The organism is Escherichia sp. 93.1518, assembly GCF_013368915.2.
GTDB classification, from domain to species: Bacteria; Pseudomonadota; Gammaproteobacteria; order Enterobacterales; family Enterobacteriaceae; genus Escherichia; species Escherichia ruysiae.
Genome location: NZ_JABWMT020000001.1, coordinates 1 through 57,110, shown reverse-complemented (window position 1 = coordinate 57,110; position 57,110 = coordinate 1). Strand labels below are relative to the sequence as shown.

Below are 57,110 nucleotides of genomic sequence, written 5' to 3'. Positions count from 1 at the left end.
ACAACGGATCATTAAAACCTATCGCCGTAATCGAATGATTGTTTGTACAATTTGCGCACTCTTTACGCTTGTGGCGACACTAAGCGTGCGGTTTATTTCGCAGCGTAACTTAAATCAACAGCGGGTGACCCTCTTCGCCAATCACGCTGTTGAAGAGCTGGATAAAGTCTTACAACCCCTTCAGGAAGGACGCGAGCTTTTACTTCCGTTGATTGGCCTCCCCTGCTCAGTCACTCATTTGCCTCTACGCAAGCAGGCCGCCAAACTGCAAACCGTGCGTTCTATTGGCCTGGTTCAAAACGGTACGCTCTATTGCTCCAGTATCTTTGGCTATCGAAATGTTCCTGTTCATGATATCCAGGCCGATTTGCCTGCCCCACAGGCTCTTCTGCGTCTTACCACCGATCGCGTGTTGATTAAAGGTAGCCCAGTGCTGATCCAGTGGTATCCCTCGCCATCACATAGCGGTGATGGCGTTCTGGAGATGATCAACATTGAGCTATTGACGACGATGTTGCTGGAACCGCAGTTGCCGCAAATCAGAAACGCCAGCCTGACGGTGGCCGATCGCCATTTACTCTATGATGACGGCCTGGTTGATTCTTTACCTCCGCTTAATGGCAATGAGCGTTACCAGGTTTCATCGCAGAATTTTCCTTTTACCATTAGCGTCAGCGGACCTGGTGCGACGGAACTGGCGTTGCACCATCTTCCCAGCCAGCTCCCGCTGGCGGTACTGTTGAGTTTACTGGTGGGTTATGTTGCATGGCTGGCAACCGCACACAGAATGAGTTTTTCGCGCGAAATTAATCTTGGCCTCGCGCAACATGAGTTCGAGCTATTCTGTCAACCTTTACTAAACGCACGTAGTCAGCAATGTATTGGCGTAGAGATATTGCTGCGCTGGAATAATCCTCGTCAGGGTTGGATCTCGCCGGATGTGTTTATCCCTATTGCGGAAGAACATCACCTGATAGCGCCGCTTACCCGTTATGTGATGATGGAAACCATCCGTCAAATCCACGTTTTTCCAATGAGCAGCCAGTTTCACGTTGGGATTAACGTCGCTCCCAGCCATTTTCGCCGTGGCGTGCTGTTGAAAGATCTTAATCAGTACTGGTTCAGTGCTCACCCGATTCAGCAACTTATCCTTGAAATAACCGAGCGCGATGCCTTACTGGATGTTGATTATCGGATTGCCCGCGAACTGCATCGTAAAAACGTCAAACTGGCGATTGATGATTTCGGCACCGGCAACAGTTCGTTTTCCTGGCTGGAAACGTTACGCCCTGACGTCCTGAAAATTGATAAGTCATTCACCGCTGCAATTGGTTCAGACGCGGTTAACTCGACGGTAACCGATATCATCATTGCGTTGGGGCAAAGGCTGAATATTGAACTGGTGGCGGAGGGCGTAGAAACGCAAGAACAGGCAAAATATTTACGCCGTCATGGGGTGCATATTTTACAAGGGTATTTGTACGCGCAACCAATGCCGCTGCGTGATTTCCCAAAATGGCTGGCGGGCAGCCAACCGCCGCCCGCCCGGCATAATGGACATATCACGCCCGTTATGCGATTTCGTTAATGATTATTCGTCTTCGTCGTGCGCCAGTTGCTCTTTAACAATGCGAACCAGATCAACACGATAATCGTTAGCTTCAACAATGGTGATATGCAACGGCCCTACGTTAATCACATCGCCAGCACGCGGGATGTGACCATTTGCAGAAATCACCAGGCCTGCGACCGTCGCGATATCATCGTCATCGGCAAGGTGCTCAACATCAAGCGCCTGCTGTAAGGCGTGGAGGTCTGTACCACCTTTTACCAGCCAACCGTCGCCGTCGGTAATAATTTCCGGCGTTTCATCAGCGTCCGGGAACTCACCGGCAATGGCTTCCAGCACATCCAGAGGCGTAACCAGACCTTGCACCACACCAAACTCGTTGGTAACGATAACAAAACTACCGCGAGCACGACGCAGCACGCCCAACAGGTTGATCGGATCGAGGGTTTCCGGAACGATAATCGCCGGAGACGCCGAAGCAATCGCCGCTACATCAACGCCCTCTTCCAGTGCCACCAACAGTTCTTTCGCACGCACGATGCCGATGATTTCATCCAGTTCACCGCGACATACCGGGAACAGGCTATGTGGCGAAGAAAGCAACTGCTCACGGATTTCATCGACACTAAGGTTAGCGTCAACCCAGCTGATTTCGCCGCGCGGCGTCATAATTCCGCGCAGAGAGCGCGACGCCAGTGTCAGTACACCGTTAATCATGTATCGCTCTTCTTCGGCAAACGCGCCTTCCGGCACGGGAATCGGCATCGGGTTATCCGCATCATGCTGAACATTCGCCTGACGTTTACCGCCCATCAAACGCAGGATGGCATCGGCAGTACGTGCACGCAGCGGTAAAGTCGACTGGTGACGAATAAAGTTACGGCGCGCAATTTGGTTAAATACTTCGATAATGATCGAGAAGCCAATCGCGGCATACAGGTAACCTTTCGGAATGTGGAAACCAAAACCTTCTGCTACCAGACTCAGACCAATCATTAACAGGAAGCTCAGACAGAGCACCACTACCGTTGGATGCTGGTTAACGAATCGCGTCAGCGGCTTCGACGCCAGCAACATGACCGCCATTGCAATCACCACCGCCGCCATCATCACCGGCAGATGGTTGACCATCCCTACTGCAGTAATCACCGCATCCAGCGAAAAGACGGCATCGAGGATGACAATCTGTGTTACGACCACCCAGAAACTGGCATAGCCTTTGCCATGACCAGAATCATGATCGCGGTTTTCCAGCCGTTCATGCAGCTCCGTTGTCGCTTTAAACAGCAAGAATATCCCCCCGAACAACATAATCAGATCGCGGCCGGAGAAGGAAAAATCCATCACGGTAAATAGCGGTTTGGTCAGGGTGACCATCCATGAAATCAGCGATAACAGTCCCAGACGCATGATCAGCGCCAGCGACAGCCCCAACAAACGTGCTTTATCACGTTGTTTTGGCGGCAGTTTATCGGCAAGAATGGCGATAAAAACCAGGTTATCGATACCCAGCACGATTTCAAGAACGACAAGCGTGAGTAGCCCCGCCCAAATCGAGGGGTCCATTAAGAATTCCATGACAAGCTCCTGCTTAAGGAATAGCTATTCGGCGCCAGAAATAATGCAGGCGTAACGACAAAATGCAAACAAAAGGTGCGGCAAAAAATGCCAGAAAGGCAGGCGCTGAAAGGCCTGATGCTGAAATGACGTCGGTGACGATCCATACTGCGGGCTGCTGCCCCATACTCCTTGATTGTTAAACGGGAGTTAAACATATCAGAGAGAACTCTGATTTGGCAAAGATTTACCTTCCTTTGCAAACGAATGTAACGAGGATATTTTACATTTCGGAATTTTGCTAATCCAAAGTTAAATTACGGATCTTCATCACATAAAATATTTTTTTCGCTATCTAAAATAAATCGCGAAACGCAGGGGTTTTTGGTTGTAACCCTTATCTGAATCGATTCGATTGTGGACGACGATTCAAAAAATACATCTGGCACGTTGAGGTGTTAACAATAATAAAGGAGGTAGCAAGTGACCATTGCTATTGTTATAGGCACACATGGTTGGGCTGCAGAGCAGTTGCTTAAAACGGCAGAGATGCTGTTAGGCGAGCAGGAAAACGTCGGCTGGATCGATTTCGTTCCAGGTGAAAATGCCGAGACGCTGATCGAAAAGTACAACGCTCAGTTGGCAAAACTCGACACCACTAAAGGCGTGCTGTTTCTCGTTGATACATGGGGCGGCAGCCCGTTCAATGCTGCCAGCCGTATTGTCGTCGACAAAGAGCATTATGAAGTGATCGCAGGCGTTAACATTCCAATGCTGGTGGAGACGTTAATGGCCCGTGATGATGACCCAGGCTTTGATGAACTGGTGGCGCTGGCTGTAGAAACAGGCCGTGAAGGCGTGAAAGCACTGAAAGCCAAACCGGTTGAAAAATCCGCACCAGCGCCCGCTGCCGCAGCACCAAAAGCGGCTCCCGCTCCTGCAAAACCAATGGGACCAAATGACTACATGGTTATTGGCCTTGCGCGTATCGACGATCGTCTGATTCACGGTCAGGTCGCTACCCGCTGGACTAAAGAAACCAATGTCTCCCGTATTATCGTTGTTAGTGATGAAGTGGCTGCGGATACCGTTCGTAAGACACTGCTCACCCAGGTTGCACCTCCGGGCGTAACAGCACACGTGGTTGATGTTGCCAAGATGATCCGCGTCTACAACAACCCGAAATATGCTGGCGAACGTGTAATGCTGTTATTCACCAATCCGACAGATGTTGAGCGCCTCGTGGAAGGCGGCGTGAAAATTACCTCTGTTAACGTTGGCGGTATGGCATTCCGTCAGGGTAAAACCCAGGTGAATAACGCGGTTTCGGTTGATGAAAAAGATATCGAAGCGTTCAAAAAACTGAATGCCCGTGGTATCGAGCTGGAAGTCCGTAAGGTTTCCACCGATCCGAAACTGAAAATGATGGATCTGATCAGCAAAATCGATAAGTAACGTATTGTGTTGATTATCACTCAGTTTTCACACTTAAGTCTTACGTAAACAGGAGAAGTACAATGGAGATTACCACTCTTCAAATTGTGCTGGTATTTATCGTAGCCTGTATCGCAGGTATGGGATCAATCCTCGATGAATTTCAGTTTCACCGTCCGCTAATCGCCTGTACCCTGGTGGGTATTGTTCTTGGCGATATGAAAACCGGTATTATTATCGGTGGTACTCTGGAAATGATCGCGCTTGGCTGGATGAATATCGGTGCCGCAGTTGCGCCTGATGCAGCTCTGGCTTCCATCATTTCTACCATTCTGGTTATCGCCGGTCATCAGAGCATCGGTGCTGGTATCGCGCTGGCAATCCCGCTGGCCGCTGCGGGCCAGGTGCTGACCATCATCGTTCGTACCATCACCGTTGCTTTCCAGCACGCTGCGGATAAGGCGGCTGATAATGGCAATCTGACGGCAATTTCCTGGATCCACGTTTCTTCTCTGTTCCTGCAAGCGATGCGTGTGGCTATCCCAGCCGTGATTGTTGCGCTGTCTGTAGGCACCAGTGAAGTTCAGAACATGCTGAACGCCATTCCGGAAGTGGTGACTAATGGTCTGAATATCGCCGGTGGCATGATCGTGGTTGTTGGTTATGCAATGGTTATCAACATGATGCGTGCAGGCTACCTGATGCCGTTCTTCTACCTCGGCTTCGTAACCGCCGCATTCACCAACTTTAACCTGGTTGCTCTGGGTGTGATTGGTACTGTTATGGCAGTGCTCTACATCCAACTTAGCCCGAAATATAACCGCGTAGCCGGTGCGCCTGTTCAGGCTGCTGGTAACAACGATCTCGATAACGAACTGGACTAACAGGTGAGCGAAATGGTTGATACAACTAAAACTACCACCGAGAAAAAACTCACTCCGAGTGATATTCGTGGCGTCTTCCTGCGTTCTAACCTTTTCCAGGGTTCATGGAACTTCGAACGTATGCAGGCACTGGGTTTCTGCTTCTCTATGGTTCCGGCGATTCGTCGCCTCTACCCTGAGAACAACGATGCCCGTAAACAGGCGATTAAACGTCACCTCGAATTCTTTAACACCCAACCGTTTGTGGCGGCGCCAATCCTCGGCGTAACCCTGGCGCTGGAAGAACAGCGTGCTAACGGCGCAGAGATCGACGACGGTGCTATCAACGGTATCAAAGTAGGTCTGATGGGGCCGCTGGCAGGCGTGGGCGACCCAATATTCTGGGGTACGGTACGTCCGGTATTCGCGGCGCTGGGTGCCGGGATCGCGATGAGCGGCAGCCTGTTAGGTCCGCTGCTGTTCTTTATCCTGTTTAACCTGGTACGTCTGGCAACCCGTTACTACGGCGTAGCGTATGGTTACTCCAAAGGTATCGATATCGTTAAAGATATGGGTGGCGGCTTCCTGCAAAAACTGACGGAAGGGGCGTCTATTCTCGGCCTGTTTGTCATGGGGGCATTGGTTAACAAGTGGACACATGTCAACATCCCGCTGGTTGTCTCTCGCATCACCGACCAGACGGGTAAAGAGCACGTTACCACTGTTCAGACCATTCTTGACCAGTTAATGCCAGGCCTGGTGCCGCTGTTGCTGACCTTCGCCTGTATGTGGCTGCTGCGCAAAAAAGTTAACCCTCTGTGGATCATCGTTGGCTTCTTCGTCATCGGTATCGCTGGTTACGCTTGCGGCCTGCTGGGACTGTAATACTGTTGTACACTACCGGGGCCTATTGGCCCCGTTTTTTTATCTGGAGGATTAATGACAATCACGGATCTGGTACTGATTCTGTTCATCGCCGCACTACTTGCCTTTGCGATATACGATCAGTTCATCATGCCCCGACGCAACGGCCCCACCCTGCTGGCAATTCCTTTGCTCCGGCGCGGTCGCATCGATAGCGTTATCTTCGTCGGGCTGATTGTCATTCTTATCTATAACAATGTGACCAACCATGGCGCACAAATAACCACTTGGTTATTAAGTACACTGGCGCTAATGGGCTTTTATATTTTCTGGATCCGGGTTCCGAAAATCATTTTTAAACAGCAAGGTTTTTTCTTCGCCAATGTCTGGATTGAATATCGCCGAATTAGAGCGATGAACTTATCGGAAGATGGCGTACTGGTTATGCAATTAGAACAGCGCCGTTTGTTAATCCGCGTTCGAAATATCGACGATCTGGAAAAGATTTATAAACTTCTCGTGTCTACTCAATAAGTTATAGATTTAGCCGAAGCTATGTTTAGTGTATTCTTAATAACCAGACATAGCTTCGGCTATATTATCCATTCCCTTATTTGTTATTTATTTTAACGTTTTATTGATATATAAATCTAAATGAAAATCGTTATCAATAATGCAATGAAATAATATATTCCAACAGTTGTTTTATATTCTCAAAATATGTTAAGGTTGCGCCCTCATTTGGGGAGTAGCCGATTTCCAGACTCCGGAAATGTACGTGTCAACATACTCGTTGCAAAACGTGGCACGTACGGACTGAACACCTTCAGTCAGGCGAGACCATATGCACATCAATCGCTATGCCTGCATGGGCGCTTCTTGTCGTTCATGTGTGCATGTTTGCTGGGGGCGGTGATGTGTTTTATGGATACCCCGGTCAGGACGTTGTCATGAATATCACTGCTACTGTTCTTCTTGCGTTTGGTATGTCGATGGATGCATTTGCTGCATCAATCGGTAAAGGTGCCACCCTCCATAAACCGAAATTTTCTGAAGCGTTGCGAACCGGCCTTATTTTTGGTGCTGTCGAAACCCTGACGCCGCTGATCGGCTGGGGAATGGGCATGTTAGCCAGCAGGTTTGTCCTTGAATGGAACCACTGGATTGCGTTTGTTCTGCTGATATTCCTCGGCGGGCGAATGATTATTGAGGGTTTTCGTGGCGCAGATGATGAAGATGAAGAGCCGCGCCGTCGACACGGTTTCTGGCTACTGGTAACCACCGCGATTGCCACCAGCCTGGATGCCATGGCTGTGGGTGTTGGTCTTGCTTTCCTGCAAGTTAATATTATTGCTACTGCTCTGGCGATTGGCTGCGCCACCTTGATCATGTCAACATTAGGTATGATGGTGGGTCGCTTTATCGGTTCAATTATTGGGAAAAAAGCGGAAATTCTTGGCGGGCTGGTGCTTATTGGCATTGGCGTCCAGATCCTCTGGACGCACTACCACGGCTAATTTGTTCGTTGCCAGACGTGAATATTAAAGTCCGTCTGGCAATCAAATTCTTCTTTTGCCGCCAGCGTTTGCCAGACTTCTGGCTTGGCGCGCCAGGCAAACGGAGTCATCTGTAACAACGCAATGGCCTCATCTCCGCGCAGGCGCATCGGATAACACAATTCATCGCTCTGCTGTAATGTAAAACCTTCCAGTTGTTCCGTATGGGGCGCATGTAGATGTACTTCGTCGTAAATCAGCCCCTTCAGCTCCATTAAATGTCGTGGTCCCGGGGTAGCGGTAATGACCCATCCTCCCGGTTTGACCACGCGCGCTAATTCTTCTGCTTTGCACGGCGCGTAGATACGGATAATGGCATCCATACTGCTATCAGAAAACGGCAGACGGTGGCTGGAAGCGACACAAAAGGTAACCTGCTGATAACGTTTCGCCGCAGCTTTAATCGCAACCTTAGAGACATCCAGACCAAAAGTAGTCACACCCGGCAATGCCTCAGCAAAAGCATGAGTGTAATACCCTTCCCCACAGCCAATATCCAGTATTGCCGTTGCGTGCTCATCAAGACAAGCACACAATTGAGCGACTATCGCATCACGAAGCGGCTGATAATGGCCGGCATCTAAAAATGTGCGCCGCGCTTGCATCATTTCCGCACTGTCGCCCGGATCGCGGGATCGTTTATGCTGAACGGGCAGCAAATTAACATATCCCTCTTTCGCCATATCAAATTGATGCCGTTGGGGACAGATATAGCTGTTTTTTTCAAGCGATAGCGGCTGATGACAAAGTGGACAGGAAAACGACATGACAACTCCGGCAGGATACTAAAGGCCGCAAGTGTAACGCGAATTGCGCGTCGGGCAAATATCCGCAGGCAAGAGCGTGAATAAAACAAAGTAAAAAGCCTCGCATTTGGACGAGGCTTTATAGCGAGATTGAAGCGCGTTTACACTTCAGATCAGTGGTTTCGATCAGATTGCTGTTACGTTAACAGCTGCCGGACCTTTCTGGCCGTCCTGAATTTCGAACTCAACGTTCTGGCCTTCGGCCAGAGTTTTGAAGCCATTACCCTGAATAGCGGAAAAGTGTACGAATACATCTTTGCTGCCATCAGCCGGAGTAATGAAGCCAAAACCTTTAGACTCGTTGAACCACTTAACCTGACCTTTAATCTTTGCCATTTGAAAAATTCCTTAGATTGTTTTCTTCGCCCGCAGGCATTACAGAGATAAAACTGACACATTACTGCATGAGGCACTAATATAAGGCTCGGCAGAGAAGCGGTATTCAACGACAACGTGTTTACTCAGGACTTCTTTACTGAAAATGCCACACATAAACAGAACTGTACCTCGTTTAACCCGAAACTGTTATCACATACAACGTTAATTATGGCAAGCCATTTTTAAACATGTCTCGATCAGCCGCACAAATCTCGATACGCCTTCCACTTTTTTGCACATTTATGCAACGGAATACGTGCCGATATATCGATGCACTTAACCATACCATTACAAACAGATACTTGACCTGATGCAGTTTCTAACATAGTTCAATAACTTCAGTTCTTCCAGAGCAGCACTACAACTTATTACGCAATGCGAGCGATATCACTTTTTATGATATATAACGAATAAAATATTATATAAATTCACCTCACAAAACAGTCAGTTAACAACAAACACGAACACAATGAAGAAACTATACTTAAGGCATATTATTATTTTAAAATAAGAAAAATTGATGAATTACTAAAAAGTGAGAAGAGAAACGTTTCGCTAATAAACAATACCGTGATTGATCACTATTCCGATGTAAACATCCCAATGACTTAGTGAGGTAAATATCTTTTTCTGATATCGATATTATGAAATAAATAACACGATAAATAATTGAAGTCAGACCAGAGTATTAATTTGAATCAATTGCACCACTATAGTGCATATATGAATGATAAGATGAGTAACCCGTCTGCACCTGGGTTACTCAAATTTGAGGAAGAATTACCGTTCAGCTACCAGACGGATGATATCGTCATCTTCAGCAGCTTTTTGGTTCTCAGCAGCACTGGCATTCGTTTTTTCAGGTTCGCTTGCTTCGCACAAACGACGTAACAGCGCATTTTGCCGTTTTTGCTGATCCAGCAATGCCTCAAGAAGTTCAATCTGTTCGTTAGTCCGTGAACTGGCACGGTTGATGAAAAACCACAAGATGAGCCCAATAGCGAGAACAACCACCGATACAACCAAAGACGCAATGTTCATCACGCCTGAATTTACAACTTCGTTCATTTCACCACCTCTAAGTAGAGGCGCCATTCTACCACTGCTACACAGGAAGGAAATCTACTGTTGAAAAAATGATATCACCATGGGATAAATTGATTGATGGTACAAATTCCGTTGAAAAATTGTACATCCTGATCGCACATCATATTGAATACCTGCGCCCATAGCAGCAAGCAAGCCAGCACAGCGACAACCAGAACGCCCCATCGAAACTTTTTCACTCCAGTCTCCGTTTAAACTACCTTATGTCATTAAACTATCATGCGTTAGTTAAACAGCGCCTAACTATGTCGATATTCGTGCTTTTTCGGAACTATACGCTTGCTTCAGCCCATATTACCGCTACGATTAGGCGAACAAAAAAGAGAAGAGGTCATAATGCGATTCATTATTCGCACAATTATGTTGATAGCACTGGTATGGACAGGATTATTACTAAGCGGATATGGCGTTCTGATTGGAAGCAAGGAAAATGCCGCAGGGTTAGGTTTGCAATGTTCCTATCTGACCGCCAGAGGCACCAGCACGGTACAATATCTGCACACTAAAAGTGGGCTTTTCGGGATAACAGATTGCCCGCTGTTACGTAAAATCAATAACGTTGTAGATAATGGTTAAAGGCATAAATAACTACTTAAACCGAAGATAAAAAGCACATTCATCGCCATAGCGTACTATGTTACGCCATTTGTAACTTTATTTAACCCACGCGAAATACAGAACCTGTCTGAATATTATACAGACAGGTTCTTCCTCTAATCAGAACGGATAGTCGTGATACCCCATTTGAGAGGAAATTTTACGCGCCGCCGTATGCAGCATAGTCACGTACTCCTGCAAACGCTCCTCAGAAAAACGCAGGGTCGGGAAGGAAATACTCAAACCAGCAATAACCACGCCAAAGCGGTCAAATACCGGAACTGCGATACAGCGCAGCCCCTCTTCCTGCTCTTCGTTATCTTCGCCATAACCTTGCTCACGCACCTGATCCAACACCGGTAATAACGCTTCCGTGCTGGTAATGGTACGATCGGTACTGCGTTTATACTCAACGCCTTCAAGGATTTGCTTCACTTCATCACGATCGCGCCAGGCCAGCAAGACTTTACCAATCGCAGTACTGTAAAGCGGATTACGACGACCAACCCGTGAATACATGCGCAAATTGTACATAGAGTCAATTTTGTGGATGTAAACAATGCTGTCTTCATCCAGCGCACCAAGGTGGATGGTCTCTTTGGTCAGGCGGGAAAGATCACGCATCTGGATATCTGCGCTACGAATAAGATCAACATTTTGTAACGCCCGGGCGCCCAGTTCAAACAATTTTAGCGTCAGCGAATATTTCTCCGACTCCCCTTCCTGCGCCACATAGCCCAGGGTTTTCATGGTCTGTAAAAAGCGATAAACGGTGCTTTTTGACATCATGACGCGCTGTGACAGCTCGGTTATCCCTATTTCGCGCTCTTCGCCCAGCGCCTGCAGAATGCCAAAAACTTTCAGTACAGAAGATACAGAATCAGGCTGTTTATCCAGATCTGCGTTAGCCATTTATCACCTCATTGCGAGTGTTTTATAAAAATCAGAACTGTTTTTTATTATAATTTCGTGCCTGGGTGGTCGCAATCCATCTTTTGCCGGTTAGTTACAATTCTGCGACATCCGCAGTGAATATCAGTGCTAGAATCATAACCCTGTTGATTATTACCAAAAGATATAAAATTCCTATGCCAAAAGTTCAGGCCGATGGTCTGCCGTTGCCTCAGCGATACGGCGCGATTTTGACCATTATTATTGGTATTTCGATGGCGGTCCTCGACGGCGCTATCGCCAACGTCGCCTTACCAACAATCGCCACAGACCTTCATGCCACGCCAGCCAGCTCCATCTGGGTAGTGAACGCCTATCAAATCGCCATTGTCGTCTCTCTGCTCTCATTCTCGTTTCTGGGAGATATGTTTGGCTACCGACGCATTTATAAATGCGGTCTGGTGGTTTTTCTGTTGTCTTCGCTGTTCTGCGCCCTTTCTGATTCGCTGCAAATGCTCACCCTGGCGCGCGTAATACAAGGTTTCGGCGGCGCAGCACTGATGAGCGTCAATACTGCACTTATCCGCCTGATCTACCCGCAGCGTTTTCTGGGTAGGGGGATGGGAATTAACTCGTTTATTGTCGCCGTCTCCTCGGCTGCCGGTCCGACAATTGCAGCGGCAATTCTTTCCTTTGCTTCCTGGAAATGGTTATTTTTAATCAACGTGCCGTTGGGTATTATCGCTCTGCTTCTGGCGATGCGTTTTCTGCCACCTAATGGTTCTCGCTCCAGTAAGCCGCGTTTTGACCTACCCAGCGCCGTGATGAACGCGTTAACCTTCGGCCTGCTTATTACTGCGTTGAGTGGTTTCGCTCAGGGGCAATCGCTGACGTTGATTGCTGCGGAACTGGCGGTAATGGTTGTCGTGGGTATTTTCTTTATTCGCCGCCAGCTTGCTCTTCCCGTACCGCTGCTACCGGTGGATTTACTGCGCATTCCGCTGTTTTCACTTTCTATTTGCACATCTATTTGCTCTTTCTGCGCACAGATGTTGGCAATGGTTTCCCTGCCCTTTTACCTGCAAACCGTGCTTGGGCGCAGTGAAGTAGAAACGGGTTTACTCCTGACGCCGTGGCCGTTAGCTACCATGGTGATGGCACCGCTGGCAGGCTATCTGATAGAACGCGTACATGCAGGGTTACTTGGTGCTTTGGGATTGTTCATTATGGCTGCGGGTCTGTTTTCACTGGTTCTGCTGCCCGCTTCTCCTGCGGATATCAACATTATCTGGCCAATGGTCTTATGCGGCGCCGGATTTGGCTTATTCCAGTCACCCAATAACCACACCATCATCACCTCCGCTCCTCGAGAACGTAGCGGTGGTGCCAGTGGCATGTTAGGTACAGCTCGTCTGCTTGGTCAGAGTAGCGGCGCGGCTCTGGTGGCTCTGATGTTAAATCAGTTTGGCGATAATGGTACGCACGTCTCGCTGATGACTGCGGCTATTCTGGCCGTGATTGCTGCTTGCGTCAGTGGGTTACGGATTACCCAACCACGATCCCAGCCATAAAAAAAGCGCGTCGATCAGGACGCGCTTTTTAGCATTTACTTCATATTACTTCAGATATTCACCCGTGCGCAGAGCTTCAATACGTTTATCCAGCGGCGGGTGAGTCATGAACAGCTCACTCAGCGATTTCGATTTACCATTAATGCAGAAAGCCATCATGCTGGTTGCTTCTTGCGGCTCATAGCTGGTTTTCAGGCGCTGCAGGGCGGCAATCATTTTTTCACGCCCAACCAGTTTGGCAGACCCCGCATCGGCGTGGAATTCACGATGACGCGAGAACCACATGGTAATAATGCTCGCCAGAATACCAAATACCAGCTCCAGCACCGTCGCGACAGCAAAGTAGATCAGAGGGTTGCCGTTGCTCTCTTCACCTTCGTCACGGTTACCGCCCATAAAGCCAGCAGCCAGCTGCGCGAGAATACGAGAAATAAAGATAACGAAGGTGTTCACCACGCCCTGAATCAGCGTCATCGTGACCATATCACCATTGGCAATGTGGCTGATTTCGTGAGCGATTACTGCCTCGGCTTCATCCGGGCTCATGTTTTGCAACAAACCGGTGCTGACAGCAACCAGAGAAGCATCACGGCGCGCACCGGTTGCAAAGGCGTTGATATCCGGCGCATGGTAGATAGCCACTTGCGGCATAGCAATCCCAGCCTGACGTGCCTGGGTTGCAACAGTATTGATCAGCCAACGTTCCCTTTCGTTACGCGGTTGCTCGATCACTTCCCCGCCAACAGATCGTAATGCCATCCATTTGGACATCAGAAGCGAAACGAAGGAACCACCAAAACCGAACAGCAAGGCCATAATCATCAGCCCCTGAACGCTGCTCGACTGTATCCCTGTCAGGCTCAGTACCAGCCCGAAAACGACCATCACGGCCAGGTTCGTTAGCAGGAAGAGCGCGATTCGCATCATAATTTTCTTTTTACCTCAGTTTAACAAAACGCAATATGCGATACCCACATCGTATGGGCTACGTGACTATTTTCAAGTCCGGATAGCGCGTAAGTCACCAGAAAGACACAACTTTACATTTTGTAGCATCTGATTTACGGCATCTTGCCACTGTTAAAAAATCAGGCACAATTTCTTGTGCCTGATTGATGTTACTTGACGGGAGCGGGCTGTTCCGCAGGTCTGGCTTTTTCCAGACGCGCTAAATCAAGCGCGATGTTTACTGTTTCATCCAGATACGGATCTGGCTCCTTGTAATCTTTTGGCAGATCGTCCAGTTTCTTCAACTCCGGTTTTCCTTCGCGTTTAAAGCGATCGTTCAACCGCGCCAGACGCGTCGCATCGTCTTCGTTATTCTCTTTTTCACGCACAGCGTAATTCAGAGAAACGATGTTGCGTTTGTCCTTCATGGCGTTGAAGCGAGCGATATCCTTCATGATGTTCTGGAACTCAGGATCCTTCGCAATACGCGCATTATGTTCCTTCAGCAACTCCGGTTCAAACGCCGTTAAGTCTCCTGATTTCACATAGGTTGCAGCGTCAATGCTATCCCACGGCAGCGCGTTATCTTCGAATTTCTCACCGGTTTCCGTCTCTTCATTGCCCGTAGGCATGATGATATCTGGCGTTACGCCTTTACGTTGCGTACTGCCGCCGTTAACGCGATAGAATTTCTGGATTGTGTACTGTACTGAACCCAGCGCCGGCCATTCAGGACGTAACATCTGATCGTAGATGCGGTTCAGAGAACGATACTGCTGGACTGTGCCTTTACCGAATGTCGGCTCACCCACAACCAGCGCACGACCGTAATCCTGCATGGCAGCAGCAAAGATTTCCGAAGCCGAAGCACTGAAACGGTCAACCAGCACCACCAACGGGCCTTTATAGAAAACCTGACCGTCGTTATCGCTATCTTCGCGAACCTTGCCGTTGTTATCACGAACCTGCACAATCGGACCGGAAGGAATAAACAGCCCTGAGAGCGATACAGCTTCAGTCAGCGCCCCACCACCGTTACTACGCAGGTCGATAATGACACTGCTGACATTTTGTTTTTCCAGTTTCTGCAGTTGAACTTTGACATCGTCCGTCAAGCCAACATAGAAGCCCGGAATATCCAGCACACCGACTTTTTCTTTGCCGACAGTCTTCACAGACATTTTAACTGCACGGTCTTCCAGACGAATGCGCTCACGCGTCAGCGTTACTGTCCGGGTCTTGGTTCCTTTACCCGCAGGTAAAATTTCCAGACGAACCTTACTGCCTTTCGGCCCTTTGATTAAGGCAACGACATCATCAAGACGCCAGCCAATCACATCAACCATCGGTTTACCGGTTTGTCCGACACCGACAATTTTGTCACCAACGCTGATAGCTTTACTCTTCGCTGCCGGCCCACCCGCCACCATTGAATTGATAACGGTGTAGTCATCATCCATTTGCAGCACTGCGCCAATACCTTCCAGCGACAAACTCATTTCAGTATTGAACTGTTCGGTATTGCGCGGAGAAAGGTAGTTGGTATGCGGATCAATTTCGCGTGCAAACGCCGTCATTGCCAGCGAGAAAACATCTTCGCTGTTGGTTTGCGCCAGACGACGAATAGCAAATTTGTAGCGGCGAGTCAGGGTTTCACGAATTTCTTTATCCGTCTTTCCCGTTAGCTTCAGACTTAACTCGTCGAATTTGACTTTGCTGTCCCACAGCGCGTTCAACTCGGCCTCGTTTTTCGGCCAGGGCGCTTTGCTGCGGTCAAGGTTATAAGTGTCGTTGCCGGTGAAATCCATCGGCTTTTCCAGTACCGACAACGCATACTGGTAACGTTCAAAACGGCGTTTTTGCGCCAGATTGTAGAGATCGTAGAAAACGTCGAGTTTGCCTGAACGCAGTTCATCGCCCAACTCGGTTTTCTTTTTCGCGAACTGTTCAACATCGCTTGCCAACAGCACATTGTGGCTGTAATCAAGCAAATTCAGGTAGCGGTCAAAGATTTTGGCCGAGAACGCCTGATCGAGATCGAACTGACGATAATGGGAACGGGTGAAGCGCGACGTTACGCGCTCACTCACAGTCGCATGCTGCGTCTCTTCCTTTAATACCGGAATTTGATCAGCACGCGTAATATCTTCTACAGCGAAGGTCTGGCCTGCTATTGCAAGCAGGCCAGCTAACGCGGTAAGCCTAAAAAACATGTTCATGCCTGGCCCGGCCTCCGTTTCAGAACACCAGGTGTTCTGCGCGCACAATCAAAGACATACCCGAATTCAGTTGGACGCGGACGCCGTCTTTGGTGATTTCTAATACGGTGGCATCCATCGCGTTTTGACCAGCTTTCACCTTCAGGGCTTGTCCGACAGTCAGAGCTGAAATGTCAGAAACCGGGGTATGCTGTTCTTCGCGAGGTGCTTTTACTGTTTTTGGCGCTTTCTCAGCCGGTTTTTGCGCGCGAGGTTTGCGCTCGGCGCCTTCTTTACGGCGTTGCGCGGCAGGACGTGGTTTACGTTCGCGGCGTGGTGCATCTTCTTTCTCACCAGAAGCTGCGGCAGCTTCGCGTTTTTTCGCTTGCTGTTCAGCACGCTGAGCCTGAACGCGTGCTTTCGCTTCTTCAAGCTGTTTGCGAGCATGTTCTACATGCTGCTCGTCCAGCTCACCGCATGGGTTGCCGTCAAGATCGACACGCGTTGCGCCGGGTTTAACACCGTAAAGGTAACGCCAGCTCGAAGTGTAGAGACGTAAAGCAGATCGCAGTTGCGTTTTGCTCAGGTTCATTTCCCCGGCAACACGATCGACCAAATCCTGAAAAATACCGATTTTCAGCGGACGCGCTTCACCTTCCGCACTGAAACAGTGGGGAAAACGTTCGGCCAGAAACGCGATTACTTCTTTACTGCTATTCAACTTAGGTTGATTTTCCATGAAATTTCCTGATTACAACGGACGTAGCCAACAAGCGCAGGCATGAACAGGCGTCATTATAATGACGCCATCAGTAAATGCTACGTTATCCGTTGATTATCCTGCGACGCTCGCAAAGAATTTTTTGTAATCCGTCGTTGCAAGCACCTTTTCAAGCTGTGCCACAAGCTGACGTAAGCCTTGCTCGTCCTCGTCTGTAAAGCGACCGAAGACGGTACTGTCGATGTCGAGAACACCAATAATCTGATTATTCACCACCAGCGGCAGGACAATTTCAGAATTACTCGCCGCATCACAAGCAATATGCCCGTCAAAAGCGTGAACATCCTCGATTCGTTGTACTTGATTGCGGGCAACCGCAGTGCCACACACGCCGCGCCCGACGGGGATCCGAACACAGGCAATTTTGCCCTGAAATGGTCCGAGCACCAGCGTATCGTCCTCAAGTAAATAAAAACCGGCCCAGTTTACGTCTGTCAGACGTTCGTATAACAACGCGCTGGTGTTTGCCAGCGTTGCCAGAAAACTGGTTTCTCCCGCCATCAGCGCATTAAAGTCGCGGTTTAAGTCCGCGTAAAATTCTGTTTTGTTCATTATATAATCACTTAGTTGTCTTACCTGAAACTGCCAGCCTATTAAAATAAGCATTAAATGCGTTAATGCTCAAGATCATTCCCATCATGGGTTAAGATTAATGCTAATTCTTACTATATTTGGCTCGTCATGGCACTTAACACCCCGCAAATTACGCCAACAAAAAAGATAACAGTGAGCTCAATCGGCGAGGAACTGCCGCGTGGTGATTACCAACGTTGCCCGCAATGTGACATGCTGTTTAGCCTGCCCGAGATAAATTCGCATCAAAGTGCCTATTGTCCGCGCTGTCAGGCCAAAATTCGTGACGGGCGTGACTGGTCGCTAACGCGCCTGGCGGCAATGGCGTTCACCATGCTGTTGCTGATGCCGTTTGCCTGGGGCGAACCACTGTTGCATATCTGGCTGTTAGGTATTCGTATTGACGCCAACGTCATGCAGGGCATCTGGCAAATGACTAAACAAGGTGATCCTGTAACGGGCGCGATGGTCTTTTTCTGCGTTATCGGCGCCCCACTTATCCTCGTCACATCTATTGCTTATTTGTGGTTTGGCAACCGACTGGGGATGAACTTACGCCCGGTACTGCTGATGCTTGAGCGACTGAAAGAGTGGGTGATGCTGGATATCTACCTGGTCGGCATTGGTGTTGCATCTATAAAGGTACAGGATTATGCCCATATCCAGGCTGGTGTCGGCTTATTCTCTTTTGTGGCGTTGGTGATTTTAACGACGGTGACGTTGTCACATCTTAATGTTGAACAGCTGTGGGAGCGATTTTACCCTGAACGCCCTGCCACGCGCAGGGACGCGAAACTACGCGTTTGCCTGGGGTGTCACTTTACCGGCTATCCTGATCCGCGAGGTCGCTGCCCCCGCTGCCATATCCCGCTTCGCCTGCGTCGTCATCATAGTCTTCAAAAATGTTGGGCGGCGCTGTTGGCTTCAGTCGTCTTGTTGTTACCAGCCAACCTGTTGCCTATCTCGATCATTTATCTGAACGGTGGACGACAAGAAGATACGATTCTTTCCGGCATTATGTCGCTGGCAAATAGCAATATTGCGGTCGCCGGAATTGTGTTTATCGCCAGTATTCTGGTGCCGTTTACCAAAGTGATTGTTATGTTCACTTTATTATTGAGCATTCATTTTAAATGCCAGCAAGGGCTACGCACGCGAATACTGTTACTGCGAATGGTGACCTGGATTGGTCGCTGGTCGATGCTCGATCTGTTTGTCATTTCTTTAACTATGTCGCTGATCAATCGCGATCAGATCCTCGCTTTTACTATGGGACCGGCTGCGTTTTATTTCGGCGCAGCGGTTATTTTAACTATTCTTGCAGTGGAATGGCTGGACAGCCGCTTACTTTGGGATGCACATGAGTCAGGAAACGCCCGCTTCGACGACTGAAGCGCAGATTAAAACTAAACGCCGTATCTCACCTTTCTGGCTACTGCCGTTCATTGCGCTAATGATTGCCGGCTGGCTGATTTGGGACAGTTATCAGGATCGGGGGAACACCGTCACCATCGACTTTATGTCGGCGGACGGCATTGTCCCTGGCCGCACACCTGTTCGTTATCAGGGTGTTGAAGTCGGAACAGTTCAGGATGTCAGCCTCAGCGATGATCTTCGTAAGATTGAAGTCAGGGTCAGCATCAAGTCCGATATGAAAGATGCGCTGCGCGAAGAGACGCAGTTCTGGCTGGTGACACCAAAAGCCTCTCTGGCAGGTGTCTCCGGGCTGGATGCGCTGGTTGGGGGTAACTATATCGGCATGATGCCAGGCAAAGGCAAAGAGCAGGATCACTTTGTCGCCCTCGATACCCAACCGAAATATCGACTGGATAATGGTGATCTGATGATCCACCTACAGGCTCCCGATCTTGGTTCGCTGAATAGTGGTTCGCTGGTCTATTTTCGCAAGATCCCGGTGGGACGTGTCTACGACTATGCGATCAACCCCAATAACCAGGGCGTGGTGATTGATGTCCTGATTGAGCGGCGTTTTACCGATCTGGTGAAAAAAGGGAGTCGCTTCTGGAACGTTTCTGGCGTTGATGCCAATGTCAGTATCAGTGGTGCGAAAGTGAAACTGGAAAGTCTGGCTGCGCTGGTTAACGGTGCGATTGCCTTCGATTCGCCGGAAGAGTCGAAACCTGCTGAAGCGGAAGATACCTTTGGTTTGTATGAAGATCTCGCCCACAGCCAGCGTGGGGTAATCATAAAACTGGAACTGCCGAGCGGTGCCGGATTAACCGCCGACTCAACGCCGTTAATGTATCAGGGGCTGGAAGTCGGACAACTGACGAAACTGGATTTAAACCCAGGCGGCAAAGTCACCGGAGAAATGACCGTTGATCCCAGCGTCGTAACGCTGTTACGGGAAAATACCCGCATCGAATTACGCAACCCGAAATTATCCCTCAGCGATGCCAACCTCAGCGCCCTGCTCACGGGCAAAACCTTCGAGCTGGTGCCAGGCGATGGTGAGCCGCGCAAGGAGTTTGTCGTTGTGCCTGGGGAGAAAGCCCTGCTGCATGAACCTGATGTTCTGACGCTGACCCTGACCGCGCCAGAAAGTTACGGTATTAATGCAGGCCAGCCGCTCATTCTGCATGGCGTGCAGGTCGGTCAGGTAATTGAACGTAAACTCACCAGCAAAGGCGTCACCTTTACCGTCGCCATTGAACCACAGCATCGCGAGCTGGTAAAAGGCGACAGCAAATTTGTCGTCAACAGCCGTGTCGATGTGAAAGTGGGACTGGACGGCGTTGAGTTTCTCGGTGCCAGCGCCTCTGAATGGATCAACGGAGGAATACGTATTCTGCCGGGCGATAAAGGCGAAATGAAAGCCAGCTATCCGCTGTATGCCAATCTGGAAAAAGCCCTGGAAAACAGCCTTAGCGATTTGCCCACCACGACCGTGAGTTTGAGTGCAGAAACGTTACCAGACGTGCAGGCGGGATCGGTAGTGCTGTACCGTAAGTTTGAGGTTGGCGAAGTCATCACCGTGCGCCCACGGGCTAACGCCTTTGATATCGATCTGCATATTAAGCCGGAATATCGCAACCTTCTGACCAGCAACAGCGTGTTCTGGGCAGAAGGCGGAGCGAAAGTTCAGCTTAATGGTAGCGGCCTGACCGTACAGGCTTCGCCACTTTCACGGGCGTTAAAGGGGGCTATCAGCTTCGATAACCTCAGCGGCGCCAGCGCCAGCCAGCGTAAAGGTGATAAGCGTATTCTTTATGCATCAGAAACGGCGGCTCGTGCGGTCGGCGGACAGATTACGCTCCACGCTTTTGATGCCGGAAAACTGGCGGTCGGTATGCCAATTCGCTACCTCGGTATTGATATCGGGCAAATCCAGACGCTGGATCTGATAACCGCACGTAATGAAGTACAGGCAAAAGCGGTGCTCTATCCGGAATATGTCCAGACTTTCGCTCGCGGTGGCACACGCTTTTCGGTGGTCACACCGCAGATTTCGGCTGCCGGCGTTGAGCACCTTGATACCATCCTCCAGCCGTATATTAACGTCGAACCCGGACGTGGTAATCCTCGCCGCGACTTTGAATTACAGGAGGCTACCATTACCGATTCTCGTTACCTGGATGGCTTAAGCATTATTGTTGAAGCGCCAGAAGCCGGATCGTTAGGCATCGGTACGCCGGTACTGTTCCGTGGTCTGGAAGTGGGTACGGTCACTGGAATGACGCTGGGCACACTATCGGATCGGGTGATGATTGCGATGCGCATCAGTAAACGCTACCAGCACCTGGTGCGGAACAATTCCGTCTTCTGGCTGGCATCGGGCTACAGTCTGGACTTTGGTCTTACAGGCGGCGTAGTGAAAACCGGTACGTTTAACCAGTTTATCCGTGGCGGGATCGCTTTTGCCACTCCGCCTGGTACTCCGCTGGCACCGAAAGCCCAGGAAGGCAAACACTTCTTGTTGCTGGAAAGCGAACCGAAAGAGTGGCGTGAGTGGGGAACCGCGCTACCCAAATAATGCACACTGCTCCGGCGTACCTGCGCCGGAGCGTTTATGCTAAACTGCGCGCCTGTTTTTTTGCCAGTGGTACATGCTCGTGGCCCAACACACCGTTTATTTCCCGGACGCCTTTCTGACGCAAATGCGTGAAGCAATGCCTTCGACGCTCTCATTTGATGATTTTCTCGCCGCCTGTCAGCGCCCGTTGCGCCGCAGCATTCGCGTTAATACGCTGAAAATCTCCGTTGCTGATTTCCTGCAATTAACCGCTCCTTATGGCTGGACGCTAACGCCGATCCCGTGGTGTGAAGAGGGTTTCTGGATCGAACGCGACGATGAAGATGCATTGCCGCTGGGTAGTACCGCTGAACATTTGAGTGGCCTGTTTTATATTCAGGAAGCCAGTTCAATGTTACCGGTTGCTGCATTGTTTGCCGATGGTAACGCCCCAAAACGGGTGATGGATGTCGCTGCTGCACCAGGCTCAAAAACGACGCAGATTGCCGCACGGATGAATAACGAAGGGGCGCTCCTTGCCAACGAGTTTTCCGCCAGCCGGGTTAAAGTGTTACATGCCAATATCAGCCGCTGCGGTATCAGTAACGTGGCTCTGACTCATTTTGATGGTCGCGTGTTTGGTGCAGCGTTGCCAGAAATGTTCGATGCTATTTTGCTGGATGCTCCCTGCTCCGGCGAAGGTGTGGTGCGTAAAGATCCCGATGCGCTGAAAAACTGGTCACCAGAAAGCAATCAGGAGATCGCAGCCACCCAGCGGGAACTGATCGACAGTGCCTTTCATGCGTTACGTCCTGGCGGCACGCTGGTTTACTCGACCTGTACTTTAAACCGGGAAGAGAACGAAGCCGTTTGCCTGTGGCTGAAAGAGACTTACCCTGATGCTGTAGAGTTTTTACCGCTGGGCGATCTCTTCTCTGGCGCGGACAAGGCGCTGACCGAGGAAGGCTTTTTGCACGTCTTCCCACAAATTTATGATTGCGAAGGCTTTTTCGTTGCTCGTCTGCGTAAAACTCAGGCGATTCCCGCGTTGCCTGCGCCGAAATATAAAGTGGGCAATTTTCCGTTTACCCCGGTGAAAGATCGCGAAACCGCACAAATTCGGCAGGCAGCTGCAAGTGTCGGCTTAAACTGGGATGAAAACCTGCGCCTCTGGCAGCGCGATAAAGAAATCTGGTTATTCCCGGTGGGCATTGAAGCGTTGATCGGTAAGGTCCGGTTTTCCCGTCTGGGGATTAAACTTGCTGAAACGCATAACAAAGGTTATCGCTGGCAGCATGAAGCCGTCATTGCCCTTGCCTCCCCCGACCACACTAACGCGTTTGAACTGACACCGCAGGAAGCGGAAGAGTGGTATCGCGGGCGCGACGTCTACCCGCAAACCGCGCCAGTTACGGATGATGTGCTGGTCACCTTCCAGCATCAGCCAATCGGTTTAGCCAAACGTATTGGCTCACGGCTGAAAAACAGTTACCCACGGGAGCTGGTACGTGACGGAAAACTGTTTACCGGTAACGCCTGACAACGCACAAAAAAAGCGCACGTTTTGACTGGCGCATTCGGCTGCCTCAACTACGCTGAAAAATAGTGCGATCGGACTGGTCGTACCACAACCGGCACTTAAATGGAGAGCATGAAGATGAAAACCAGTGTACGCATAGGCGCTTTTGAAATCGACGACGGCGAGTTAACCGGCGAATCGCCTGGTGACCGAACGTTAACCATCCCCTGTAAATCTGACCCGGATTTATGTATGCAACTTGATGCCTGGGACGCCGAAACCAGCATTCCAGCCCTGCTAAACGGCGAACACTCTGTCCTTTACCGTACCCGCTACGATCAAAAGTCTGATGCCTGGATTATGCGTCTTGCCTGATCCAAAAAGAACCCGTCGGCATGACGGGTTATTTATCCTGGTTATTTCCCCCGTTGTAAAATCTCCCCTAAACTTAACGGTACGGCACCGCACTTCGAGGATGAAATGTTCGCGCTGGTACTTTTTGTTTGCTATCTGGACGCTGGTTGTGACGATATTGTGGTTGATGTCTACAATACGGAACAGCAGTGCCTCTATTCAATGGACGATCAACGGATCCGTCACGGCGGCTGTTTTCCGATTGAGGATTTTATTGATGGTTTCTGGCGACCTGCACACGAGTACAGTGACTTTTAATTATTGCAGTTGCACAAGAGTCAACTCACCTCCGAAGACGGCGCCGGTATCAATATAATGCAAGTTACCGATATCCACGCGATGCCGTAATGGCGTATGCCCAAACCAGAAATGATCGGCACCTGTAATTCCCTGCCCTTTTTGACTCCCACGCAATCGCGATCGACTCCACAACACCTGATGCAGATCGACTTCCTTATGCCACTCATAAATATCGTTGGGGTAATCCGCATGGGCGATGACATGCAATCCGCTACTACAGCTTAATTCAATTATCCACGGCAAAGACCAGCACTTTTCCAGCGCCATTCTCGCCTGCTCGCATTGGCGCCCGGTCAGTGTGGCAAACCAGTCACCGCCATTCATAAACCACAAAGACATCTGCTGTGAATCCAGCGCATCTATCGCCATCTGCTCATGATTGCCCCTTACCGCTCTGACCCAGCGTTGATCCAGTAATTGCAGGCAACGCAAACTCTCCGGGCCACGATCGATAACGTCCCCAACCGTGATCAGCAAGTCTTGCCACGGGTCAAACCGGCAGTACCACAATTTCTTACGCAGTTGCGCCAGGCAGCCATGAATATCCCCCACCAGCCAGATATGTCGCCACTGACTGCCATCAATCTTCTGATAGATGTGTCTCGCCTGTTTCATCAATTCCTTACTCCCGCGCAGAAGATCACATTATCTTAACAAGAATGTTAAAAAAGCCTGGACTGAAGCAGTAGAGTGTGTGTTATGGTTGATGGTGAAGTCAGTGCAGTAAAAACTGTGATGTAATCATCAAACTGGCTTTATAGATAAAAAGAGACCGAACACGATTCCTGTATTCGGTCCAGGGAAATGGCTCTTGGGAGAGAGCCGTGCGCTAAAAGTTGGCATTAATGCAGGCTTAGTTGCCTTGCCCTTTAAGAATAGATGACGACGCCAGGTTTTCCAGTCCGCGCGTAAAGTGGTCAGAAAAAAAGCGCGTTTATCATCCTCTTAAATGTTAAAAACCGCCCGTTCTGGTGAAAGCATACGGGCGGTTTTTTATTGGAAATCAAAAGACTACTATAGATAATTAACAGAGTTTCTCAGCTCTTTCAATAAACGGTGCCAGACTCATTTTTTCACCTGGTTTGTTAGGATCATCAATCTGGATCACTGAGATAGGCTGGGCGTTGGTCTTTCCGCTGGTAACTTCTTTTTGCGCGACATCGTTCAAAGGGTACTGCACCAGAGTGCTGGGGTTAATGACATACAACGCATTGCCCGGTCGGCATGTCAGCATCACTTCTTCACGATTAAATGCCCATTTGTCTTTGCCAATTTCAAAGCGACTAACGGTGATCACTTGTGGCGCCGCCAGCGCCGCTGCCGAACTGGTAAGCAATACAAATGCCAGAATACTTTGTTTCATCATTTTCGTAATCCATCAAAAAGGTTCGAGAGTTGCCAGCAGGCTGATAATCACCAGCACTACCGCACCTATCGCCCATTCGAGTTTTGTCATCCACACAAACCACGGAGCCGCACGGTCTTCATCTTGCCCCATCCGTGGCACCAGAACATAACGATTTGCCAGTGCAATGGCTACCATAATCATCACCAGTATGGCTTTGAGCAATAAAAGTTGCCCCCAGTAAGTCGCAAGTGTTGGGGGAAATCCGGTAATGAATAATGCATTAAGCACGCCGCTTGCCAGCACGCCAATCACCGCAAAATGCCCACACCAGGAGAATCGCACCAGTGCATGAATGGCCTGACGTCGCCAGCGCCCTTTCACCAACCGCATACACCAGACAACCGGCAGCAAGCCACCAAACCATGCAGCCGCGCAAATCAGATGTACAGCGTGATTCGTCTGATGGATTTTCGCCGTTAATCCTTCGTTTAACGTCGCATGTCCTACTCCCGCCATCAGGATAAATTGCGCGGTAGTTAGCACAAACAACAAACGTGGCATGTTCCCTGGTTGCATCAGAGCTACAGTTAGCGTAACGAGGGCGAGAACGATTTGCCAAATCCAGACACCACCAAACTGCGTTTGTAACACCGATTGCCAAATGTTCAACGAAACCACATCCGACCATCCCGCGCCCATCAACCCGCCCTGAACGGCGAACATCGCAGCGGCGCTGCTCAAACTCAAGACGGCAGCATGTTGTTGTAAACGCAGAAAACGTTTCGTCAGCAAGCGACGAAGTGCCATTGGAGCCAGCCATGCGCCATACATCGCGAAGCCAAAGACCAGCATCAGGGAGGTAAAATGGATAAATCGCAGTGCGACCCAGGTAAACGCCAGCATGTTTTATTTCACTGTAAAGGTGTAATGCCCTTTGGTTTTATGCCCGTCCACCGAGACAACATGCCAGTTGACGGTATAACTTCCGGGCTTCAGGGCGTCGGCAAGCGGAACAATCAATTGGTTTTTGTCTTGTTCATTACGCTTCGCGGGTAATGTTTTAATATCTTCATTCTTTGAACCGATGATTTTGGCGCCGCTGAATCCGGGTTCAATACTTTCAGAGAAGTTTAAAGTAATGGCCTGTGGGGCAGCAGTAACCTCCGCATTCGCCGCAGGATACTGATGCGTCAGATGCGCATGTGCCCAGACAGAAGGCGCCAGCGAAGCGGCAAAAAATACGAGTGCGTAACGAAGAGAGCGTGCAGTTGAAACCATATTATCTATTCCTTTTTGTAATAACTTTTTTACAGAGCATAACCTTGTCTAATGATAGAGTCGAGGATCATCAATTCCGGCTTGCCATCCTGGCTGACTCTTAGTAACTTTTGCCCGCAATTAACGAGGAGACACAATATGCTGAAGAATCTGGCTAAACTGGATCAAACTGAAATGGATAAAGTTAATGTCGATCTGGCTGCTGCCGGGGTGGCATTTAAAGAACGTTACAATATGCCGGTAATTGCTGAGGCGGTTGAACGTGAACAACCGGAACACCTGCGAAGCTGGTTTCGTGAGCGCCTTATCACCCACCGTCTCGCCTCTGTAAATCTGTCACGTTTACCTTACGAGCCTAAACTTAAATAAACCTTATATTAAGTTACACTTTCTTACATGATGCCTGCTAAATTGTGAGTATTTTCTTATACGCATCAATATTTGCGGACACTGTGAAAAGGAAGTCATCATGACATACAGGAAAGTCGCAGCAGCACAATATGAGCCTCGTAATGCCTCACTCACTGAGCAGGTAGCCCATCATCTGGAGTTCGTGAGGGCTGCCGCCAGACAGCAGTGCGAACTTTTAGTTTTTCCCTCGCTTTCTCTATTGGGCTGTGATTATAAACGACGATCTCTGCCTGCCCCGCCCGACCTTTCGCTGTTAGCCCCGCTTTGTTATGCCGCGACAACATGGCGAATGACCATTATTACCGGCCTCCCCGTTGAACATAATGAACGTTTTATTCGTGGTATTGCAGTATTCGCCCCAGGGATGAACGCGCCCGGAATTTATCATCAAAGCCACGGCGCATGTCTGGATCGACATTCGAAAACCATCACTGTGGTGGATGGACAACCTGAAGGCATTGATATGCCCCCAACCTGTTCGCTGTTTACCACCGGTCAGTGCATCAGTGAGCCCGACCTGTTGGCTTCTACTCGCCACTTACAATTTTTCTCACATCAATTCTCCATCGCCGTCCTGATGGCTAATGCCCGGGGCAACAGCGCACTGTGGGATGAACATGGCAGCCTTATCGTCCGCGCCGATCGCGGTTCGTTATTGTTAGTTGGTCAACGCACATCGCAGGGTTGGCAAGGCGATATCATTCCATTACGCTAGGCGTTTTCGGCCCGGAGTTTTGCCATGCTGCGTATTATCGATACAGAAACCTGCGGTTTACAGGGAGGGATCGTCGAGATTGCCTCAGTTGATGTTGTTGATGGGAAAATCGTCAACCCCATGAGCCACCTGGTGCGCCCCGACCGTCCCATCAGCCCACAGGCTATGGCAATTCACCGAATTACCGAAGCCATGGTCGCCGACAAACCGTGGATTGAGGAGGTGATCCCGCACTACTATGGTAGTGAATGGTATGTCGCACACAACGCCAGCTTTGACCGCCGCGTACTGCCTGAAATGCCTGGCGAGTGGATCTGCACGATGAAACTGGCTCGTCGTTTGTGGCCAGGAATCAAGTACAGCAATATGGCGTTGTATAAAACACGTAAACTCAGTGTACAAACGCCGCCAGGCTTGCATCACCACCGTGCGCTGTATGACTGTTACATCACCGCAGCCTTGCTTATCGATATTATGAACACATCCGGCTGGACGGTGGAACAAATGGCGGATATCACTGGACGTCCATCATTGTTAACGACGTTCACGTTTGGCAAGTATCGCGGTAAAGCAGTATCAGAAGTTGCAGAGCGCGATCCGGGCTACCTGCGCTGGTTGTTTAATAACCTCGACAGTATGAGCCCGGAATTGCGTTTAACGTTGAAGCATTATCTGGAGAATGCTTAAGCCGCTGGCTGACCGGGTAATGTCCCCTGCGCCAGCGCAACCAGAAAAGCATATTCCATCGCCACACCTTCGTAAGATTTGAAGCGCCCCGATTTACCGCCGTGCCCTGAGTCCATGTCGGTACACAGCAATAACAGATGGTCATCGGTTTTAAGCTCGCGCAATTTAGCCACCCATTTTGCCGGTTCCCAGTATTGCACCTGTGAATCGTGTAAACCGGTCGTTACCAGCAAATGTGGATAAGGCTGCGCGGTGACGTTGTCATACGGGCTGTAGCTTTTCATATACTCATAATATTGCGGATCCTGCGGATTCCCCCACTCTTCAAATTCGCCAGTGGTAAGAGGTATTGATTCATCAAGCATCGTCGTCACGACATCAACAAACGGCACCTGAGCGATAACACCGTGGAACAGTTCGGGGCGTTCGTTAATCGCGACCCCCATCAGCATTCCCCCCGCACTGCCTCCCATTGCATAACAGAGCGAAGGAGAGCCATAGCCCAGTTTTAACAAAGCATCGCAGGCATCAAGGTAATCATTAAACGTATTTTTCTTCTTCAGGAATTTACCGTCTTCGTACCATTGTTGCCCCAGTTCGCCGCCACCACGAACATGCACAATGGCGTAGACAAATCCACGATCCAACAAACTCAGGCGGCTAAAACTGAAATCGGCATCTATGCTTGCGCCGTAAGAACCATAACCGTATACCAACAGCGGATTGTTGCCTTTCTGGAAGTGCTTACGATGATAGACCAGCGAAACCGGAACTTCGACGCCATCCCGGGCAGTGATCCACAAGTGTTCACTGCGGTAATTCGCCGCATCAAAACCGGGTACTTCAGTTTGTTTCAGCACGCGGCGCTCGCCGGTATCCATATCCAGTTCAAACAAAGTATCTGGCGTGGTCATGGAGGAATAACCGTAACGCAATCGCGCGGTTTCAGGTTCTGGATTGTAGGCAATCCAGGTCACGTAGGCCGGATCATCAAAGGCAATGCCGATGACTTCCCGTGTCTTGCGGTTAATTTGGCGCAAACTGGTTAACCCGCGCTGACGCTCTTCAACCACCAGCCAGTCGGTAAACAGCGTAAATCCTTCCAGCATGATGTTATCGCGTGGCGGAATTAACTCTTCCCACTGTTGCTCATCACGCATACGGGTACGGTATAAGCCAAAGTTTTTGCCGTTGCGGTTGGAACGCACATAAAACCGATGCTGGTAGTGATCAAGACTGTATTCGTGATCTTTGCGGCGCGGCAGAAAAACAAACGGCTCGGCATCGGCCATTTCCGCGTCCAGCAAGCGAACTTCACTGGTGGTGGCGCTGGCCAGGTGAATGACTACATAGTGCTTCGATGTCGTTTTATGCAAACTGACGTAATAGGTATCGTCTTTTTCTTCGTAGATCAGTTTATCTTGCGATGCTGGAGTCCCGATGGCGTGGCGCCAAACCTGATAAGGCAGCAGCGTCACCGGATGCTTACGCACATAATAGAAAGTCCACGAGTCATTCGCCCAGACAAAGCTGGGATCGACATTATCCAGCAATTCGGGATACCAGTTGCCCGTTTCAAGATTGCGAAAACGGATGCCGTACTGGCGTCGCGAAAGGAAATCTTCTGCCAGCGCCATAATGGTGTTATCGGGGGTAATTGCCATTCCGCCCATCGAATAAAACTCACTGTGCGCCGCGCGCTTGTTGGCATCGAGCAATGTTTCCCACTCATCCCACTCTTCACTGAACGCCGACTGACGCTGGTAGATGGCATATTCACAGCCAGGTTCATAAATATGCCGGTAGCGGTAGCCATTTTTGATGTAGGGCGCAGAAACTTCTCTTTGCGGAATGCGGTCGATAATTTCCTTTAATATGCGATCCTGCAAGGCTTGTTGCGAGGCCATCACCCGATGACCGTAGCTATTTTCTTGTTGCAGGTAGTCCAGTACTTCCGGCTGCGAGCGTGTGTCGTCCCGCAGCCAGTAGTAATTATCGATGCGCGTATCGCCATGAAGCGTCATGGCGTGGGGAATGCGGGCGGCTTTTGGTAGCATGTTATTGTTCTTTCTGGTTGAAACATCTTATAAGGGTGGCAAAACTCACCCGGGATGCAAGCGAAACAGGGTTGTCATTGCTCAGATGATGACAGGTAATGGCGTGGATATCGAATGATATGCTGACAGAGAAAATCAGTCCGTTCAAATGGCTGTGCGGTTTTGGATAGCCAGATAAACTCAACTATCGGGCTATCCAGAGAGCGGAATTATTCCGCCAAAGTGCGCTTTTGCTGTTCGAGATCGCGTTCGATCCCTTCACGAACATCCTGGGGAATTTTCAGCGCGTCGCCCAATGCATTCAGGTAGCTACGCTCCATGAAATGATCAATATCAATAGCTGCACAGCTCAAGAAATAGATTTCCAGCGCCTCTTCTTCATTACGAACCCCGTTCGCCAGGCGCTGCGGATCCAGCGGTTGTTCAATTGCCTGCTCAATGAGTACACGCCCCTGCTCTTCCACGCCGGCTTCACGCAATTGCTTGTCGATAGCCGCACGTTCTTTGGCATCAATATGACCATCACTTTTAGCGGCAAAGACCAGTGCAAGGATCAAACGTTCCGTACGCTCATCCAGCGGCGTGCTTTGAATGCCGAATTGCGGTTCATCCTGATGCGCCGCACGAATTTTATCTTTGTATTTGTTCCACAGCACCGTACCCGCTACCGCTCCGCCGCCAACCAGCAACGCATTGGTGCCATATTTCGTGAGAAGTTTACGTGCTGATTTATTTGCGACCAGCAGCCCTGCCAGCCCGCCTAATGCGCCCGGCACTAAAAGTTTGCCCAATCCCTGATCCGTAGACGAGGAGGTAGAAGAACTGTTTTGCCCAAGAAGGGATTGCAGTTGATTTAACCAGTTAGCCATATTTGCTCCTCAATAACCATTTTTAGTGCCTGTAGCATAGCGGATGAGGATGTCAGAAAGTGTATATTGCGGCAAAAGATGCGCAAATAAGCGGACCGAAAAGGAAGTCAGCGACGGAAATTCGCGTCAGATAAGGTGCTTGCTGTGGAGCTGCTATGTTGGAAATGCTATGTTGGAAATTTGGGGGAAGGATTGATTGGGATTATCTGTTGCTGATTGCCTGCTGCGATGCGGTCGCGCCTTATCATGCCTACGGGTCTGAAGTATTGTAAGGCGGACAAGCTTTTACGCCGCATCCGCCAGGAATGATGCGCAATGACTACTAGCCATTAACGACGCTGATACTCGGCCATTCCCGCTTTACAGTCCACGCTTACCTGATAATGAATATCGGCACTTTTACCGCGCACAGTCAGCGGAACTGACCATTTATCATCTTTACCCTGAATATCCTGCAAACTGACCCACGCTACCGGATCTGCCTGACCAACGATTTTTTGATCGTCTGCCCAGCGCGCTACGCGGTTTTGTTGATAATCGCGTTTTACACTCGCGGCAATTCCGGCTGCATCCAGACCTTCACACTTTGGGAAAGTTACCGACTTGCTGGTTTCGTTATTTGCAGCGAAAACTGATGCGCAGGCAGAAAGCAGTAACAGCCCCAACAACGCTCCTCTTTTTTTCATGTTTTTCTCCATAGCACAATGATTCAGGAGAAAGCATGGTACAAATTGTCAGGAGCGCAAGTTGCTTCAGGCGGCGTGGGTCTCATCTTCCGCATCGTTGCTATTATCGACCACCTGCGGAGACGGTAATTTGCCTGTTTTCAGGATGGTACTCAGGACATCTTTCTGCTCTGCCAGCCACAGTGAAAGAGCTTCACGTTGCTCGTCTTCCATTTTGACCGGGGAATTTGCCAGCCAGGTGTCGAGCAGATCCGCCGTATCAAGCATTTTGTCATAAGCATCGGCTTCCTTTTTGCTGGTAAACGACATCTTCTCTTCGCCCTCACGAATGACTACGTATTTAATTTCAACCGCCATTTGCAGCCTCTCACCATAACTGTAATTTTATACAGTATATTTCTTTTCAGTTGAGAAATCAACGCAAGCAATCAAGCAATAAAGACACACGCAAACGTTTTCGTTTATACTTCACGCGGAATTAATCAGGGGATATTCGTTATGACGTTATTAGGCACTGCGCTGCGTCCGGCAGCAACTCGCGTGATGTTATTAGGTTCCGGTGAACTGGGTAAAGAAGTGGCAATCGAGTGCCAGCGCCTCGGCGTAGAGGTGATTGCGGTTGATCGCTATGCCGACGCGCCAGCCATGCATGTCGCGCACCGCTCCCATGTCATTAATATGCTGGATGGTGATGCATTGCGCCGCGTGGTTGAACTGGAAAAGCCGCACTATATCGTGCCAGAGATTGAAGCTATTGCCACCGATATGCTGATCCAGCTTGAAGAGGAAGGACTGAATGTTGTCCCCTGCGCGCGCGCGACAAAATTAACCATGAATCGCGAGGGCATCCGCCGTCTGGCGGCAGAAGAGCTGCATATTCCCACTTCAACGTATCGTTTTGCCGACAGCGAAAACCTTTTCCGCGAGGCGGTTGCCACCATTGGCTATCCCTGTATTGTTAAACCGGTGATGAGTTCTTCCGGCAAGGGGCAGACATTTATTCGCTCTGCCGAACAACTTGCTCAGGCGTGGGAGTACGCCCAGCAAGGTGGTCGCGCTGGAGCGGGTCGTGTGATTGTTGAAGGCGTGGTTAAGTTTGACTTCGAAATAACACTACTGACCGTCAGCGCCGTGGATGGTGTCCATTTCTGTGCGCCAGTAGGTCATCGTCAGGAAGATGGAGACTACCGTGAATCATGGCAACCGCAGCCAATGAGCCCACTTGCCCTTGAACGTGCGCAGGAGATTGCCCGTAAAGTAGTGCTGGCGCTGGGCGGTTATGGGCTGTTTGGTGTCGAGTTGTTTGTCTGTGGTGATGAGGTAATTTTCAGTGAAGTCTCCCCTCGCCCGCATGACACCGGGATGGTGACGTTAATTTCTCAGGATCTCTCAGAGTTTGCCCTGCATGTACGCGCGTTCCTTGGACTGCCTGTTGGTGGGATCCGCCAGTATGGTCCAGCCGCTTCAGCCGTTATCCTGCCGCAACTGACCAGTCAGAATGTCACGTTTGATAATGTGCAGAATGCCGTAGGCGCAGGTCTACAGATTAGATTATTTGGTAAGCCGGAAATTGATGGCAGCCGTCGTCTGGGTGTGGCTCTGGCGACCGCAGAGAGTGTTGATGAGGCGATTGAACGCGCGAAGCACGCCGCCGGTCAGGTGAAAGTGCAAGGTTAAATCTGTTAAAAGCAAGCGACAAAAATGCCCGATTCACAATCGGGCATTTTTAATTTTTACAGCTTAGCGCCTTCTACTGCTTCACGCGCCAGTTGAGTAATACGGTCGTAATCGCCCGCTTCCAGCGCATCCGCCGGAACCAGCCAGGAACCACCGATGCACAGTACGCTTTTCAGCGCCAGGTAATCACGGTAGTTAGCCGGAGAAATACCACCAGTCGGGCAGAAACGCACCTGGGAGAACGGACCTGCGATCGCCTGCAGGGCTTTCACGCCGCCATTAGCTTCAGCCGGGAAGAATTTGAACTCTTTCAGGCCGTAGTCCATACCCAGCATCAGTTCGGAAACAGTGCTGATCCCTGGGATCAGAGGAATTGTACCTTCAGTCGCCGCTTTCAGCAGAGGCTCAGTCAAACCCGGGCTGATTGCGAACTGTGCACCCGCTTCGGTCACTTCTGCCAGTTGCTGTGGATTCAGCACCGTACCGGCACCCACAATCGCTTCAGGCACTTCTTTGGCGATAGCACGGATAGCATCAACTGCACACTCGGTACGCAGAGTCACTTCCAGAACGCGCACCCCACCAGCAACCAACGCTTTTGCCATCGGCACCGCGTGTTCCAGTTTTTTTACCACGATAACCGGTACAACCGGGCCGGTGGTCAGGATTGATTCTGCACTTGTTTTCCAGTTTTTCATCAGAGTTTTCTCTCGCCTGATTACAAATTTGTCGTCTTAAAAAGTGATACAGGTTGCGCCCTGTTCGGCACCGGACAGTTTTTCACGCAAGGCACTGAATAATTCACGTCCTGTTCCCACGCGTGACGCGCTCAGGTCAGGAATGTGCGGTTCGCGAGCAGCCAGTTCCGCTTCGTCTACCAGCAGCGTCAGTTCGCCTGTCTGTCCATTCACACGAATGATGTCCCCGTCGCGCACTTTTGCCAGCAGCCCGCCATCGTAGGCTTCTGGTGTTACGTGGATAGCTGACGGCACTTTACCTGAAGCACCAGAGAGTCGTCCATCAGTAACTAACGCAATTTTGAAACACCGGTCCAATAATACACCAAGTGGCGGCATGAGTTTATGTAATTCTGGCATTCCGTTCGCTTTTGGCCCCTGATGACGGACAACAACCACACAATCGCGATCCAGCAAACCCGCTTCAAAGGCAGGCATAACGTCATGTTGGCTTTCAAAAACAACCGCAGGCGCTTCAATCACTTGGTTTTCTACCGGTACGGCAGAGGTCTTCATAACCGCACGGCCCAGGTTACCGCTTAACACTTTTGTCCCGCCATGATGAGAGAAAGGCTGCTCGAAGGAAGCAATCACATTGCTGTCGAGCGATTTTTCTGCGCCTTCGCGCCAGTCCAGCTCACCGTTATTCAGCCACGGTTCGAGGGTATAACGCGAAAGGCCAAAACCCGCTACCGTGTTGACATCTTCATGCAGCAGACCCGCCTTGAGCAGTTCACGTACCAGCACCGGTACACCACCCGCCGCCTGGAAGTGGTTAATATCAGCCGGACCGTTCGGGTAGAGACGCGCCATCAGCGGTACGACATCAGAAAGATCAGAGAAGTCATCCCAGTTAATCTGAATACCCGCCGCACGCGCCATCGCCACCAGGTGCATTGTGTGGTTAGTGGAGCCGCCGGTCGCCAGCAGTGCAACAATACCGTTCACCACCACTTTCTCATCGATCATCTTACCGATCGGCATCCATTCATTACCATTACCGGTCATGCGTGTAACCTGACGCGCAGCGGCAGCGGTCAAAGCATCGCGCAGCGGAGAATCCGGATGAACAAAAGAAGAGCCTGGCAACTGCATCCCCATAAACTCCACCACCATCTGGTTGGTGTTGGCAGTACCGTAGAAAGTACATGTTCCCGGCGCATGATAAGACGCGGCTTCTGACTCCAGTAGTGCCATGCGGTCCACTTTACCTTCGGCATAAAGCTGGCGAATACGCACTTTTTCTTTATTTGGCAAACCGCTTGCCATCGGTCCAGACGGCACAAACACCGCAGGCAAATGACCAAACGACAGGGCTGCCATCGTCAGACCCGGGACAATCTTGTCGCACACGCCGAGAAACAGCGCGCCATCAAACATATTATGGGACAGCCCCACCGCCGCAGACATTGCAATCACTTCGCGGCTTAGCAGCGACAGTTCCATGCCGTCCTGCCCCTGGGTTACACCATCGCACATAGCCGGAACACCACCTGCAACCTGACCGACCGCGTTGGCTTCATGCAGTGCTTTACGAATAATCTCCGGGTAGTGTTCATAAGGCTGGTGGGCAGAGAGCATGTCGTTGTAGGAGGTGATGATAGCAATATTGTTACGCAACATGCTTTTCAGAGAGGCTTTGTCTTCTGGCTGGCAGGCAGCGAAACCGTGTGCCAGGTTACCACATGCCAACTGCGAACGATGAACGGTCGAAGTTTTCGCTTGTTCGATCCGGGCGAGGTATGCAGAGCGAGTCTCGCGCGAACGTTCAATGATTCGATTTGTTACGCGTAACAATTGTGGATTCATAAAGGCTCCTGAAATTGAGTTGTCAGAGCAGGATGATTCACAACGCGTTTCATTCAGGAAAATTATGACTGAAACGCCTGTAACCGGAGCTCATAGGGCAGAAACGTTTCAGTCAGTGTAATAAAAAAAGCCTCGTGGGTGAATCCACACGAGGCTCAAAAGTGTAAAAATTACTCTACAATCTGTGCAAGATCATGTTACCGGTAAAATAACCCGTAAGGATAAGTCGAGATATTACTCAAACTCATTCCAGGAACGACCGTCACGAGTAATCATCGCCACCGAGGCAACAGGTCCCCAGGTTCCGGCCTGATACGGTTTCGGTGCATCGTTGTCCATCGCCCAGGCTTCAGTAATAGAATCCACCCATTTCCACGCTTCTTCTACTTCATCGCGACGCACAAACAACGCCTGAATACCGCGCATCGTTTCCAGCAACAGACGTTCGTAAGCATCAGCCAGATGTGTCTGATTAAAGGTTTCTGAATAGCTCAGATCCAGCTTAGTGATTTGCAGGTTATGTTTATGGTCAAGACCAGGAACTTTATTCAGTACCTGGATATCCACGCCCTCATCAGGTTGCAGACGGATGGTTAATTTGTTCTGCGGCAGATCCTGCCAGGATTCTTTAAACAGATTCAGTTCTGGCGTTTTGAAATAGACCACCACTTCAGAGCATTTAGTCGGCAGACGTTTACCGGTACGCAGGTAGAACGGTACGCCAGCCCAGCGCCAGTTATCGATGTCGACGCGGATCGCCACGAAGGTTTCCGTGTTACTGCTTTTGTTCGCGCCCTCTTCTTCCAGATAACCCGGTACTTTTTTGCCCTGCGCAAAACCTGCGGTGTACTGCCCACGCACCGTCTTTTCACGCACGTTAGAGCGATCAATGCGGCGCAGCGACTTAAGTACTTTCACTTTTTCATCCCGGATGCTATCGGCACTCAGGTCAGACGGCGGAGACATCGCAATCATGCAGAGAATTTGTAGCAGGTGGTTCTGGATCATATCGCGCATCTGACCGGCTTTATCGAAATAGCCCCAGCGCCCTTCGATCCCAACCTCTTCTGCCACCGTGATCTCAACATGATCAATGGTGCGATTGTCCCAGTTGTTCACAAACAGTGAGTTAGCAAAACGCAGCGCCAGCAGGTTCAGTACCGTTTCTTTACCCAGATAGTGGTCGATACGGTAAACCTGGCACTCCTCGAAGTATTCGCCTACCTGATCGTTGATTTCACGCGAGGTCGCCAGCGACGTACCCAGCGGTTTTTCCATCACCACGCGTGCCGGTTTGCCGTTCAGTTTCGCCTCACCCAGCCCTTTGCAGATTGCACCAAAGGTGCCAGGAGGCATGGCAAAGTAGTTAATGGTGATACGATTTTTTTGATCCAGCATCGCACCGAGACGACTGAATGCAGCCGTATCATTGACGTCGAGATTACAAAAATCCAGACGCGCACTCAGGGTGTCCCATAAACCTTCATCAATGGTTTCTTTCATGAAAGTTTCGAGCGCCTCGCGGACAACTTTTGTATATGCCGCTTTATCCCAGTCAGCACGCCCTACGCCGATAATCCGGGTGTCTGGGTTGAGCTGACCGGCTTTTTCCAGTTGATACAGGGAAGGCAGCAATTTACGACGCGCAAGGTCGCCTTTCGCGCCGAAAATGACCAGGTCACAGGCCTGGGCTGTTTGCGTTACCGCCATGTCATTCTCCTTAAGTTAACTAACCCGGTACTTAAGCCTGGGTATAATTGTAATTTTCTTACGGTGCACTGTACTGCTTTTACGAGCTTGCGAAAACTGTAAACGCTTATCCACCCGTGCGATTACGGCAAAAGCGCGTAAAGTGCGGCAAAACTGATAAAAAAACCATCGTTTTCCTTTGGGTAAAAATCTGACACTGATCATGTTATGAAAAAAAATAACAACTTTTTTATCTGCTTTTGTCATTAACACAGCACACAGGCGTAATATCTGACAAAACTGCATTTCGATTTCTTTCAGTGCGGAAATCGTCATTACCCGTGAGTCTCTTTACATCATGAATATGCTGGAAAAAATCCAGTCTCAGCTGGAACATTTGAGCAAATCAGAACGCAAAGTTGCCGAGGTCATTCTTGTCTCGCCCGACAACGCGATCCATTCGAGTATTGCTGCGCTGGCACTGGAAGCCAATGTTAGCGAACCTACAGTCAATCGTTTCTGTCGCAGCATGGACACTCGCGGTTTTCCTGATTTTAAACTGCATCTGGCGCAAAGTCTGGCTAATGGCACACCCTATGTTAATCGCAACGTCAGTGAAGATGACAGCGTTGAATCATACACAGGGAAAATATTTGAGTCGGCAATGGCTACTCTCGATCACGTCCGCCACTCGCTGGATAAGTCCGCCGTCAATCGCGCTGTTGATCTCCTCACCCAGGCGAAGAAAATTGCCTTTTTCGGGTTAGGTTCTTCTGCCGCTGTTGCTCACGATGCAATGAATAAGTTTTTTCGCTTCAATGTTCCGGTGATCTACTCGGACGATATCGTACTGCAGCGAATGAGTTGTATGAACTGTAGCGATGGAGACGTCGTTGTGTTGATTTCCCACACCGGCAGGACCAAAAATCTGGTTGAATTGGCGCAGCTGGCGCGGGAAAACGACGCAATGGTGATTGCCCTCACCTCTGCTGGTACACCACTCGCCCGGGAAGCAACGCTGGCAATTACCCTCGACGTACCGGAAGATACTGACATTTATATGCCCATGGTCTCTCGACTTGCCCAGTTGACCGTGATAGATGTGCTGGCAACAGGATTTACTTTGCGACGCGGCGCAAAATTCAGAGATAACTTGAAGCGGGTCAAGGAAGCTCTCAAGGAATCGCGTTTTGATAAGCAGTTACTTAATTTAAGTGACGATCGTTAAAACGATTGCCACTGTTCTAATCTTATACGACATCCGAATGAGATTAATTTATCGCCAAAATGGCTTTATTTCATTCGGATTTCATGTTCAAGCAACACCTTGTTGTTTCAGTCAACGGAGTATTACATGTCCAGAAGGCTTCGCAGAACCAAAATCGTTACCACGTTAGGCCCTGCTACTGATCGCGATAATAACCTTGAAAAAGTTATCGCTGCCGGCGCAAACGTTGTACGTATGAACTTTTCTCACGGCTCGCCTGAAGATCACAAAATGCGCGCGGATAAAGTTCGTGAAATTGCCGCAAAACTGGGGCGTCATGTGGCTATTCTGGGTGACCTTCAGGGGCCAAAGATTCGTGTATCTACCTTTAAAGAAGGTAAGGTATTCCTCAATATTGGGGATAAATTCCTGCTGGACGCCAACCTGGGGAAAGGTGAAGGCGATAAAGAAAAAGTCGGTATCGACTATAAAGGATTGCCTGCTGACGTCGTGCCTGGCGATATTTTGCTGCTCGACGACGGTCGCGTTCAGTTAAAAGTGCTGGAAGTCCAGGGCATGAAAGTGTTCACCGAAGTGACCGTCGGCGGCCCTCTCTCCAACAATAAAGGGATCAACAAACTCGGCGGCGGCCTGTCGGCTGAAGCACTGACCGAGAAAGATAAAGCAGATATCCAGACTGCGGCGCTGATTGGCGTGGATTACCTGGCTGTCTCCTTCCCTCGCTGCGGCGAAGATCTGAACTATGCTCGCCGTCTGGCGCGCGACGCAGGTTGTGATGCGAAAATTGTCGCCAAGGTTGAACGTGCAGAAGCCGTTTGCAGCCAGGACGCGATGGACGACATTATTCTCGCCTCTGACGTGGTGATGGTTGCACGTGGCGACCTCGGCGTAGAAATTGGCGATCCTGAACTGGTCGGCATTCAGAAAGCGTTGATTCGTCGCGCGCGTCAGCTGAACCGCGCGGTAATCACTGCGACCCAGATGATGGAGTCAATGATTACCAACCCAATGCCGACTCGAGCAGAAGTTATGGACGTGGCAAACGCCGTGCTGGATGGTACTGACGCAGTAATGTTGTCTGCAGAAACCGCTGCGGGTCAGTATCCGTCAGAAACCGTTGCAGCCATGGCGCGCGTTTGCCTGGGTGCGGAAAAAATCCCAAGCATCAACGTGTCTAAACATCGTCTGGACGTTCAATTCGACAATGTGGAAGAAGCTATCGCCATGTCCGCGATGTATGCGGCTAACCACCTGAAAGGTGTTACCGCTATCATCACCATGACCGAATCAGGTCGTACCGCGCTGATGACTTCCCGTATCAGCTCCGGACTGCCGATTTTTGCGATGTCTCGCCATGAGCGCACCCTGAACCTGACTGCGCTTTATCGTGGTGTAACGCCGGTCTATTTTGACAGCGCGAATGATGGCGTGGTTGCTGCCAGCGAAGCGGTAAATCTGCTGCGCGATAAAGGCTACCTGATGTCTGGTGACCTGGTAATTGTCACCCAGGGCGATGTGATGAGTACCGTGGGTTCTACCAATACCACGCGTATTTTAACCGTAGAGTAAGTACATTGCCGGATACGGTGAGAACGCCTTGTCCGGCCTGCAATTCAATGATAATTCAACTAATTTCGAATCTTCTGAAGCAAACTTGAACTTATCATCAGACGAAAGCCTCTCTTCGTGAGAGGCTTTTTCTATTTGATGGGATAAAGATCTTTGCGTTTATACGGCTGGATTTCGCCCGGTTTGCGTGTCTTGAGCAATTTTAAAATCCAGGTGTATTGCTCTGGTCGCGGACCAACAAAAATCTCGACTTCTTCATTCATCCGCCGCGCAATGGTATGGTCATCTGCCTCTGACAAGTCATCCATCGGCGGGCGCACCTGAATCGTCAAACGATGTGTCTTGCCGTCATAAATCGGAAACAACGGTACGACATGCGCACGACACACTTTCATCAGACGACCAATCGCGGGCAGCGTCGCTTTATAGGTTGCAAAGAAATCAACAAATTCACTGTGCTCCGGGCCATGATCCTGATCGGGCAAATAATAGCCCCAGTACCCCTGACGAACCGACTGGATGAACGGTTTTATGCCGTCATTCCTCGCATGTAGACGACCGCCAAAACGACGACGCACGGTGTTCCAGACATAATCAAAAACCGGATTGCCCTGATTATGGAACATCGCCGCCATTTTCTGCCCTTGCGAGGCCATCAGCATCGCGGGGATATCTACCGCCCAGCCGTGCGGCACCAGAAAGATCACTTTCTCGTCGTTACGCCGCATCTCTTCGATGATTTCCAGTCCCTGCCAGTCTACGCGCGGCTGAATTTTTTCCGGCCCGCGTATCGCCAGTTCTGCCATCATCGCCATCGCCTGCGGCGCTGTGGCAAACATCTCATCCACAATCGCTTCGCGTTCAGCTTCGCTACGTTCTGGAAAGCAAAGAGACAGATTGATTAACGCACGACGACGTGAGCTTTTACCCAATCGTCCGGCAAAACGTCCCAGCCGCGCCAGAATGGGATCGCGGAATTTCGGAGGGGTTAAGGCAATGCCGGCCATCGCCGCCACACCCAACCAGGCTCCCCAGTAACGCGGATGGCGAAAGGATTTATCAAACTCAGGAATGTATTCACTATTATTTTTTTTCGTTTCCATGCTTTTCCAGTTTCGGATAAGGCAAATATCAATCTGCTGATAGTGTAGCGGCGCAACTTGCCCCGCACCAAATAAAAAAGCCGGTACTGACTGCGTACCGGCTGCGAATGGGTGTTAATTAATCAAACTGTAGCTGCGGCACAATCTCTTTGGCCTGCGCCAGGAACTCACTGCGATCGGAGCCAGTCAGCCCTTCGGTACGCGGCAGTTTCGCCGTCAGCGGGTTTACGGCCTGCTGGTTGATCCATACTTCATAGTGCAAATGCGGCCCGGTTGAACGCCCGGTATTACCAGAAAGCGCGATACGATCGCCACGTTTTACCTTCTGCCCCGGTTTCACCAGAATCTTGCGCAGGTGCATATAACGCGTGGTATAGGTGCGGCCATGACGGATCGCAACATAATAACCTGCGGCGCCACTGCGTTTGGCTACAACCACTTCACCGTCGCCCACCGAAAGTACCGGCGTACCCTGTGGCATCGCGAAATCAACGCCCCTGTGCGGCGCAACGCGGCCTGTTACCGGGTTCAGACGACGCGGGTTAAAGTTAGACGAGATACGGAACTGCTTCGCCGTCGGGAATCGCAAGAATCCTTTCGCCAGACCAGTACCGTTACGATCATAGAACTTGCCATCTTCGGCACGGATAGCGTAGTAATCTTTACCTTCAGAACGCAAACGTACGCCCAGTAACTGGCTTTGTTCACGTTTGCCATCAAGCATTTCACGTGACATTAATACCGCAAATTCATCGCCTTTTTTAACCTTCCGAAAGTCCATCTGCCACTGTAACGCTTTAATCACTGCGCTCACTTCAGCACTGGTTAAACCAGCACTTCTGGCGCTGGCAACAAAGCTCGACCCTACAGTGCCTTTCAGTAGATTATTAACCCACTCCCCTTGCTGCATTTCGCTGGTCATTTTAAAACCGTTTGCTGCAGTGCGGTCATAGGTACGCGTTTCCCGACGAGAAACTTCCCAGGTCAGACGTTGTAAATCGCCCTCTGCGGTTAATGTCCAGGTGAGTTGTTGACCAATTTTCAGGTTACGCAGATCTTTATCCGCAGCAGCCAGTTGGGTGATATCACCCATATCAATACCATATTGATTGAGGATGCTACTTAGCGTATCGCCTGTGGAAACAACATATTCATGCACACCCGCTTCTCCGGCGATCTTGTCGTCCAGTTCATCTTGCGGAATGGCTTCATCTTCTTGTGCGGCTTGATCAATCGGTTCACTGGCTTCAGGTAAAAGTGAACGGATTTCGTTTTGTTCCAGCTCAATAGTTTTAACAATTGGCGTGGCGTCGCGGTGGTAAACATAGGGCCGCCAGACAGCGACGGCCAGAGTAAGAACGGTGAGCGACCCCAACATAACGCGGTGTGGTCGCGGTAAATTATTAAACGCCAGGGCGACAGAGCGGGCTATCTGTTGCACGTAATCACTTCCTCATTAATCTCCTTTCAGGCAGCTCGCGTACTGGTTGGCTAATTGATTCAGAAATTCTGAATAGCTTGTTTTACCCAGTTTGATATTCGTCCCAAGGGGATCCAACGTTCCCATACGAACGGATGTCCCTCGTGCGACGCTTTCAACGACCGCTGGCCTGAACTGTGGTTCAGCAAAAACGCAGGTTGCTTTTTGCTCAACCAACTGTGTTCTTATTTCATGTAAACGCTGCGCGCCCGGTTGAATCTCTGGGTTAACGGTAAAATGACCAAGCGGTGTCAGTCCGAATTGTTTTTCGAAGTAGCCGTAAGCATCATGAAAAACGAAATAACCTTTTCCCTTGAGCGGCGCGAGCTCATTACCAACCTGTTTATCGGTTGCAACTAATTGTGCCTCAAAATCCTTCAGGTTGGCGTCAAGTTTGGCTCGACTTTGCGGCATAAGTTCCACTAATTTTCCATGGATTGCAACCGCTGTAGCCCGCGCTATCTCTGGGGAGAGCCAAAGATGCATGTTGAAATCGCCGTGATGGTGATCTTCGTCACTTTTTTCCGCGTGGTTATGATCATCATCATCGCCGTGAATACTTTTCATCAGCATCGGTTTCACATCATCTAGCTGCGCAATCGTTACCTGTTTCGCCTCAGGTAATTTGCTCACCGGCTTTTGCATAAACGCTTCCATCTCCGGGCCAACCCAGACGACTAAGTCCGCGTTCTGTAAGCGTTTTACATCCGATGGACGCAGTGAATAATCGTGTTCAGAAGCACCATCAGGCAGTAATACTTCAGTCTCTGTTACCCCATCAGCAATGGCGGAAGCGATGAATCCAATAGGTTTAAGCGAAGCAACAACGGCGGCATCTGCCGCCTGTGTTGCACCACCCCAGAGAGCGGCGGATAATGCTGCGAAAAGAAGCGTTTTTTTATGTAACATAATGCGACCAATCATCGTAATGAATACAAGAAGTGTGATATTATAACATTTCATGACTACTGCAAGACTAAAATTAACATGACAAGTCTGGTTTCCCTGGAAAATGTCTCGGTTTCTTTTGGCCAACGCCGCGTCCTCTCTGATGTGTCGCTGGAACTTAAACCTGGAAAAATTTTGACCTTACTTGGGCCGAACGGCGCAGGTAAGTCGACGCTGGTGCGGGTTGTGCTCGGGCTGGTAACACCAGATGAAGGTGTTATCAAGCGCCACGGAAAACTGCGTATCGGCTACGTGCCGCAAAAGCTCTATCTCGACACCACGTTGCCACTGACCGTAAACCGTTTTTTACGCTTACGCCCCGGTTCATATAAAGAAGACATTCTGCCCGCACTGAAACGCGTTCAGGCCGGGCATCTGATTGACGCGCCAATGCAAAAGCTCTCTGGCGGCGAAACGCAGCGTGTACTGCTGGCGCGCGCGTTGTTAAATCAACCGCAATTATTAGTGCTGGATGAACCCACTCAAGGCGTGGATGTAAATGGTCAGGTTGCGTTGTACGACCTGATTGATCAACTGCGTCGCGAACTGGATTGTGGCGTATTAATGGTTTCTCACGATCTGCATCTGGTGATGGCAAAAACCGATGAAGTACTTTGCCTCAATCACCACATCTGTTGTTCCGGCACACCGGAAGTCGTTTCCCTGCATCCAGAATTTATTTCGATGTTTGGACCTCGCGGTGCTGAGCAGCTGGGTATATATCGCCATCATCATAATCACCGCCATGATTTACAGGGGCGGATTATTCTGCGTCGGGGAAATGATCGCTCATGATTGAATTATTATTTCCTGGTTGGTTAGCCGGGATCATGCTGGCCTGTGCTGCAGGTCCGCTGGGTTCGTTTGTTGTCTGGCGCCGTATGTCTTATTTCGGCGACACGCTGGCGCATGCATCTTTACTTGGCGTCGCGTTTGGCCTGCTACTGGATGTGAATCCTTTCTATGCAGTGATTGCGGTTACGCTGCTGCTGGCGGGCGGTCTGGTATGGCTGGAAAAGCGCCCACAACTGGCGATCGATACATTATTGGGAATTATGGCGCACAGTGCTTTGTCGCTGGGTCTGGTCGTCGTCAGCCTGATGTCTAACATTCGCGTTGACTTGATGGCATATCTGTTCGGTGATTTGCTGGCAGTGACGCCGGAAGATCTTATCTCCATTGCGATTGGCGTGGTCATCGTGGTGGCAATTCTGTTCTGGCAATGGCGCAATTTACTGTCGATGACGATTAGCCCGGATCTGGCGTTTGTCGATGGCGTAAAATTACAGCGCGTAAAATTATTGTTGATGCTGGTGACGGCATTGACGATTGGCGTGGCAATGAAATTTGTCGGCGCGTTGATTATTACCTCGCTGCTGATTATTCCTGCGGCTACTGCACGTCGTTTTGCCCGCACGCCGGAGCAGATGGCTGGTGTCGCGGTTTTGGTGGGGATGATTGCCGTAACTGGTGGTTTAACCTTTTCCGCGTTTTACGATACGCCAGCAGGCCCGTCGGTGGTGCTGTGTGCGGCGCTGTTGTTTATTATCAGTATGATGAAAAAGCAAGCCAACTAAATTGCGACTGGCACTATACAGTGCCAGTTTCATCGACCAGGTCACCGCATTACGAGTATCACCAAAAAACCATTCTGTAAGAACGAGCGACCAGAGAATGTTTATATGGTCTGCATAAAATCCATGTCCGCATTCGACAAATTAAACGACGATATTAAGAATTTTCCTTTGCAGTTATTTCTCCACGAAAAAGCGAAACCAGATCCACTAACCCGCGAAAAATATCATCGTTCTCTCGAAAAAACGTGAGTGAGCAGATAAGCAGTCTCTGGAAACTGGCAATAAATACAGGAATGTAGCACCGAGAAATAGGAGTATCAGTATAAGTTCGTAAGGTGTATGAATTGCAGCACATTTGCTCGCCGGGCATTAAGTGCAGGAGTAAATCCAATCTTCATTACTGCACAGAGGGGCATTTTTCTGTTCGCATTGGGGGCAAATAATAATGACAATCCCCTGGCAATTCTGGATGTAAATTTCAGTTCTGATGTACCAACAGTGCCCCGTTCAAAACGAGAAAGTAACCCCTTCTGTTTCAACTACTCACTGCGCCCAGTCCGGTTTATTGAGTATATGATCCTGCCAGTCGATCACTTCTGATTCTTTCACTGCAATATGACGTACAGAGATTCGCTCACCGTGCATTGCCGCTTTCGAACCAGTCATCAGTGGATGCCATTGTGGCAATGTCTTCCCTTCCGCCAGCAACCGATAAGCACAGGTCATCGGTAGCCATTCGAATGTTGGCAGGTTTTCGCGGGTTAATTTAATGCAGTCGGGTTCAAACTCGAAGCGGCGTTCGTAGTTCCGACATTGACAGGTTTTAATATTAAGCTGACGGCAAGCGACGTTAGTGAAGTAGATTTCGTCGGTGTCTTCATCCATCAGTTTATGCAGGCAGCACTGACCACAACCATCACACAACGACTCCCATTCAGCATCGCTCATTTCATCAAGGGTTTTACTTTGCCAGAAAGGTATATCGCTCATCAGGTGTTCCGCCATTACGTTAAAACGCACCTTATAACCAGTCTGGCACAGCGATGCAAGTTTTGCCGCCTCATTCAGGCGGCAAAAAAGTATTACAAAACGCGAGTTGTCAAAGAATGACCATCGAAAGTAACAGTCAGTTCATCGCCACTGTGTAGCGGGCCGACACCATCAGGCGTGCCTGTTAACACAACATCACCGGCCTTGAGGGTAAAAAACTTGCTCATATAAGCAATCAGCGGAACGATTTTATGGATCATGTCCGCAGTCGTACCTTGTTGGCGTTGTTCGCCGTTAACGCTCAGCCCCAGCGATATATTTTGCGGATCGCCAGTGAACTCTGCGGCGGGAATAAACCCGGAAAGTGGACAAGAGTTATCAAACGCTTTGGCCTTTTCCCACGGCTGCCCGGCTTTCTTCATTTTTGCCTGAATATCACGTAATGTCAGATCGAGCGCCACGCCGTAACCCACAATAGCTTTTCGCACATGCTCTTCCGTGGCCTGACGTAGCGTCGCGCCAATCAACACTGCCAGTTCCACTTCATGATGAACCGCACCGAAATCTGAGGGGATAGCCAATGGCTGGCGCAGATCGCACAGTGCCGTTTCAGGTTTAATGAACAACACGGGCTCTTCAGGCACTTCACTGCCCATCTCTTTAATATGCCTGGCATAATTACTGCCAACACAAACTACTTTACTCACCGGATAATCCAGCAGCGCACCTTGCCAGTTGTGATGTTGATACATAACGCTCCTCTCACTTCATCGTGGATCTTAAAACCCGCTCCGACAAATATGATGCCACCGCCAGATATTGGTTATTTTTTAGTGCTGTCTGTATTTTTCGCCATCACAGAAAGATGTTGCTTCAGCAAATCCTCAGGAGGTGGTGGCAATTGAAGATAATAGCCATGCTCAGCTAAGGCCTGTTTAACTTTCTCAATATCGGCATTTACCAGTTTCTTTCTCCCGTCCAATGGAAGAATCATCGCAAGTTGCGGTTGACCAAAACCTTTCATCAGCTCCTCTGGAACACGTGAAAAGTCGTCTTTTTTTTCAACATATAAATAGGTCTGGTCACGTTTACTACTTCGATAGATCACACAAAACATAATTTTACTCTGAATAAATGGGGGGGTGACTTGCCTCAATATAATCCAGACTATAACATGCCTTATAGTCTTCGTAATATCATCGCACGCTGATGATGATGGTAATTAGCTAATTGAGTAAGGCCAGGATGTCAAACACGCCAATCGAGCTTAAAGGTAGCAGCTTCACCTTATCTGTGGTTCATCTGCATGAGGCAGAACCTAAGGTTATTCATCAGGCGCTGGAAGACAAAATCGCTCAGGCTCCGGCATTTTTAAATCATGCTCCCATCGTACTCAATGTCAGTGGCCTCGAAGAACAGGTCAACTGGCCAGCAATGCACAAAGCTATCTCAGCAACAGGCTTGCGGATCATTGGTGTCAGTGGCTGCAAAAATGCGAAGCTGAAAGCTGAAATCGAAAAGATGGGGTTGCCAATCCTGACTGAAGGAAAGGAAAAAGCGCCACGTCCAGCACCGGCCCCCCAGGTTCCTGCGAAAAATACAACACCGGACACAAAAACGCGCTTAATAGATACCCCTGTACGTTCCGGTCAGCGCATTTATGCGCCACAATGTGATCTGATTGTTACAAGCCATGTTAGCGCAGGGGCAGAATTGATCGCAGATGGTAACATTCATGTCTATGGCATGATGCGCGGTCGTGCGCTAGCCGGGGCAAGTGGTGACCGGGAAGCACAAATATTTTGTACGAGTCTGATGGCAGAACTGGTATCTATCGCCGGTGAATACTGGCTGAGCGATAAAATCCCAGCAGAATTTTATGGCAAAGCGGCACGACTGCAATTAGTCGAAAACGCTTTGACCGTTCAATCGTTAAATTGATCCCTTTTTAACAAGGAATTTTTATGGCACGCATTATTGTTGTTACTTCGGGGAAAGGGGGCGTTGGAAAGACAACCTCCAGCGCGGCCATCGCCACTGGTTTGGCCCAGAAGGGAAAGAAAACTGTCGTGATCGATTTTGATATCGGCTTGCGTAATCTCGACCTGATTATGGGTTGCGAGCGCCGGGTCGTTTACGATTTCGTCAACGTCATTCAGGGCGATGCAACGCTAAATCAGGCGTTAATTAAGGATAAGCGTACTGATAATCTCTATATTCTCCCGGCATCGCAAACTCGCGATAAAGACGCCCTCACCCGCGAAGGGGTGGCCAAAGTTCTTGATGACCTGAAAGCGATGGACTTTGAGTTTATCGTTTGTGACTCACCGGCGGGTATTGAAACCGGTGCATTAATGGCTCTTTATTTCGCTGATGAGGCCATTATTACCACCAACCCGGAAGTCTCATCAGTTCGTGACTCTGACCGTATTTTAGGTATTCTGGCGTCGAAATCACGTCGCGCAGAAAACGGCGAAGAACCCATTAAAGAGCACCTGCTGTTAACGCGCTATAACCCTGGTCGCGTGCACAAAGGAGACATGTTGAGCATGGAAGACGTGCTGGAGATCCTGCGCATCAAGCTCGTCGGCGTGATCCCAGAGGATCAATCAGTATTGCGCGCCTCTAACCAGGGGGAACCGGTTATTCTCGATATCAACGCCGATGCGGGTAAAGCCTACGCTGATACCGTAGAACGTCTGTTGGGAGAAGAACGTCCTTTCCGCTTCATTGAAGAAGAGAAGAAAGGCTTCCTCAAACGCTTGTTCGGAGGATAAGTTATGGCATTACTCGATTTCTTTCTCTCACGGAAGAAAAACACGGCCAACATTGCAAAAGAACGGTTGCAAATTATTGTTGCTGAACGCCGTCGCAGCGATGCAGAACCACACTATCTGCCCCAGTTGCGTAAAGATATTCTTGAGGTCATTTGTAAATACGTACAAATCGATCCCGAGATGGTGACCGTACAGCTTGAGCAAAAAGATGGTGATATTTCCATTCTTGAGTTGAACGTAACCCTGCCGGAAGCAGAAGAGCTGAAATAAGCTGTATTAGCTCAGGTCCGATCTGACAGTTACCGGTTATTTATACAGGTATCTGTCAGATTACACCCTGGTTAAATTTTTCTCTTCCCCGGTTCGCTATTAAGTAATGTTGTCATCGGCGTCCAGGCACAGCCCCCTTCCCTCTGTTGAGTTCGCTCATTTGGTGTTAGTACAGAAAATGGGAATTACCTCCTGTTTTGTATAAACGGTAACACTCCCCCTTCAAGCTCCAGCGTCAAATTAAGTCGCACTAATTCACATTATCGCCACCACAATAAAATCACTGACATTACGTTTTCTGATAAATATTGTTCACATATAAATTACACAATAATATTGATATTTCAGATTGCCTTACCTTTGCAATGCAATGTTAACATTTGATGACATTTCTTGAATAAAATATTCAAAATCAATGAGTTAATTCTTATTTAAGATTATTCCCATTCAAGCAAAAAACATAACTCTTATTATACAAACCGCGCTCATTTTGAATGATCTGAATAATATCGAGCGTTCTTTAGTTAAGCTGCTCTTAATTGAAGACGAAATTATTGTGTGTGCAACTTACTTAATACCGGACATCTAAGTTGAAGAAAAAAACACTCGCCTTCGGGCTCATCTCAATATTACTCTGCTCCACGCCAGCCATGGCGGATATGAATCGCACCACTAAAGGCGCATTGTTAGGCGCAGGCGTAGGCTTACTGACTGGCAATGGTGTAAATGGCGTACTGAAAGGTGCTGCTGTAGGTGCAGGTGTTGGCGCAGTAACTGAAAAAGGTCGCGATGGTAAAAATGCCCGTAAAGGCGCAAAAGTAGGCGCGGCCGTTGGCGCAGTTACAGGCGTCCTGACCGGCAATGGTCTGGAAGGCGCGATTAAAGGTGCTGTGATTGGTGGTACAGGTGGTGCCATTCTGGGTAAAATGAAATAAGGTATGACGATGAAAAAATTTGCTTTACTGGCTGGACTGTTTGTTTTCGCACCAATGACCTGGGCGCAGGATTATAATATTAAGAACGGCCTGCCGGCAGAAACCTACATTACTTGCGCAGAAGCCAACGAAATGGCAAAAACTGACAGCGCACAGGTTGCAGATATCGTCGCGGTAATGGGTAATGCCAGCGTTACTAGCCGTGATTTAAAAATTGAGCAATCTCCAGAACTGAGTGCCAAAGTGGTAGAAAAACTGAATCAGGTTTGTGCTAAAGATCCGCAAATGCTGTTAATTACCGCAATTGATGACACCATGCGTGCCATCGGCAAAAAATAATAGTTAATGTAGTACCGCGCCGATTTATTCGACGCGGTATATTTTTAGCGGATGGATATGCTTATAAACAAAAATGAAGTGTTAGTATTTGGCTTTGGTTTATTCCGTCAGTTTTCACTGTATCAAAAACTATTTTACTGCAATCATATCCGTATACACACTCCTCACCGCAGAGTAATTTCCCCAAAACTAAACCTGACCAGTTTTTCCAGTTTCAAAGATTAATCATCTTACTGATTGGATTTATAAGCATTTCTGATCAAATATCTGTCAGCCCAAATTGTCAAAACGTATTGAAAAGAAGGGTTAATGCTGATCCCTTTGGCTTACCAGCTTCTCTCTTAACCGGTTAAGCAAATTGATTACCAACCAAACCAGTGCATTGATTAAATTTATGGTAACAAGCACTTCTCCTAGCCAGATGCTGGGTTTGGCGACCAGGATAATCAGGATGGAGATCAGCATAAACGCAATGGAAAAGATGATATACAAAGAGAAATAATCCAGGCTATTACTTTTGTTCATGCTACTTACGGTGATCCTGACAAAATCTTCAGACAATTATAGCAAACAAAATAATGAACAATAGTAACAAGAAGCAACGAGCTAATTACCTGTCTACAATTGCACCATTTCATCGCCTTGCTGATCAATTTTCAGCCAAATATCATCATGCTATGTCAACTAGTGCAATATTCACTCAACAACCACTTTCACCTTCGGTTTTGAGAGAATAATTTTGACGAGTTCAATATACGTCACCGGTTTATAGAAATAGTACCCTTGCTGGAACGTAATATTATTCTGGTTCAAATAGTCGAGCTGCTCCTTCGTCTCGACGCCTTCGGCGACAATACTGATAGAAAGTTTGCGCGCCAGATCCAGCACACAGTCCAGAATCCGGGTGGAATCAGGATCTGCATTGACCCGACCGACGAAACTGTGATCAATCTTAATATAATCGATGTGCAGATCATGGAGATAAGAAAGCCCTGAGTAGCCCGTACCAAAATCATCCAGCGCGATAACAAAACCATTTTCATGCAGAATGTTCAATCGCTGAACCAAATTTTCATCAACATGCAACGCTTCACGCTCAGTAACTTCGAGAACGAGATTCAAATCATGGCGAGTGAAGCTGTCGCGGTATGTCAGACATTCTTCAACAAATGTCGGCGAAATAATATGCGAGGCGCTAAAATTGATCCCAACATGAAATCCTTCCGGCAGTTTACTGGCGATCGCGTTCATTTGTGTGGCGACCTGACTCATCAAACTTTGAGTGAGCGGAACTATCAACCCTGATTTTTCAGCAAGTGGAATAAACGCTGCAGGTGAAATATATCCTCCACGTGGGTGTTTCCATCGGGCAAGGACTTCTACACCGCGTAACGTCCCTTCCCGACCATTAACTACCGGTTGGTAAAAAGGCACAATCTCACCATTACTTATCGCCCTACGCAGAATCTCTTCAGGTGTGTCTGTTTTATTGAAATATTTATCAAGTAAAAAGGCAGCGGAACAGGATATTAACAAGCTGAATATCAAAATACCCAAGCCTTTGTCGATCATTCTGGTAAAGCTAAATAGTGGCGGCTGGTTATAGATAATACTGAAATGATATTCAGTGGAGTTAACCCGTCCAGAAAGTTGATGTCTGCCATTGAGAGTTGTCACATCTCCCGACGGCCCAATAATATTATCCCCCACACGCAAACTATATTTCACCCCCTTCAACGGCACATGGAGCGCCCCACGGATATGCTGGTCGCTAATAGTCACCAGAATACGCGTCTCAGCGAACTGAATCTGATAGAGCAGAATGGGTAATCTATTTACAGTGTCAAGCGCCGGAGCCAACAGCAAATTACTGTCAGGTATCACAGGAATACGAGATAGCAGTACTCGATTACCCGGCAGCGATGTACACCAGACTGCACCTTGTTTGAGAATGATGATCGTCCGCAGATGGGGTTTCAGCGCGGCTTCTGTACCTAGCTGATATTGTTCATCCAGATCGCACCTCTTCCCTGCAATTTCCATTGCCGTTTGAGTCGCCTGTGACGCTTCCTCAAGAATATGATTAATGTTATTGGCGGCGTACTTCGCCCCAGCAAGACTCTCTGCTTTTGCGGAATACCAGAGCTGAATATTCAAAATAGAGACGCCAGTAATAAACAGGCACACCGCAACGAGGATGGGGATAAGTATATTGCGCATTCGCGTGTCCCAGAGCCATTATTCTCTGTTCATTCGCTCAATCTGGCGTCTACAGAGAGCATGGTAGAGAGAATCAGAAATATCCACGTTCTTGATGAAATTTTACCCCACTATGCCGCAATACCTTCAATGTTGGATAAAAATCTCAAGTGCGCGTTAATTGATTGCCCCTAAGGCAGAGAAGACGTATTGAGCAACAAACCAGAACAAGAATATTGGGTAGGCAACGTTCTCTGTGTACTCATCCTTTAATACTTAACTGTATCAATGAGTAAGGATATGCTGAACTGGTACAACGTCGATGGGGACAGTAAAGGTGATACCGAGGTAAGGCAGTGTAAATTGTTACTCTACGCGACCCAGCTTTTTCTTCAATAGCACACGGCACCTGCTCATAACAGACTGTATCCATCAATAGCGGCATCCAAAATCAGATCCATTACATACAGCAATGTCACTGGAATGAATGTGAAAAACCGAGAGCAGTGATATAAATTGTACAAGTCAAAACGTGTATTTTTTACATTTTTGAAAACCAGAAAAATAACTTTTTCTGATAACATCTATAACCAGTTAGAATTAGAAAGAGCGCGATAGATTCTTATTTAGCAAGTCAGGCTATAGAAACCATATAATGCGAACTCTGGTTACGTAAGACATTTTCTTCCCCCCCCCCCATGTTACAAATTGTAAAGATTAACTCTTCCTGATTGCATTCAACTTGTCTGGTCATATCTAAATAGATATGTAAAATTGATAACGGCTGGTAATCATTCAATACTCGCACTATAGAAAGTTCGCCAGCCTGCCGCAGGCACGCGCCTTTATACGTCGTGTCTGCGGTTTTGTTGTGATATTTATATAGAAGTACTGGTGAATTATGAGCAATCTGAATCCATGCATGGCGTGTGGTGCCTGTTGTGCATTTTTCCGCGTCTCTTTTTACTGGGCCGAAGCTGATGATGCAGGCGGAACCATACCGGCTCATCTTACTGAGCAGATATCCCCTTACCACCGATGTATGCGCGGTACTAACCAGAAGAACCCACGCTGTATTGCCCTGGCAGGAACGCCTGGAAAAAACGCCTGCTGCACAATATATAAAAACCGCTCATCCACATGTAGAGAATTCGCCATGTCAGGCGAGCATGGTGAAATTAATGAGGCATGTAATCGCGCCCGAGCTAAATATGGACTACCTCCAATTTAAATTTAATTAGCCCCGTACGATCGTCATCCTCAACAATATATCCAGGTAGCAAAACAAAATATGCCGCGACATTACTGTCGCGGTCAAACCATTAAAAATAAATACAGGAGAAAACCAAAATAAATTATAAAACAGCTCATCAACAATTATTAACCATTGATAAAATAAAAGTACCTCTGTAACATTATCATATTTTATTTTTCATAGACGATTTTTTCCGTGTTATGCTATAATATGGCGAATAAACACAGGTTATCAACTTGTCAGTAATGTAAATAAATTTCGAGGAGATCATTCCAGTGGGACGTAAATGGGCCAATATTGTTGCTAAAAAAACGGCTAAAGACGGTGCAACGTCTAAAATATATGCAAAATTCGGTGTGGAAATCTATGCTGCCGCTAAACAAGGTGAACCAGACCCAGAATTAAACACATCTTTAAAATTCGTTATTGAACGTGCGAAGCAGGCACAAGTTCCAAAACACGTTATTGATAAAGCCATTGATAAAGCCAAAGGTGGCGGAGATGAAACGTTCGTACAAGGACGTTATGAAGGCTTTGGACCAAATGGTTCAATGATTATCGCTGAAACGTTGACTTCAAATGTTAATCGTACAATTGCTAATATTCGCACAATTTTCAATAAAAAAGGCGGAAATATTGGAGCAGCAGGTTCTGTCAGCTATATGTTTGACAATACTGGTGTGATTGTATTTAAAGGAACAAATCCTGACCATATTTTTGAAATCTTGCTCGATGCCGAAGTAGATGTTCGTGATGTAACTGAAGAAGAAGGAAGCATCGTTATTTATACTGAACCTACAGATCTTCACAAAGGAATTGCAGCTCTGAAAGCTGCCGGCATTACTGAGTTTTCAACAACAGAATTAGAATTGATTGCTCAATCAGAAGTTGAACTTTCACCAGAAGATTTAGAAATCTTTGAAGGGCTTGTTGATGCCCTCGAAGATGATGATGATGTCCAAAAAGTTTATCATAACGTTGCCAATCTCTAATTATAAATATCCTCCGGCTATGCCGGAGGTTTTTCAGATGCGCCTATAAGGCTCTGTTTCCAGCCGCGCCCTAACTGGTGCATATGATCTAACATTTGCATTCAACTTCGTTACTTACGACCCGTAAACAAGCTGCCTGGATATGGGTTCAATAATTGTTCGCCAATTTTATCTTCTTCGAGCTGGTGCTTTATATATTCTTGTATCCTCGCTGTGTTCTTACCCAGCGTATCTAAATAATAACTTCTACACCAAAATTCCCTGTTCCTGTATTTGAATTTTAGATCTCTAAATGCTCATAGAGCATCAGACTGCGTTTACCCTTCAGATAGCCCATAAACCTCGATACGCTCATTTTCGACGGGATCTCCACATGTATGTGGATATATCCACACAGCATTCTGCTTTCGCAACGGCTCACTCCTTTGTGTATTTCGCATCAAGAGCAGCAACATCGCACTGGCGCAGCTGCATATCAGTAAAGGAAATGTCCTCAGCTTCTGATACCTCTGATTATCGATATCACCCTGAAGAAGGGCTGTTGAATAAATCAGATTGCAATGAGCAACGAGGCTAACGTCAGCAAATAAAAAGGGCGCCTACTGGCAATCTTATGAATTCAACACATTACATATAGGTTCAGGTATTGCACAGTCCTGTACCTTGTAACTAATATCGAAAGGCAATAAAAATATCCGATATATAACTCATGATACTTGCCCATAAAAAAGCCCTTCTGGAGAAGGGCAGGTTTTTGTATGCGCAATGTTCCATCATCTGCATGGTGCCGGGTGCCTCCCGGTGAGTCCGGCATCAGCATCCGAACCCGCAATATTGCCGCTAAAGCCGAAGGATATTTGCAACCTTGCTGATATGCCCCTCCGCACAGGGGGATTCACCATGCAGGGATTTTTTAACAAATAAGAAAAATGGTATCAATACCATAATCTCGAAAATACATAATTTTATCAAATACAATTAATTTGTTATCGGAATATGATAATTACGGATTTTCCTGCATCCGAAACAACAAAATCCACTCAACGGCAGGTTTATACTATTTCGGCACAATATCAAAATTTGCTCAAATAAAGAAAAAGGAGTGATAGCGACCTGCTGATCTCCCCCTTAGCACAGAGCAGTCACCATGCGATGATTTTTTAACACCAACGCATGGTACCGACTACCTGAATTGAACTGGTGCCCCATTGGTTACAAGTCAGTGACTCTGCCTGCTGAGCTAATGGCTGTATGGTTGGTGGCTCTTGCTGGATTTGAACCAGCGACCTGGCGATTATGAGTCGCTCGCTCTCACCACTGAGCTAAAGGGCCAGAAAAACGAATTTACTCCCTTAGAAACATATATATACAGTCTACATTATCGCATTATAAATAAAAGAAAAATAAAAGTTGATATTTTCTTATCAAATAAAGGTATTAATCGTATTGTATATTTTGATGATTTATATCACCTTATAAAAACAAGTAAGGCTTTAACAATTATCAAAACAAAAATTTCATCATATTTTGAAATAAAAGGATTCAACAGATATATCTATCACCACAATAGACCACATATCAAAAC

At 48.7% G+C, this 57,110-nt stretch carries 61 protein-coding genes, 1 tRNA gene and 1 pseudogene (1 of these 63 running past the window's edge); 29 read left to right on the top strand and 34 right to left on the bottom strand.

Annotated elements, in window-relative coordinates; genetic code table 11:
• Nucleotides 1-1,588: the 3' portion of an EAL domain-containing protein gene (locus tag HEN21_RS00310; protein WP_176252052.1), read on the top strand. 11 nt of this gene lie to the left of the window's left edge; the window shows 1,588 of its 1,599 coding nt (coding positions 12-1,599); its start codon lies off the left edge, out of view; it ends in the stop codon at nt 1,586-1,588.
• 3 nt (nt 1,589-1,591) lie between these two features.
• On the opposite strand, the gene yoaE is transcribed toward HEN21_RS00310, so the two are convergent.
• Nucleotides 1,592-3,148, bottom strand: a complete 1,557-nt coding sequence (gene yoaE, locus HEN21_RS00305; protein WP_000394977.1) for a CNNM family cation transport protein YoaE — start codon at nt 3,146-3,148, stop codon at nt 1,592-1,594.
• Nucleotides 3,136-3,294 (bottom strand): protein YoaL, encoded by a 159-nt coding sequence (locus tag HEN21_RS22930; protein WP_272941839.1) that lies wholly within the window; start codon nt 3,292-3,294, stop codon nt 3,136-3,138. The genes yoaE and HEN21_RS22930 overlap by 13 nt, the downstream gene beginning before the upstream one ends.
• 316 nt (nt 3,295-3,610) lie before the next feature.
• On the opposite strand from HEN21_RS22930, the gene manX reads away from it, so the two are divergent.
• The 5 genes from manX to mntP all read left to right on the top strand — a co-directional run bounded on the left by manX (nt 3,611) and on the right by mntP (nt 7,805).
• Nucleotides 3,611-4,582 (top strand): PTS mannose transporter subunit IIAB, encoded by a 972-nt coding sequence (manX, locus tag HEN21_RS00300; protein WP_000150535.1) that lies wholly within the window; start codon nt 3,611-3,613, stop codon nt 4,580-4,582.
• A gap of 62 nt (nt 4,583-4,644) precedes the next feature.
• Nucleotides 4,645-5,445, top strand: a complete 801-nt coding sequence (manY, locus tag HEN21_RS00295; protein WP_000406930.1) for a PTS mannose transporter subunit IIC — start codon at nt 4,645-4,647, stop codon at nt 5,443-5,445.
• A 12-nt stretch (nt 5,446-5,457) separates the two neighbouring features.
• Nucleotides 5,458-6,309: a PTS mannose transporter subunit IID gene (manZ, locus tag HEN21_RS00290; RefSeq protein WP_001516270.1), complete on the top strand. Its 852-nt coding sequence runs from the start codon at nt 5,458-5,460 to the stop codon at nt 6,307-6,309.
• 54 nt (nt 6,310-6,363) lie between these two features.
• Nucleotides 6,364-6,822 carry a DUF986 family protein gene (locus tag HEN21_RS00285; protein ID WP_105286881.1) on the top strand — a complete coding sequence of 153 codons (459 nt, stop codon included), beginning with the start codon at nt 6,364-6,366 and terminating at the stop codon, nt 6,820-6,822.
• Between the two features lie 416 nt (nt 6,823-7,238).
• Complete coding sequence (gene mntP, locus HEN21_RS00280; RefSeq protein ID WP_001353153.1) at nt 7,239-7,805, top strand: manganese efflux pump MntP; 567 nt, start codon at nt 7,239-7,241, stop codon at nt 7,803-7,805.
• Here the strand turns inward: mntP and rlmA are convergent.
• From rlmA to mgrB, 5 genes are all read right to left on the bottom strand, one after another.
• Nucleotides 7,802-8,611, bottom strand: coding sequence for a 23S rRNA (guanine(745)-N(1))-methyltransferase (gene rlmA, locus HEN21_RS00275; protein ID WP_105286883.1), 810 nt, complete (start codon nt 8,609-8,611; stop codon nt 7,802-7,804). The two genes, mntP and rlmA, sit on opposite strands and share 4 nt — an antisense overlap.
• Before the next feature lie 165 nt (nt 8,612-8,776).
• Complete coding sequence (gene cspE, locus HEN21_RS00270; protein WP_001062678.1) at nt 8,777-8,986, bottom strand: transcription antiterminator/RNA stability regulator CspE; 210 nt, start codon at nt 8,984-8,986, stop codon at nt 8,777-8,779.
• Between the two features lie 39 nt (nt 8,987-9,025).
• Nucleotides 9,026-9,142, bottom strand: coding sequence for a DUF2627 domain-containing protein (locus HEN21_RS00265; RefSeq protein WP_032141266.1), 117 nt, complete (start codon nt 9,140-9,142; stop codon nt 9,026-9,028).
• 666 nt (nt 9,143-9,808) lie between these two features.
• Nucleotides 9,809-10,096 carry a YebO family protein gene (locus tag HEN21_RS00260; protein ID WP_001006854.1) on the bottom strand — a complete coding sequence of 96 codons (288 nt, stop codon included), beginning with the start codon at nt 10,094-10,096 and terminating at the stop codon, nt 9,809-9,811.
• A gap of 74 nt (nt 10,097-10,170) precedes the next feature.
• On the bottom strand, nt 10,171-10,314 hold the full coding sequence (gene mgrB / locus HEN21_RS00255) for a PhoP/PhoQ regulator MgrB (RefSeq protein ID WP_000714530.1): 144 nt from the start codon (nt 10,312-10,314) through the stop codon (nt 10,171-10,173).
• A gap of 157 nt (nt 10,315-10,471) precedes the next feature.
• Here mgrB and HEN21_RS00250 point away from each other — a divergent pair, with 157 nt between their 5' ends.
• Nucleotides 10,472-10,711: a YobH family protein gene (locus HEN21_RS00250; protein ID WP_176252053.1), complete on the top strand. Its 240-nt coding sequence runs from the start codon at nt 10,472-10,474 to the stop codon at nt 10,709-10,711.
• A gap of 141 nt (nt 10,712-10,852) precedes the next feature.
• Here HEN21_RS00250 and kdgR read toward each other — a convergent pair whose 3' ends face one another.
• Nucleotides 10,853-11,644: a DNA-binding transcriptional regulator KdgR gene (gene kdgR, locus HEN21_RS00245; protein WP_105286884.1), complete on the bottom strand. Its 792-nt coding sequence runs from the start codon at nt 11,642-11,644 to the stop codon at nt 10,853-10,855.
• Nucleotides 11,645-11,820: 176 nt separating this feature from the next.
• Between kdgR and HEN21_RS00240 the strand changes: the two genes are divergently transcribed.
• On the top strand, nt 11,821-13,194 hold the full coding sequence (locus tag HEN21_RS00240; RefSeq protein WP_001127209.1) for an MFS transporter: 1,374 nt from the start codon (nt 11,821-11,823) through the stop codon (nt 13,192-13,194).
• Between the two features lie 45 nt (nt 13,195-13,239).
• Here the strand turns inward: HEN21_RS00240 and htpX are convergent, their stop codons facing one another.
• From htpX to msrC, 4 genes are all read right to left on the bottom strand, one after another.
• Nucleotides 13,240-14,121 carry a protease HtpX gene (gene htpX / locus HEN21_RS00235; RefSeq protein WP_000984500.1) on the bottom strand — a complete coding sequence of 294 codons (882 nt, stop codon included), beginning with the start codon at nt 14,119-14,121 and terminating at the stop codon, nt 13,240-13,242.
• Between the two features lie 191 nt (nt 14,122-14,312).
• Nucleotides 14,313-16,361 carry a carboxy terminal-processing peptidase gene (gene prc / locus HEN21_RS00230; protein ID WP_001055792.1) on the bottom strand — a complete coding sequence of 683 codons (2,049 nt, stop codon included), beginning with the start codon at nt 16,359-16,361 and terminating at the stop codon, nt 14,313-14,315.
• Between the two features lie 19 nt (nt 16,362-16,380).
• Nucleotides 16,381-17,079, bottom strand: coding sequence for an RNA chaperone ProQ (gene proQ / locus HEN21_RS00225; protein ID WP_000431380.1), 699 nt, complete (start codon nt 17,077-17,079; stop codon nt 16,381-16,383).
• A gap of 96 nt (nt 17,080-17,175) precedes the next feature.
• A complete protein-coding gene (msrC, locus tag HEN21_RS00220; RefSeq protein WP_001373833.1) occupies nt 17,176-17,673 on the bottom strand; it encodes an L-methionine (R)-S-oxide reductase in 498 nt (165 codons plus the stop codon).
• Nucleotides 17,674-17,802: 129 nt separating this feature from the next.
• Between msrC and yebS the strand changes: the two genes are divergently transcribed.
• From yebS to HEN21_RS00195, 5 genes are all read left to right on the top strand, one after another.
• Nucleotides 17,803-19,086, top strand: a complete 1,284-nt coding sequence (gene yebS / locus HEN21_RS00215) for a membrane integrity lipid transport subunit YebS (RefSeq protein WP_001207286.1) — start codon at nt 17,803-17,805, stop codon at nt 19,084-19,086.
• Nucleotides 19,055-21,688: a lipid-binding membrane homeostasis protein YebT gene (gene yebT / locus HEN21_RS00210; protein ID WP_176252054.1), complete on the top strand. Its 2,634-nt coding sequence runs from the start codon at nt 19,055-19,057 to the stop codon at nt 21,686-21,688. Before yebS ends, yebT begins: the two co-directional genes overlap by 32 nt.
• A 79-nt stretch (nt 21,689-21,767) precedes the next feature.
• A complete protein-coding gene (gene rsmF, locus HEN21_RS00205) occupies nt 21,768-23,207 on the top strand; it encodes a 16S rRNA (cytosine(1407)-C(5))-methyltransferase RsmF (RefSeq protein WP_024192228.1) in 1,440 nt (479 codons plus the stop codon).
• 117 nt (nt 23,208-23,324) lie between these two features.
• A complete protein-coding gene (locus HEN21_RS00200; RefSeq protein WP_010345804.1) occupies nt 23,325-23,561 on the top strand; it encodes a DUF1480 family protein in 237 nt (78 codons plus the stop codon).
• A gap of 105 nt (nt 23,562-23,666) precedes the next feature.
• On the top strand, nt 23,667-23,858 hold the full coding sequence (locus HEN21_RS00195) for a YdfD/YebW family protein (RefSeq protein WP_176252055.1): 192 nt from the start codon (nt 23,667-23,669) through the stop codon (nt 23,856-23,858).
• On the opposite strand, the gene pphA is transcribed toward HEN21_RS00195, so the two are convergent.
• The 4 genes from pphA to yobA form a co-directional block, all read right to left on the bottom strand.
• Entirely contained in the window at nt 23,859-24,515 is a 657-nt protein-coding gene (gene pphA, locus HEN21_RS00190; protein ID WP_176252056.1) for a protein-serine/threonine phosphatase, read from the bottom strand.
• A 409-nt stretch (nt 24,516-24,924) separates the two neighbouring features.
• The gene (locus tag HEN21_RS00185) at nt 24,925-25,266 is read right to left on the bottom strand and encodes a YebY family protein (RefSeq protein WP_176252057.1); all 342 of its coding nucleotides are present in this window, start codon (nt 25,264-25,266) and stop codon (nt 24,925-24,927) included.
• Nucleotides 25,267-25,278: 12 nt separating this feature from the next.
• Nucleotides 25,279-26,151, bottom strand: a complete 873-nt coding sequence (gene copD, locus HEN21_RS00180) for a copper homeostasis membrane protein CopD (protein WP_105286888.1) — start codon at nt 26,149-26,151, stop codon at nt 25,279-25,281.
• A gap of 3 nt (nt 26,152-26,154) precedes the next feature.
• Nucleotides 26,155-26,526, bottom strand: a complete 372-nt coding sequence (gene yobA / locus HEN21_RS00175; RefSeq protein WP_000255066.1) for a CopC domain-containing protein YobA — start codon at nt 26,524-26,526, stop codon at nt 26,155-26,157.
• Between the two features lie 138 nt (nt 26,527-26,664).
• On the opposite strand from yobA, the gene holE reads away from it, so the two are divergent.
• The 3 genes from holE (at nt 26,665) to exoX (ending at nt 28,339) form a co-directional block, all read left to right on the top strand.
• The gene (gene holE / locus HEN21_RS00170) at nt 26,665-26,895 is read left to right on the top strand and encodes a DNA polymerase III subunit theta (RefSeq protein WP_000916765.1); all 231 of its coding nucleotides are present in this window, start codon (nt 26,665-26,667) and stop codon (nt 26,893-26,895) included.
• A gap of 100 nt (nt 26,896-26,995) precedes the next feature.
• Nucleotides 26,996-27,652, top strand: coding sequence for a carbon-nitrogen hydrolase family protein YobB (yobB, locus tag HEN21_RS00165; protein WP_176252058.1), 657 nt, complete (start codon nt 26,996-26,998; stop codon nt 27,650-27,652).
• Between the two features lie 24 nt (nt 27,653-27,676).
• Nucleotides 27,677-28,339, top strand: a complete 663-nt coding sequence (exoX, locus tag HEN21_RS00160; RefSeq protein WP_000944292.1) for an exodeoxyribonuclease X — start codon at nt 27,677-27,679, stop codon at nt 28,337-28,339.
• Here exoX and ptrB read toward each other — a convergent pair.
• The 4 genes from ptrB to yebG form a co-directional block, all read right to left on the bottom strand.
• Nucleotides 28,336-30,396: an oligopeptidase B gene (ptrB, locus tag HEN21_RS00155; protein ID WP_021550650.1), complete on the bottom strand. Its 2,061-nt coding sequence runs from the start codon at nt 30,394-30,396 to the stop codon at nt 28,336-28,338. The genes exoX and ptrB overlap by 4 nt on opposite strands.
• A gap of 209 nt (nt 30,397-30,605) precedes the next feature.
• Nucleotides 30,606-31,265, bottom strand: a complete 660-nt coding sequence (locus HEN21_RS00150; protein WP_176252059.1) for a tellurite resistance TerB family protein — start codon at nt 31,263-31,265, stop codon at nt 30,606-30,608.
• A 329-nt stretch (nt 31,266-31,594) separates the two neighbouring features.
• A complete protein-coding gene (yebF, locus tag HEN21_RS00145) occupies nt 31,595-31,951 on the bottom strand; it encodes a protein YebF (RefSeq protein ID WP_010345796.1) in 357 nt (118 codons plus the stop codon).
• A gap of 66 nt (nt 31,952-32,017) precedes the next feature.
• Nucleotides 32,018-32,308 carry a DNA damage-inducible protein YebG gene (gene yebG / locus HEN21_RS00140; protein WP_000257576.1) on the bottom strand — a complete coding sequence of 97 codons (291 nt, stop codon included), beginning with the start codon at nt 32,306-32,308 and terminating at the stop codon, nt 32,018-32,020.
• 141 nt (nt 32,309-32,449) lie between these two features.
• Between yebG and purT the strand changes: the two genes are divergently transcribed.
• Entirely contained in the window at nt 32,450-33,628 is a 1,179-nt protein-coding gene (gene purT / locus HEN21_RS00135) for a formate-dependent phosphoribosylglycinamide formyltransferase (RefSeq protein ID WP_176252060.1), read from the top strand.
• Nucleotides 33,629-33,684: 56 nt separating this feature from the next.
• Here purT and kdgA read toward each other — a convergent pair whose 3' ends face one another.
• The 4 genes from kdgA to HEN21_RS00115 form a co-directional block, all read right to left on the bottom strand.
• A complete protein-coding gene (gene kdgA / locus HEN21_RS00130; protein WP_000800514.1) occupies nt 33,685-34,326 on the bottom strand; it encodes a bifunctional 4-hydroxy-2-oxoglutarate aldolase/2-dehydro-3-deoxy-phosphogluconate aldolase in 642 nt (213 codons plus the stop codon).
• 36 nt (nt 34,327-34,362) lie between these two features.
• Nucleotides 34,363-36,174 carry a phosphogluconate dehydratase gene (gene edd / locus HEN21_RS00125; protein WP_001069467.1) on the bottom strand — a complete coding sequence of 604 codons (1,812 nt, stop codon included), beginning with the start codon at nt 36,172-36,174 and terminating at the stop codon, nt 34,363-34,365.
• Nucleotides 36,175-36,408: 234 nt separating this feature from the next.
• Nucleotides 36,409-37,884, bottom strand: coding sequence for a glucose-6-phosphate dehydrogenase (gene zwf, locus HEN21_RS00120; RefSeq protein WP_000301722.1), 1,476 nt, complete (start codon nt 37,882-37,884; stop codon nt 36,409-36,411).
• 15 nt (nt 37,885-37,899) lie between these two features.
• Nucleotides 37,900-38,199 (bottom strand): hypothetical protein, encoded by a 300-nt coding sequence (locus HEN21_RS00115; RefSeq protein WP_016158103.1) that lies wholly within the window; start codon nt 38,197-38,199, stop codon nt 37,900-37,902.
• A 22-nt stretch (nt 38,200-38,221) separates the two neighbouring features.
• On the opposite strand from HEN21_RS00115, the gene hexR reads away from it, so the two are divergent.
• A complete protein-coding gene (gene hexR, locus HEN21_RS00110) occupies nt 38,222-39,091 on the top strand; it encodes a DNA-binding transcriptional regulator HexR (protein WP_001056712.1) in 870 nt (289 codons plus the stop codon).
• Between the two features lie 126 nt (nt 39,092-39,217).
• Entirely contained in the window at nt 39,218-40,660 is a 1,443-nt protein-coding gene (pyk, locus tag HEN21_RS00105) for a pyruvate kinase (RefSeq protein WP_000091160.1), read from the top strand.
• Between the two features lie 131 nt (nt 40,661-40,791).
• Here pyk and lpxM read toward each other — a convergent pair whose 3' ends face one another.
• The 3 genes from lpxM to znuA form a co-directional block, all read right to left on the bottom strand.
• Nucleotides 40,792-41,763 (bottom strand): lauroyl-Kdo(2)-lipid IV(A) myristoyltransferase, encoded by a 972-nt coding sequence (lpxM, locus tag HEN21_RS00100; protein ID WP_010351562.1) that lies wholly within the window; start codon nt 41,761-41,763, stop codon nt 40,792-40,794.
• Nucleotides 41,764-41,881: 118 nt separating this feature from the next.
• Nucleotides 41,882-43,204: a murein DD-endopeptidase MepM gene (gene mepM, locus HEN21_RS00095; RefSeq protein WP_001184035.1), complete on the bottom strand. Its 1,323-nt coding sequence runs from the start codon at nt 43,202-43,204 to the stop codon at nt 41,882-41,884.
• A 15-nt stretch (nt 43,205-43,219) separates the two neighbouring features.
• Complete coding sequence (gene znuA / locus HEN21_RS00090; RefSeq protein ID WP_024192227.1) at nt 43,220-44,152, bottom strand: zinc ABC transporter substrate-binding protein ZnuA; 933 nt, start codon at nt 44,150-44,152, stop codon at nt 43,220-43,222.
• A 78-nt stretch (nt 44,153-44,230) separates the two neighbouring features.
• On the opposite strand from znuA, the gene znuC reads away from it, so the two are divergent.
• Both znuC and znuB read left to right on the top strand, forming a co-directional pair.
• Nucleotides 44,231-44,986, top strand: coding sequence for a zinc ABC transporter ATP-binding protein ZnuC (znuC, locus tag HEN21_RS00085; protein ID WP_176252061.1), 756 nt, complete (start codon nt 44,231-44,233; stop codon nt 44,984-44,986).
• Nucleotides 44,983-45,768, top strand: coding sequence for a zinc ABC transporter permease subunit ZnuB (znuB, locus tag HEN21_RS00080; RefSeq protein WP_000571472.1), 786 nt, complete (start codon nt 44,983-44,985; stop codon nt 45,766-45,768). The genes znuC and znuB overlap by 4 nt, the downstream gene beginning before the upstream one ends.
• Before the next feature lie 543 nt (nt 45,769-46,311).
• Here the strand turns inward: znuB and HEN21_RS00075 are convergent.
• The 3 genes from HEN21_RS00075 to HEN21_RS00065 all read right to left on the bottom strand — a co-directional run bounded on the left by HEN21_RS00075 (nt 46,312) and on the right by HEN21_RS00065 (nt 47,875).
• The gene (locus HEN21_RS00075) at nt 46,312-46,758 is read right to left on the bottom strand and encodes a YcgN family cysteine cluster protein (RefSeq protein WP_016158098.1); all 447 of its coding nucleotides are present in this window, start codon (nt 46,756-46,758) and stop codon (nt 46,312-46,314) included.
• 92 nt (nt 46,759-46,850) lie between these two features.
• On the bottom strand, nt 46,851-47,510 hold the full coding sequence (locus tag HEN21_RS00070; RefSeq protein ID WP_000284294.1) for a fumarylacetoacetate hydrolase family protein: 660 nt from the start codon (nt 47,508-47,510) through the stop codon (nt 46,851-46,853).
• Nucleotides 47,511-47,581: 71 nt separating this feature from the next.
• Nucleotides 47,582-47,875 carry a YcgL domain-containing protein gene (locus tag HEN21_RS00065; protein WP_001516252.1) on the bottom strand — a complete coding sequence of 98 codons (294 nt, stop codon included), beginning with the start codon at nt 47,873-47,875 and terminating at the stop codon, nt 47,582-47,584.
• 128 nt (nt 47,876-48,003) lie between these two features.
• Between HEN21_RS00065 and minC the strand changes: the two genes are divergently transcribed.
• From minC to HEN21_RS00040, 6 genes are all read left to right on the top strand, one after another.
• Nucleotides 48,004-48,699, top strand: a complete 696-nt coding sequence (gene minC, locus HEN21_RS00060) for a septum site-determining protein MinC (protein ID WP_010345785.1) — start codon at nt 48,004-48,006, stop codon at nt 48,697-48,699.
• A gap of 23 nt (nt 48,700-48,722) precedes the next feature.
• Nucleotides 48,723-49,535, top strand: a complete 813-nt coding sequence (gene minD / locus HEN21_RS00055; protein ID WP_000101043.1) for a septum site-determining protein MinD — start codon at nt 48,723-48,725, stop codon at nt 49,533-49,535.
• A gap of 3 nt (nt 49,536-49,538) precedes the next feature.
• A complete protein-coding gene (minE, locus tag HEN21_RS00050; protein ID WP_001185665.1) occupies nt 49,539-49,805 on the top strand; it encodes a cell division topological specificity factor MinE in 267 nt (88 codons plus the stop codon).
• Between the two features lie 436 nt (nt 49,806-50,241).
• Entirely contained in the window at nt 50,242-50,394 is a 153-nt protein-coding gene (locus HEN21_RS23345) for a hypothetical protein (protein WP_370906317.1), read from the top strand.
• 1 nt (nt 50,395) lies between these two features.
• Nucleotides 50,396-50,740 (top strand): YMGG-like glycine zipper-containing protein, encoded by a 345-nt coding sequence (locus HEN21_RS00045; protein ID WP_000730702.1) that lies wholly within the window; start codon nt 50,396-50,398, stop codon nt 50,738-50,740.
• A 3-nt stretch (nt 50,741-50,743) separates the two neighbouring features.
• Entirely contained in the window at nt 50,744-51,079 is a 336-nt protein-coding gene (locus tag HEN21_RS00040; RefSeq protein WP_000178040.1) for a YmgD family protein, read from the top strand.
• Nucleotides 51,080-51,385: 306 nt separating this feature from the next.
• Here the strand turns inward: HEN21_RS00040 and ymgF are convergent, their stop codons facing one another.
• Both ymgF and HEN21_RS00030 read right to left on the bottom strand, forming a co-directional pair.
• On the bottom strand, nt 51,386-51,604 hold the full coding sequence (ymgF, locus tag HEN21_RS00035) for a cell division-associated protein YmgF (RefSeq protein ID WP_001043534.1): 219 nt from the start codon (nt 51,602-51,604) through the stop codon (nt 51,386-51,388).
• A 171-nt stretch (nt 51,605-51,775) separates the two neighbouring features.
• The gene (locus HEN21_RS00030) at nt 51,776-53,299 is read right to left on the bottom strand and encodes a cyclic diguanylate phosphodiesterase (protein WP_001244376.1); all 1,524 of its coding nucleotides are present in this window, start codon (nt 53,297-53,299) and stop codon (nt 51,776-51,778) included.
• Nucleotides 53,300-54,179: 880 nt separating this feature from the next.
• On the opposite strand from HEN21_RS00030, the gene HEN21_RS00025 reads away from it, so the two are divergent.
• Both HEN21_RS00025 and HEN21_RS00020 read left to right on the top strand, forming a co-directional pair.
• Nucleotides 54,180-54,509, top strand: coding sequence for a YkgJ family cysteine cluster protein (locus HEN21_RS00025; RefSeq protein WP_010345776.1), 330 nt, complete (start codon nt 54,180-54,182; stop codon nt 54,507-54,509).
• Nucleotides 54,510-54,808: 299 nt separating this feature from the next.
• Nucleotides 54,809-55,525 carry a YebC/PmpR family DNA-binding transcriptional regulator gene (locus tag HEN21_RS00020; protein ID WP_000532905.1) on the top strand — a complete coding sequence of 239 codons (717 nt, stop codon included), beginning with the start codon at nt 54,809-54,811 and terminating at the stop codon, nt 55,523-55,525.
• A 110-nt stretch (nt 55,526-55,635) separates the two neighbouring features.
• Here the strand turns inward: HEN21_RS00020 and tnpA are convergent.
• Nucleotides 55,636-55,939 (bottom strand): annotated as a pseudogene (tnpA, locus tag HEN21_RS00015) (IS200/IS605 family transposase); the annotation flags it as partial.
• Nucleotides 55,940-56,781: 842 nt separating this feature from the next.
• Nucleotides 56,782-56,857 (bottom strand) — tRNA-Ile (locus HEN21_RS00005).
• Nucleotides 56,858-57,110 lie beyond the last annotated feature (253 nt).

Coding starts and splice junctions, on each gene's coding strand:
- holE (WP_000916765.1), top strand. CDS start 26,665: ATGCTGAAGAATCTGGCTAAACTGGATCAAACTGAAATGGATAAAGTT.
- purT (WP_176252060.1), top strand. CDS start 32,450: ATGACGTTATTAGGCACTGCGCTGCGTCCGGCAGCAACTCGCGTGATG.
- znuA (WP_024192227.1), bottom strand. CDS start 44,152: ATGTTACATAAAAAAACGCTTCTTTTCGCAGCATTATCCGCCGCTCTC.
- yoaE (WP_000394977.1), bottom strand. CDS start 3,148: ATGGAATTCTTAATGGACCCCTCGATTTGGGCGGGGCTACTCACGCTT.
- HEN21_RS00285 (WP_105286881.1), top strand. CDS start 6,364: ATGACAATCACGGATCTGGTACTGATTCTGTTCATCGCCGCACTACTT.
- manY (WP_000406930.1), top strand. CDS start 4,645: ATGGAGATTACCACTCTTCAAATTGTGCTGGTATTTATCGTAGCCTGT.
- znuC (WP_176252061.1), top strand. CDS start 44,231: ATGACAAGTCTGGTTTCCCTGGAAAATGTCTCGGTTTCTTTTGGCCAA.
- manZ (WP_001516270.1), top strand. CDS start 5,458: ATGGTTGATACAACTAAAACTACCACCGAGAAAAAACTCACTCCGAGT.
- HEN21_RS00240 (WP_001127209.1), top strand. CDS start 11,821: ATGCCAAAAGTTCAGGCCGATGGTCTGCCGTTGCCTCAGCGATACGGC.
- yobA (WP_000255066.1), bottom strand. CDS start 26,526: ATGGTTTCAACTGCACGCTCTCTTCGTTACGCACTCGTATTTTTTGCC.
- msrC (WP_001373833.1), bottom strand. CDS start 17,673: ATGAACAAAACAGAATTTTACGCGGACTTAAACCGCGACTTTAATGCG.
- HEN21_RS00070 (WP_000284294.1), bottom strand. CDS start 47,510: ATGTATCAACATCACAACTGGCAAGGTGCGCTGCTGGATTATCCGGTG.
- HEN21_RS00265 (WP_032141266.1), bottom strand. CDS start 9,142: ATGTGTGGCATTTTCAGTAAAGAAGTCCTGAGTAAACACGTTGTCGTT.
- HEN21_RS00200 (WP_010345804.1), top strand. CDS start 23,325: ATGAAAACCAGTGTACGCATAGGCGCTTTTGAAATCGACGACGGCGAG.
- HEN21_RS22930 (WP_272941839.1), bottom strand. CDS start 3,294: ATGGATCGTCACCGACGTCATTTCAGCATCAGGCCTTTCAGCGCCTGC.
- yebT (WP_176252054.1), top strand. CDS start 19,055: ATGAGTCAGGAAACGCCCGCTTCGACGACTGAAGCGCAGATTAAAACT.
- pphA (WP_176252056.1), bottom strand. CDS start 24,515: ATGAAACAGGCGAGACACATCTATCAGAAGATTGATGGCAGTCAGTGG.
- htpX (WP_000984500.1), bottom strand. CDS start 14,121: ATGATGCGAATCGCGCTCTTCCTGCTAACGAACCTGGCCGTGATGGTC.
- hexR (WP_001056712.1), top strand. CDS start 38,222: ATGAATATGCTGGAAAAAATCCAGTCTCAGCTGGAACATTTGAGCAAA.
- HEN21_RS00260 (WP_001006854.1), bottom strand. CDS start 10,096: ATGAACGAAGTTGTAAATTCAGGCGTGATGAACATTGCGTCTTTGGTT.
- minD (WP_000101043.1), top strand. CDS start 48,723: ATGGCACGCATTATTGTTGTTACTTCGGGGAAAGGGGGCGTTGGAAAG.
- kdgR (WP_105286884.1), bottom strand. CDS start 11,644: ATGGCTAACGCAGATCTGGATAAACAGCCTGATTCTGTATCTTCTGTA.
- HEN21_RS00025 (WP_010345776.1), top strand. CDS start 54,180: ATGAGCAATCTGAATCCATGCATGGCGTGTGGTGCCTGTTGTGCATTT.
- HEN21_RS00075 (WP_016158098.1), bottom strand. CDS start 46,758: ATGAGCGATATACCTTTCTGGCAAAGTAAAACCCTTGATGAAATGAGC.
- exoX (WP_000944292.1), top strand. CDS start 27,677: ATGCTGCGTATTATCGATACAGAAACCTGCGGTTTACAGGGAGGGATC.
- minC (WP_010345785.1), top strand. CDS start 48,004: ATGTCAAACACGCCAATCGAGCTTAAAGGTAGCAGCTTCACCTTATCT.
- kdgA (WP_000800514.1), bottom strand. CDS start 34,326: ATGAAAAACTGGAAAACAAGTGCAGAATCAATCCTGACCACCGGCCCG.
- copD (WP_105286888.1), bottom strand. CDS start 26,151: ATGCTGGCGTTTACCTGGGTCGCACTGCGATTTATCCATTTTACCTCC.
- rlmA (WP_105286883.1), bottom strand. CDS start 8,611: ATGTCGTTTTCCTGTCCACTTTGTCATCAGCCGCTATCGCTTGAAAAA.
- edd (WP_001069467.1), bottom strand. CDS start 36,174: ATGAATCCACAATTGTTACGCGTAACAAATCGAATCATTGAACGTTCG.
- prc (WP_001055792.1), bottom strand. CDS start 16,361: ATGAACATGTTTTTTAGGCTTACCGCGTTAGCTGGCCTGCTTGCAATA.
- HEN21_RS00195 (WP_176252055.1), top strand. CDS start 23,667: ATGTTCGCGCTGGTACTTTTTGTTTGCTATCTGGACGCTGGTTGTGAC.
- znuB (WP_000571472.1), top strand. CDS start 44,983: ATGATTGAATTATTATTTCCTGGTTGGTTAGCCGGGATCATGCTGGCC.
- mntP (WP_001353153.1), top strand. CDS start 7,239: ATGAATATCACTGCTACTGTTCTTCTTGCGTTTGGTATGTCGATGGAT.
- ymgF (WP_001043534.1), bottom strand. CDS start 51,604: ATGAACAAAAGTAATAGCCTGGATTATTTCTCTTTGTATATCATCTTT.
- HEN21_RS00040 (WP_000178040.1), top strand. CDS start 50,744: ATGACGATGAAAAAATTTGCTTTACTGGCTGGACTGTTTGTTTTCGCA.
- HEN21_RS00065 (WP_001516252.1), bottom strand. CDS start 47,875: ATGTTTTGTGTGATCTATCGAAGTAGTAAACGTGACCAGACCTATTTA.
- pyk (WP_000091160.1), top strand. CDS start 39,218: ATGTCCAGAAGGCTTCGCAGAACCAAAATCGTTACCACGTTAGGCCCT.
- yebS (WP_001207286.1), top strand. CDS start 17,803: ATGGCACTTAACACCCCGCAAATTACGCCAACAAAAAAGATAACAGTG.
- cspE (WP_001062678.1), bottom strand. CDS start 8,986: ATGGCAAAGATTAAAGGTCAGGTTAAGTGGTTCAACGAGTCTAAAGGT.
- ptrB (WP_021550650.1), bottom strand. CDS start 30,396: ATGCTACCAAAAGCCGCCCGCATTCCCCACGCCATGACGCTTCATGGC.
- HEN21_RS00030 (WP_001244376.1), bottom strand. CDS start 53,299: ATGCGCAATATACTTATCCCCATCCTCGTTGCGGTGTGCCTGTTTATT.
- minE (WP_001185665.1), top strand. CDS start 49,539: ATGGCATTACTCGATTTCTTTCTCTCACGGAAGAAAAACACGGCCAAC.
- HEN21_RS00115 (WP_016158103.1), bottom strand. CDS start 38,199: ATGACGATTTCCGCACTGAAAGAAATCGAAATGCAGTTTTGTCAGATA.
- HEN21_RS00185 (WP_176252057.1), bottom strand. CDS start 25,266: ATGATGAAACAAAGTATTCTGGCATTTGTATTGCTTACCAGTTCGGCA.
- yebG (WP_000257576.1), bottom strand. CDS start 32,308: ATGGCGGTTGAAATTAAATACGTAGTCATTCGTGAGGGCGAAGAGAAG.
- HEN21_RS00250 (WP_176252053.1), top strand. CDS start 10,472: ATGCGATTCATTATTCGCACAATTATGTTGATAGCACTGGTATGGACA.
- HEN21_RS00150 (WP_176252059.1), bottom strand. CDS start 31,265: ATGGCTAACTGGTTAAATCAACTGCAATCCCTTCTTGGGCAAAACAGT.
- yobB (WP_176252058.1), top strand. CDS start 26,996: ATGACATACAGGAAAGTCGCAGCAGCACAATATGAGCCTCGTAATGCC.
- lpxM (WP_010351562.1), bottom strand. CDS start 41,763: ATGGAAACGAAAAAAAATAATAGTGAATACATTCCTGAGTTTGATAAA.
- zwf (WP_000301722.1), bottom strand. CDS start 37,884: ATGGCGGTAACGCAAACAGCCCAGGCCTGTGACCTGGTCATTTTCGGC.
- proQ (WP_000431380.1), bottom strand. CDS start 17,079: ATGGAAAATCAACCTAAGTTGAATAGCAGTAAAGAAGTAATCGCGTTT.
- yebF (WP_010345796.1), bottom strand. CDS start 31,951: ATGAAAAAAAGAGGAGCGTTGTTGGGGCTGTTACTGCTTTCTGCCTGC.